Source organism: Streptomyces sp. NPDC015125 (assembly GCF_043080045.1).
Taxonomy (GTDB): Bacteria; Actinomycetota; Actinomycetes; order Streptomycetales; family Streptomycetaceae; genus Streptomyces.
Genome location: NZ_JBIBVF010000002.1, coordinates 69,370 through 126,286 on the forward strand (window position 1 = coordinate 69,370; position 56,917 = coordinate 126,286).

The following is a 56,917-nucleotide window of genomic DNA, read 5'->3' on the forward strand; positions in this document are numbered from 1 at the left end:
GGCGGGGCCGGGGTCGGGCTGCCCGTCGGCGCCCACCCGGGCCTTGTGCTCGTTGGCGGCCTGCGCCAGCACGGCCTCCAGGGACGGGAACTCGTCGTCGCCGCCGTCGACATAGCCGATCCGGGCGTCGAGGCCCGGGAGCTCGGAGCGGGCGATGCTGGAGACCTCTTCCGCCAGGCTGCGCGAGGCGGTGGAGGGGGTGCCGGGCACGGCCAGCACCAGGGCGGGCGCTCCCTCGGGTGCGGCGAGCGGTTCCGGCTTGCGGTGGCGGCCGGACTGCCGTCGCGGCATTCGTACAGGCAGGCCGGGTGCGGCTCCCGGGCTCGGGGGTGCGGCGTCAAAATCGGGCGAGCCAGGTGCGGGCCCAGTGGGGGAACTCATGGCGCCGCATGCTAACGGTTCGGACCACCCCTACGTGGAGGGAGGGTTCGGTGGAGAGGTATCCGTCCCGATTTATCCCGCGCGTCACGCCCGCACTACCCCGGCGCAGGCCGTGTGATCTGCAACAACCGCCCATCGACGGGCAGTGCCAGACGGTCACCGGCCAGTGCCGCGGCGATGGCCAGCGCCCCGTCGAGCGGGCTCCCTGCGACGGCCGCCGGACGTGCGTGGGGCAGCCGTTCGGCCAGCGCCCTGCGCAGCGGAGCCAGCAGCGGTTCGCCCAGGCCGAACAGCCCGCCGGTGCAGCCCACCGCGGTCCCGTCTCCCGCCGGGCAGACCGCGGCGGCGGCATCGGCGATATGGCCCGCCGCGGCCTGCATGATGCCGCGGGCCACCGCGTTGTCCTCGGCGGCGCAGCGGGCCACTTCCGGGGCGAACGAGGCCAGTACGGCGGGTCGGTCGGGGCGCGGATAGAGCATGCCGGGCAGCCCGGAGACCGGTCCGAACACCGCCTCCGCGCGCGCCAGGAGGGCGGCCGAGCCGCCCGTCCGGCCGTCGTATGCCCGCATCGCGGCCTCCAGCCCGGCGCGGCCGATCCATGCGCCGCCGCCGCAGTCGCCCAGCAGCTGACCCCAGCCGTCCGCCCGGCGCCAACCGCCCTCCGCGGTCAGATCCGTGCCCACGGCGATCATGCCGGTGCCCGCGGCGACGACGGCACCGGGCCGCTGGCCCAGCGCACCGGCGTACGCGGTCACGGCGTCCGCGGCGAGGGCGAGGTGGTGCACCCCGAACGCGGTGGCCAGTGCGCCCGGCAGCCGGGCCCGCAGATCCTCGCCCAGAGTCGCCATACCGGCCGCTCCCACGCACACCGCGGCAAACCCGTGAGCACCCGCTTCACGCCCCAACTCCTCTGCCATGGGCAGGAGTTGGGACAGCAGGTGCTCCGTGTCGATCCCGGCGGCGCCGGTGCGCACCGGCTCGTCGCAGGCGCGAGAGGCCAGCGGCCGGGCCTCGTGGTCGTCGGCGCGGGCGACGGCGACCCGCAGCCCCGACCCGCCCGAGTCGATCCCGAGCACCCCGAGAAAACGGCCGGACCCGAGGGCGCCCGGGGTACGGCCCGCGGGCTCACCCAAGGCCGCGGGCGTCCTGCTTGAGGGCGGTGTCGACGGTCAGGGCCGTGGCGACGACCAGGCTCAGCAGCGGGTCGGGCAGCTGGTGGTGGATCTGCAGGACGTAATTGTCCGCTGACGTGAACATCGTCTTGGCGAGGCCCTCCCAGGTCTTGGTGATCCGGGCGACCTCGGTGTCGGCGTGGTCCACGATCGCGAAGTTCCAGGCGCGCCAGTTCTCGGCCTTGATGGCGCCGATCTGCTGGCCGTTGACCATCATCGCGAAGTTGATCTTCCCGATGGCGTTCTGCTGCACGATCTCGCCGACCGGGGAGCCGTCCGGACGCTGCACGATCACCTTGGACTTGATGATCTTCGCGGGGCGGGTCAGGATCAGCTGCGGCTGGCCGTAGGCGTCCCGGATCTCCAGCTTGTGGGTCATGTACTGATCGAGACTGGAGACGACGCGGAGCACCTTCTTCGCCGTGCTCTGGCCGACCTGGACGACCGCGCCGATCGTGTTGCCGTGCTGGTCGAAGACGCTGTACTCGTTGGTGACCTCGATGAGCTTGGCCTTCTGGTTGACCACCAGCACCGGCTCGGTGAACAGACTGCCGCCGCCCGGTCCGCCCGGTCCGCCCGGTCCGCCCGGTCCGCCCGGTCCGCCCGGCGCCACCCCGGCCTGCTGTTGCACCTGCTGCTGCGCGGCGCCCGGATGCGGGTTCGCGCCGGGCTGCGGCATCGGCTGCTGTCCGTACGGCTGCTGTCCGTACGGCTGTTGCATCGGTTGCTGCATCGGCTGGCCGGGCGCCTGCTGGGGGTAGCCGTACCCCTGCTGACCGTACGGCTCGCCGCCGTGCTGCTGCCCCGGATACGGGGCCTGGCCCGGCGCCTGCTGCTGAGCCGCGGACTGCTGCGGCAGCTGCTGCTGTGGCGCGGACTTCTGCAGCGTCTGCTGCTGCGGGGCCTGCTGCTGGGGAGCCTGTTGCGGTGCGGCCTGCGCAGGGCCCGGCTGCGGTGCCTGGCCTTGGCCGGGCGCCGCGGGCTGTTGTCCCGGGTGGGTGTGTTCGGTCCACTGGGACCCGTCCCACCAGCGAAGTTGGTGGGGGGTGCCCTGCGGATCGGCGTACCAGCCCGCAGGGATGTTCGCATTCGTCATGCCAGGCACACTATCGCCCGGTGTCAGGGCAGCCTCCAGTCGACGGGCTGTGCGCCCTGCCGTGCCAGGAGGTCGTTGACCTGGCTGAAGGGCCGCGAGCCGAAGAAGCCGCGGTCGGCGGACATGGGGGAGGGGTGCGCGGACTCGACGGCCGGCAGATCGCCGAGCAGGGGCCGCAGATTGCGCGCATCGCGCCCCCACAGCACCGACACCAGCGGGCGCCCGCGCGCCACCAGTGCGCGGATGGCCTGCTCGGTCACTTCCTCCCAGCCCTTGCCGCGGTGCGCGGCGGGTTTACGGGGCGCCGTCGTCAGCGCTCTGTTCAGCAGCAGCACGCCCTGCTGCGTCCACGGGGTCAGATCGCCGTTCGACGGTCGGGGCAGCCCGAGGTCGGAGTGCAGCTCGCGGAAGATGTTCTCCAGACTGCCGGGCAGCGGACGCACTTCCGGCGCCACGGAGAAACTGAGCCCGACCGCATGCCCCGGCGTGGGGTAGGGATCCTGTCCGACGATGAGCACCCGCACCTCGTCGAAGGGCTGTTGGAAAGCGCGCAGCACATTGTTTCCGGCCGGTAGATAGCTACGCCCCGCGGCGATCTCGGCCCGCAGGAAGTCGCCCATCGCGGCGATCCGTCCGGCAACGGGCTCAAGTGCCTTGGCCCAGCCGGGTTCGACAATGTCTTGGAGAGGTCGTGCAGCCACGGGATCACCCTACTGGCCGTGACCCGCTCCCGATCAACCGATGGCCCAGGCTCCTCCGTCCGAAGAGCCGCGGGGAGCCGTACCGCGGGAGCCGTACCGCGGGAGGTGTACCGCCGCCCGCCAAGGGCCGCCACGCCGGAGCGCAGGCCGTCGCCCCGCGCCGTCCCCTCCCCGTCTCCCCGGCTTCCCTCAGGCCACCGCGGCCGCCCGCACGCACAGCACATCCGGCAGATGGGAGGCGAGTTGCTGCCAGCTGTCGCCGTCGTCCGCGCTGGCGTACACCTCGCCGTTGCGGTTGCCGAAATACACCCCGGCGGGATCGGCGTCATCGACGGAGAGCGCGTCTCTGAGCACCGTGCCGTAATGGTCCTCGTCCGGCAGCCCGTCGCTCAGTGCCTGCCAGCTGTCGCCGGCATCGGCCGTGCGGTAGACCCGGCAGCGGTGTCCGGCCGGCACCCGGTCGATATCGGCGGTGATCGGGAAGAGATAGGCGACATCTCCCGCGCGCGGATGGGCGGCCACGGCGAAGCCGAAGTCGGAGGGCAGCCCGCCGCCGATGTCCGTCCATTGCGCGCCCGCGTCGTCGCTGCGGTAGACACCCCAGTGGTTCTGCAGATACAGGCGGTCGCGGTGCACCGGGTCCTGCGCGATCTTGTGGACGCACTGGCCGAACTCCGGATGCTGGTCCGGCAGGAACACCGCCTTCACACCGTTGTTCGACGGGGCCCAGCTGGCTCCCCCGTCGAGGGTGCGGAAGACCCCGGCAGCGGAAACGGCGACGGTGACCGCATCGGCGTCCCGCGGGTCCGTGACCACCGTATGAACGGCCAGCCCACCGCCGCCGGGCTGCCATTGCTCCCGGCTGGGGTGGTCCCACAGCGCCCGCACGAGCTCGAAGGTCTCGCCGCCGTCCTCGGAGCGGAACAGGCCGCCGGGTTCGGTGCCCGCATAGACCACCTCGGGGGCGGCCGGGCCGCCGGGATGCAGCTGCCACACGCGCTCCAGTGAAGTCCCGGTGTACTTCGGGTACGTGACCGCGGGGCGGGCAGGCTCGTGCCAGCTTTCTCCCAGGTCGTCGGAGTGGAACACCGAAGGACCCCAGTGCGCGCTGTCGGCCCCGGCCAGCAGCCGGGGGGTGGCGCGGCGGGTGTCGATCGCGAGGGAGTACACCGCCTGCGCGGCGAAATGCGGACCGCTCACTTCCCAGTCGCCGTGCCGCCTGCGGCCGATGAAGAGCCCTTTGCGCGTGCCCACCGCGAGTACTACGTCAGTCATGCCGGAACACCTCCGGGACGCCGTTGTCTCAGATAGGGGCAAGTCTGCACCCGGCCACTGACAATGGCGTCCCGGAAGGTGTCCGTGCAGGTCGGGCGGTGCGGCCCCGTTCCTGCCACGGCTGCCGCCCGCCCTCCTGGCGGCCTCAGACCGCCCGGTGGTACGGCTGCGGCACGGCGACCCGGACACCCAGTTCCCGTGCCGCGTGCTGCGCGAAGCTGGGGGACCGCAGGAGTTCACGGCCGAGCAGCACGGCATCGGCCTGACCGTCCGCGATGATCTTCTCGGCCTGCCGCGCCTCGGTGATCAGGCCGACGGCGCCCACCGCGAGACCGCTCTCCTTCTTGACCCGCTCGGCGAACGGCACCTGGTAGCCGGGCCCCGTGCTGATCTTCGCGTCCGGTGCGTTGCCGCCCGTGGAGGTGTCCAGCAGGTCGATCCCGTGCTCCCGCAGCTCGTGGGCGAAGCGCACGGTGTCGTCGGCCGTCCAGCCCTCGCGCGCGTCGCTCTCGTCCTCGGTGAGCCAGTCGGTCGCCGAGATCCGGAAGAAGACCGGCAGTTCGTCGGGCCAGACCTCCCGTACGGCGTCCACGACCTCCAGCGCGAACCGCGTCCGGTTCTCGTACGAGCCGCCGTACTCGTCGGTGCGCCGGTTGGTGAAGGGGGAGAGGAACTCGTTGATCAAGTAGCCGTGCGCACCGTGGATCTCGGCCACCTCGAAGCCGGCGGCCAGCGCCCGCCGGGCCGTGGCGCGGAACTGCGCGACGATCTCTTCGATCTGCGCCACGGTGAGCTCCGCGGGGGCCGCGAACCCCTCGCCGAACGGCACCGGGCTCGGCCCGACCGGCTCCCAGCCGTACCGCTGACCGGGGAGGATCGGCGCGCCACGGTCCACCCAGGTGCGCTCGGTGGACGCCTTTCGCCCCGCATGGGCGATCTGGATGCCGGGAGTGGTGCCCTGGTCCTTGAGGAAGCCGGTGATGCGCCGGAAGGCCTCGGTCTGGGTGTCGTTCCACAGGCCGAGGTCGTACGGGGTGATGCGCCCCTCGGGGCTCACCGCGGTGGCCTCCGTGAGGATCAGGCCGGTGCCGCCCGCCGCCCGCGCGGCCAGGTGCTGGAAGTGCCAGTCGCCGGGCGCCCCTTCCGCCGCCCCTTGGGGAGCCGCGGAGTACTGGCACATGGGTGCCATCCAGAGGCGGTTCGGAACGGTCAGCGCGCGAAGGGTGACGGGCTCGAACAGTGCGCTCACGGCGGGCTCCTGTACCTGAAGGCGAACGGGTGCCGGCCGGCCCCGCGCTCATACGATAAGCGTCGTACTACGGTGGATGTCAAACTACGATGCTTCTCGTACAATGAGCGAGCGGGTGGCGCGCCAGGCCATATCGAGTCCCGCAGAATGAGTCAGGAGCCGCCATGTCGACCGAAACGACCTCCACGCGGGCTCCGTCGGGCTCCCGGTCGCTGGAGCACCCGGCCCGTGCGGACATCCGGCTGGCCGATGTCCTGCATGCGCTCGCCGACCCGGTGCGACTGCGGATCGTCTGCGCGCTGGCAGCCGCCGAGGGCGAGCTGAACTGCGCGGACATCGAACTCCCGGTCAGCAAGTCGACCTGCACCCACCACTTCAGGGTGCTGCGCGAGCACGGCGTCATCCAGCAGCTCTACCGCGGCACGGCCAAGATGAACGGGCTGCGCCGGACCGATCTGGAAGCGCTCTTCCCCGGCCTGATCGACGGTGTGCTCCGGGCGGCGGATCTGCAGGCCGGCCGCCTCGGGGAGGAGTAGCGGGGGCTGCCGCCAGGAGTACCGGGGTCGCTCCGGACCGGCGAACCGGAGGCCGGTGGGCCGGAGTCCGGCGGACTGGCGGACCGGAGCCCGGCGGACCGGAGTCCGGTGGACTGGCGAACCGGAGCCCGGCGGACCGGTGGACCGGAGCCCGGTGGACCGGAGCCCGGAGCCCGGCGCCCCGGCCCGCCCGCGGATTCAGCGGGTCAGGTCCGCCGCCCCCGCCGCTTCCAACAGCCCCGCCCAGTCCGGCAGTTTGACGGTGCCGCGCCCCAGACCGTGGCCCCACTCCGCCTCGGCGGCCTCGATGGCCAGCCAGCCCGGCCACGGGACCGGCCGCTGCCCCGCCCGGGTCAGCGCGGCCACCGGGTCCTCGGCCGCCTCGCGCACCGCCAGTGCGGGGGCATCGGCCAGCAGTGACCGCGCGGTCTCCTTGGCGCACGGCCGGTTCGTGCCGATCACCCCCGTGGGGCCCCGCTTGATCCAGCCCGCCACGTACGCGCCGGGCAGGGGCGCCCCGTCCCGCAGTACCCGCCCCGCCTGGTGCGGCACCGTCCCGGTCGCCTCGTCGAACGGCAGGCCGGCCAACGGCGTCCCCCGGTAGCCGACCGAACGCAGCACCAACTGCCCCTCGATGTCCTCGAATTCACCGGTTCCCACCACCCCGCCGTGCCCGTCGGGTGCGGTCCGCTCGAACCGGACCGCGCGCACCCCGGTGGCATCCCCGAGCACCTCGACCGGCCGCAGGAAGAACCGCAGATGAATACGGCGCCCGGATCCGGTGGCCCCCGCGTCCGGACCTGCCGGGGCCGCCGACCGCTCCGCCCAGCCGCGCAGCACCTCGATATTCCGCCGCCCCACCGCGGGCAGCCCGCCCGGATCCCGGTACGCCGGATCCAGTGCCAGCTCCTCGGGCCGTACGCGCACCTCCGCATCCGGAAGCGAGCCCAGTTCCCGAAGCTCCTTGGTGGTGAACTTGGCCTGGGAGGGGCCGCGTCTGCCGACCATCCAGACATCCTCGACGCGGCTGTCCGCCAGCGCGCCCAGCGGGCCCTGCGGCATATCGGTAGCGGCAAGCTCGGCGGCACCACGGGACAGCATCCGCGCCACGTCCACCGCCACATTCCCCACGCCGATCACCAGCGCGGACCGCGCCGCGAGGGTGAAGCGGACGGCGGCCGCATCCGGGTGTGCGCTGTACCAGGCGACGAACTCGGTTGCCGGATGGCTGCCGGGCAGCTCCTCACCGGGGATGCCCAGATGCCGGTCGGTGGCGGCACCCACACAGAACACCACCGCATCGAAGATCTCGCGCAGTTCCTCGATCCCCAGCCCCGGCGCTCCCACCTCGACGTTCCCCAGGAAGTGCGCCCTGGGATGCTCCAGCACCGTGCGCAGATTGTTCTGCAGCGATTTGATCTTCTCGTGGTCCGGCGCGACGCCGTAGCGCACCAGGCCGTACGGGCAGGGCAGCCGGTCGAGGACGTACACCTCGATGTCCGGTACGGTCTGCTGCTCGATCAGGGACTGGGCGGTGTAGACGCCGCTGGGTCCAGAACCGATCACTGCGACACGAAGCACGAGTGGCCCCTTCCGCGGGATACCCCCAGGATCGCACCGGTGGGCGCACGGCGGGAGATGCGCTATCGGGGTTGCTCCCGGTGGGATGAGCGTGCCGCGCTACTGGGCCGGGTGAGCGGGGGGCTAGGTTTTCAATGTGTCGGAAAGTGACTTTTATACCGTTAATCACCGATATAAAGCCCAGGGCGCGCCATTGGAGTGGCCCACGTGGGAGCTGCGGGCGCACGGCTCGGCCGCGCCCGCTCTCGTCCCCGACCCCGCCGCCCCCGACGATCCCTCCGGGGCCCACGGTCCCGGGAGTCCGCTGCCCCGGCTCGATCCGCTGGGCCCCTGGTGCAGCGCCCGGCTGACGTTCGCCGACGGCGCCCGGGTCGATGTCCTCGTGACGGTCTCCGACGACCACATCACCGTCGAGGACGTACGGGCCGACCCGCCGCTGACACTTGCCGGCCTGACCGACCTGGCCCGCTGGATCGAAGGTCCGCTGGACGACGCCTTCCGGGCCGCCACCGGTCGGCCGCACCGCACCCGGCCCGCACCCCGGCAGTCCGGCCCGGTGACCACCTCGGTGGAGCCGGTCTGCGGGCCGCAGGCGGGGCCACAGACCGGGTCGCACGCGGCGCTGTTGCGGGGTGCGGCAACCGAGCCGGAGGCCGGTCCGCTGCCGGAGGTGGCGAACGGGCCGACCTCGCCGGCGCGGCCGGCTGCCGGTCCGGTGCCGGGAAGCTTGCCGGAGTCGGAGTCGGATTCGTGGCCGGAGTCGGAGCCGACGGGCGCCGGGGCTGGGGCGGCGACAGGAGGGCGTGTGGCACCTGCGACGCAGGGGGAGGCCGCGCCGGGGGAGGGGTCGAGGGGCGCAACGGGCACCGTCCGGGGAGGCGGCGTACTTCACGGGGCGGAGGCGGGCGCCGGTGCCGGCCGCCTCGCCGAGCAGGCCGCCGAGCGATCGGCATCGGCCGGACCGTCCGACGAGCCCTCCGCCGGACTGCCCTCCGCCCCTTCCGTCTTGCCTGTTGCGCCCGCCCCGTCCGTGACGTCCGCCCTGTCCGCCCCAGCCGTTTCGTCGACGACCGTCCCGGTCTCCGCGTCATCCGCACCGCCGGCACCGTCGGAGTCATCGGCACCGTCGGAGTCGTCGACGTCGCCGGAGTCGTCGGCGTCCGAACCGTCTGCGTCGTCCGAACCGTCGACGCCATCCGGGCCGTCCGCCGCGGCTCCGCCGTCCGAGCGTGCCCGTTCCGCCGTCCTTGCCCGGTCGCGGGCCGGTGAGCGCCGCCGGGTCGCCGCGGACGCGTACCGCCAGGCTCAGCGGGAGGGGAACGATCCGGTGCTGGCCGTCATGCTCGCCACCGGCCGCAACCGTCGAAGATCGCTGCGTCTGATTGCCGGCGCCCGTGACGATGGGCTGCTGGCGCCACGTCACAACAAGCGCTGACCGGCGAAGACCTGGGAGCCTGCCCCGCGTCCACCTGCATCCGCCGCATCCGCCGCATCCGCTGCATTCGCTGCAACCGCCGATCTCGGTGCTCCGCTGCTGGGTGGCGGAGAAGGCCCGCTCTCCACGGGTTCACTGGTCGCCGGCGGCGTGTGGTTCGCCCAACTCCCAGTCCAGCCCGTACCGTTGGAACAGCTCGGCACGCAGCCGCACGCGCGGCATCGAGGCTCCCGGCAGCAGCATCGCCACCACCGCACCCATCAGCAGCGCCCGCAACAGTGGATAGTCGGCATCGGGGTCCGAGGAGCCGTACGCCACGACCGTCTCGCGCAGCAACTGGGCCAGTCGTTGCTGCTCAGAGCACTGGATGAATCCGTCGGTCATCAGGATTCCCGCCATATGCGTCCGCATCAGCAACGGACGATCATGCGCGAGCCCCAGGATCGCGTCGATCGCCCGCGCCAGCAGCTCCCGCCCCGCCTCCGGCCCGCTCGGTCGTGGCGCGCGCTCCAGTGCCGCCTGCAGCGTGAGATGCATCAGGCGGTGCACGGCGGACTGGAGCAGCTGACGCTTGCCGGGGAAGTAGTACGACACCAGCCCGCGCGCCGCCCCCGCCCGACGGGCGATGTCCCCGAGCGTCGTGGCCTCGAAGCCGCGCTCTCCCACCAGCTCGACCGTCGCCTGCAGCAGCCGCTCGCGGGACCGCCGCCGCAATTCTTCATTGACCGATGCGCTGCGGGGGGACATCCTGTAACTCCTGCGTTGACTGGCTCAGGGCCAATGTACTCCGTACAATGCAGGGTTTCGTCTGTGGACGGAACCCGGTCGAGCTGCCTGATTCGGGCGACGCGGGGGATCGCCCGAATCGGGTGACGATGAGGCCGGGGGCGGTCTCGCGACCTGGCTCTTCCCGGGTCAAGAGGCTTCCCCCGGCTCGCATCGGGAGGCAGGTTCGGTCATCTCCGGTCGCCTCTGATCGTACTCTTGCCGCCCTTTGGCAGCGTTGCTGACGGTGCGTCAGGTCGGCTTGTGGCCCCGCCGACACACCTCAGCGCTGCTCACGTCAGCGCCGCTAGCCCCACCGCCGTTCGCGCCAGCCCACCGTCGCTCGCTGCTCGCTGCTTGCTGTTCGCCTCAGCGCCCTCGCCTCACCGTCGCTCGCCTCGGGCGCAGCCCGGTTGTCAGAGCCGTGTGGAAAGCTCGCCGTCGCTGTTCGAGCCAGGGCCGTTCAAGCTGCGGGCCGGTCAAGCCATGGGCCGGTCAAGCGGTACACCAAGGGGGATTTCTTTCATGGGCGTGAGCATTGGGTTCATCAGCGCGACAACGGAGGAGCTGGACAGGGCGGAGAAGGATCCGGGTTGGGCCGTGGCATACGTCTACGAGCTGTATGCCAGCGATGACTTCCCGATGCCGGATCGTCCCTACGGTGGCCCGGACAAGGCGTGGGCCGGCCTCCAGTTCCTGATCGACGAGACGGACATCGAGCTCGAGTTCCTGATGGACGGGTTCCCGATCCTGGAGGACGGCACCCTGTTCGGGTGGTCTGCGGAGCAGATCGAGAGCGTGGCACGGCAGCTGCGGGCGACCCCGTGGGAGCGGTTGGCGGCCCACTACGCCCCGGAGCGGATGACGATGGAGGGGGTGTACCCCAACACGTGGAAGCTCGATGCCGAGGGCGAGCTGGACTGGCTTGAGCGCTCCTACGGCGAACTGGTCGCCTTCCTCGCCGCGGCGGCCGAGGGCGGGTACGGGGCGTTCATGAGCTTCAGCTTCTAGGGTGCGTCCGACGGGGCAGGCCGGCTGCGGCGCCGGGGGCGCCGGGGGCTGCGGTGGCAAGGCCGAGCGGTGTCCGGTGCGTGCCCCAAGTGGTGCCCGGCCGGTGTCCGGGTGCCGGGGGAGGAGCGCGGACACCGGGTGAGGAGTGCTGACTCCAAGTGCTCCCGGGGCGCGCGGGCGGCCGGTCGTCCTCGGCCGCCTCGATGTGCAGGCAGCGCTGCGCGCTCCGGAGCGGCACCGAAGAACCCTCGCGGTGCGACGGTCACGCTTCTGCGAGACCCTGGTGCTCAGGGGAGCGCGCCCGACAAGTGGTGATGCATTTCCAGCGTGATCCAGCGTGACACCGCACCCAGTCGAGGAGGGCGGGCTGTGATGAGCGAGGCAGAGAGAGGCGCCACGGGGCGCAGCCAGGGCGAGACGGCCCCCCTGTCGGCGATCACGTTGAGCGTCAACGATCAGGTGCGGCGGCTGGAGGTGGATCCGCGTACCTCGCTGCTCGACGCGCTGCGCGAACATCTGCGCCTGAGCGGAACCAAGAAGGGGTGTGACCACGGGCAGTGCGGCGCCTGCACCGTGCTGATCAACGGCCGGCGCGTCAACTCCTGTCTGACGCTCGCCGTCATGCACGAGGACGACGAGGTGGTGACGATCGAAGGCCTGGGCGATCCCGGTGACCTGCACCCCATGCAACACGCCTTCGTCGAGTGTGACGGTTTCCAGTGCGGCTACTGCACTCCCGGCCAGATCTGTTCCGCTGTCGGCATGCTCGCCGAGGTGGAGGCGGGTTGGCCCAGCCACGCCACCGCCGAGGTGGCCTCGTCGCGGATCGCCTTGAGCGATGAGGAGATCCGTGAGCGGATGAGTGGCAACATCTGCCGGTGCGCCGCCTATCCGAACATCGTCGCGGCCATCCGCGGCATGGCGGAGGGAGGCCCGGCATGAGGTCCTTCACCTACGAGCGGCCGACGGACGCACAGGCCGCCGTCGCCGCGGTGTCCCGAACCGGCGCGAAGTTCATCAGCGGCGGCACCAATCTGCTCGACCTGATGAAGCTGGACATCGAGCACCCCAGCCATCTGGTCGACATCAGCCGGCTTCCGTTGCGGGACATCGAGGAACTGCCGGACGGCGGACTGCGCATCGGCGCCCAGGCGGTGAATTCCGACGTGGCCGCCGATACCCGGGTGCGTACCCGGTATCCGGTGCTGTCGCAGGCGCTGGTGTCCGGTGCCTCGGGCCAGTTGCGCAACAAGGCGTCCACCGGCGGAAACCTGTTGCAGCGCACGCGCTGTCCCTACTTCTACGACACGGCTGCGGGCTGCAACAAGCGGAACCCCGGATCCGGCTGCTCGGCCATCGGCGGTTTCAACCGGATACACGCGGTCCTCGGCGCCAGCGACTCCTGCATCGCCACCCACCCCTCGGACATGGCCGTCGCGATGACCGCGCTGGAGGCGGAGATCGAGCTGCTCGACGCCGACGGGTCGGTACGCCGCGTCGCCATCACGGACTTCTACCGGCTGCCGGGCGATACGCCGCACATCGAGACCGTGCTGCGGCCCGGCGAGATGATCACGGGCGTGATCCTTCCCCCACCCCTGCCGGGACGGCAGATCTACCGCAAGGTGCGCGACCGGGCGTCCTACGAGTTCGCGCTGGTCTCCGTGGCGGCTGTCGTCTCGACCGAGCAGGGAACGATCAGTGAGGCGCGGGTGGCGCTCGGCGGTGTGGCGCACAAGCCGTGGCGGTCCCTGGAGGCGGAGGCCGCGTTGGCCGGCCGGCCCGCCACGATGGCCACCTATCGCGCCGCCGCCGAGGCCGCGATGCGCGACGCCGTGGGGCAGGGGGACAACGACTTCAAGATCGAACTGGCTCGGCGCACGCTGTGCCGCACGCTGGCACAAGCGGCCCGGTCGAGCTGAGGAGGCGAGATGATCGGGCAAGGTCTGAACCGTGTTGACGGCCCGCTGAAGGTCTCCGGCCGGGCCCCCTACGCCTATGAGCACTGGGAGGCCGGCCAACCGCTCTACGGTGTCATCATTGGCGCGACGATCGGCAAGGGCCGCATCACCCGGATCGACACCGAGGACGCCGCATGCGCAAGCGGCGTACGCATGGTGATGACTCATGACAATGCCCCGGTGCAAGGGCCGCGTGACGAGTCCATTGCGTTCGAGTACTGGCGTGCCCAACCGGTGCTGACCGGCCCGGATATTCACTATTACGGCGAGCCGGTGGCGCTCGTTGTCGCCGAGACCTTCGAGCAGGCCCGAGCGGCGGCCGATCTCGTCGATGTGGAGTACGCGGTCGGGCGGGGACGATTCGGCTTCGTTGCCGACGACGATGAGACATACATTCCGAAAGTGGTCAATGCCGGGCTCCCCACCGACACTTCGGTGGGCGATTTCGATGCCGGATTCGATGCCGCTGCGGTGCGAGTCGATCAGTGCTACACCACGCCGTACGAGTTCTCGATGCCGATGGAACCGCACGCGTGCCTGGTGGAACCGCGTGGCGAGGACCTGGTCGTCTACGTCAGCTGCCAGATCGTCGATGCGGCGCAGACCTCGGTCGCCGGCACGCTTCGGATGGACCCGGCGCGGATTCATATCGTCAGCCCCTTCGTCGGCGGGGGATTCGGTTCCAAGCTGGGCATCCACGCCGAGACGATCCTGGCTGCGCTCGCCGCGCGCGAGCTGCGTCAACCGGTCAAGGTCGCGCTGACCCGGCAGCAGGTCTTCCAGCTCGTCGGCCTGCGCCCCACATCGAGCCAGCGGGTGCGGCTGGGCGCGGGGCACGACGGACGGCTGGCTGCGCTCGCCCATGACGTCACCATGCACACCAACCCCGACCTGGAGTTCGCCGAGCAGACCGCCGCCACGACCCGCAGTCTTTACGCCGCGCCCCACCGGCTGACCAGTCACCGGCTCACCCCGCTCGACCTGCCGCGCGGGTCGGACGTCCGCGCGCCGGGCGAGGCGCCGGGCCTGCTGGCGGTGGAGTCGGCGATGGACGAGCTGGCCGATGCGCTCGGGATGGACCCGGTCGAGCTGCGGATCCGCAACGAGCCCACCGTCGATCCCGAGCGAGATGTGCCCTACAGCGACCGGCACCTGGTCGACTGCCTGCGCGAAGGCGCGCGCCGGTTCGGCTGGGAGCGCCGGCCCGCCACCCCGGCGAGTGTGCGCGAGGGAAGGTGGCTGGTCGGCTACGGCATGTCGGCCGCCATCCGCGGGCATTTCCAAGGACCGACGGCGGCGCGGGTGCGACTGGAGGCGGACGGTACCGCCGTCGTCCAGTCGGACATGACCGATATCGGCACGGGCACCTACACCATCCTGACCCAGGTCGCGGCCGAGGGGCTCGGGCTGCCGCCCGACCGGGTGCGGATCGAGCTCGGGCGTTCCGGGCTGCCCTCCAGCTGGGGGTCCGGTGGTTCGTGGGGCGCCGCCAGTTCGTGCACCGCGGTGCACCGGGCGTGCGCGGCCCTGCGGGAGAAGCTGCTGGTCGCGGCGCGCGGCGATGAGCGCTCTGCACTGCACGGCCTGGACCCGGCAGGTGCCGTGTTCTCCGAGGGCACCGTGCGCATCGGCGGCGCGTCCCAGGCGATGGGCGAGATCGTTGCCCGCCACCATCCCGACGGGGCGGAGGCGGAGGGCTCGACCCTCTTCATGGGGGATGACCCGAACTACTCGGCCTACTCGATCCACACCTACGGCGGCCATTTCGTCGAAGTGGGGGTCGACGCGGACACCGCCGAGATCCGTCTGCGGCGGATGCTGGGCGTGTTCTCGGTGGGGCGCGTGCTCAACCCGAAGACGGCCCGCTCGCAGCTGATCGGCGGCATGGTCTGGGGGGCCGGCGCGGCCTTGGAGGAAGAAGCCGTGGTCGATCTGCGCTCCGGCGCCTTCGTCAACCGGGATCTTGCGCAATACCTGGTTCCGGTCCATGCCGACATCCCCGATGTCGACGTCGTCATCCTCGACGGGTACGACGACAAGGCCAACGTCCTGGGCGCAAAAGGCATAGGTGAGCTGGGCATCTGCGGGTCCGGTGCGGCGGTCGCGAACGCGGTGTTCAACGCCACCGGGACGCGCGTGCGCGACTTCCCCATCACGATCGAGAAGGTGCTGCCGGGGCTGCCACCCATCGATTGTTGAACCTGTGACGGGCCGCGCCGGCCCACCGGGCAGATCCCGGTCCGGGGTTCAGCGCGAGAGGAACTGCTGGCACTGGTAGGGCCCGGCGGGCCCGTCCCGGCCGACGATGGTCACCTGGACCTTGTCCGGGCGGGTGCCGTGAACGAGGACCTCGGCACGGGCGAGGGTGCAGACCAGCTGGCCGGTGCTCTGGTCCTGAGGGGAGCTGGCGGCATGGCCCGGGGCGTTGATGGTGACGTTCCCGTGGTGGGAGGTGGCGCTGATCCCCGTGTCCGTGGTGGCGAGGTTGGCCAGCCCGTCGGCCCGTTCCTGCGCAGTCGGGCCCGAGATCAACAGCTTGATGGCATCAGCGAGTTGTTCGACCCTCACATCGGGGCGGGGCACCCCGCGCAGGCCGCTGTCCGACGCGAAGTAGATCCGCATGCCCTGCGAGATCCCGGAGGGCGCGGTGCCGCCGTCCGTGACGCCGGTGGGACGTATGCCGCAGCCCGTGGCGACAAGGGCGAGTACGCAGCAGGTGAGGGCGGTGCGGGAGGTTCGGGGGCGCGTCATGAGGCGGATTCCGTACGGAGGGGGATGCGGAGGGTGAAGACCGCGCCGGTGCCCGGAGCCGAGGGCGCGAGCTCGATGGTGCCGTCGTGCAGACGGGCGTTCTCCAGGGCGATGGCCATGCCCAGGCCGCTGCCCTCGGAGCGGGTGCGGGCGCTGTCGGCCTTGTAGAAGCGGTCGAAGACATGGCGGGCGGCCTCGGGGGCCAGCCCCGGGCCGTGGTCGGCCACCGAGACGGTGAGCAGGTCGTCCGTGGCCCGTACCGTGACGGCCACCGGCGGCGCGCCGTGCCGGAGGGCGTTGCCGACGAGGTTGGCGACGATGACATCGAGGCGGCGGCGGTCGAGCCGGGCGCGTATGCCCGGTGGCAGATCGGCCTCGACCCGGTCGGCCCAGCCGCGGGCCGCGAGCGAGGCGCGCACCGCCTCGGCCACGTCCACCGTGTGCACCGTGAGCGCCACGGCGCGGGCGTCGAAGCGGGATATCTCGATGAGGTCGTCGACGAGCCGGGCCAGCTTGGCGGTCTCGGCGCTGACCGTACGGGCCGCGTGTGCGGTGTCGGGGGTGAGTTGGTCGGCGTCCTCCTCCAGGACGCTGGAGACCATGGTCATGGCGGCGAGCGGGGTGCGCAGCTCATGGGAGACATCGGCGACGAAACGGCGGGCCAGGGCCTCCTGTTCGCGCAGCTCGTCGACGGTGTGCTCCAGCGCGCCGGCCGTTTCGTTGAAGGTGTGGGCGAGTTCGGCCAGTTCGTCGTGCCCCCTCTCCTCGACCCGGATGCTCAGCTCGCCGGTGGCCAGCCGGCGGGTGGCCCGCGCCAGCCTGCGTACCGGGCGCAGCACCGTACGGGCCGCGAGCAGCGCCAACAGGGCAGCCAGGAGCACCACGGGCACCAGGCCGCCCTGCACGCTGCGCACCAGATCGGCGGTGTCGCGTTCCTCCTCCGCCAGGGAGACGACCGCGAATATCTCGACCCCGGACGGCTGTCCGGAGCTGCCGTGAGGGACCGGGGAATCCAGGCCGACCGGGGCGCCGAGCACCAGCCACGGCTTGCCCCCGTGCTCCACCCGCTGGAGCGAGACACGGGTGTGGGTGCGCACGGCCGCGCGCAGCTCGGGGGTGATCCGGGTGCGGTCCGCGGACGGGTCGGAGGAGGCGGTGAAGTCGCGGTACTGGGCCACTACCAGCGAACCGCGTACGCCGGACGAGACATCGGTGGCGAACCGGGCCATGGAGCGCGGGTCGGTGGGGACGTCGAGCTCCGCCGCCAGCCGCTCGACGCGGTTGCGGAAGTCGTCGACGGCGGCGTTCTGTGCCCGCTTGAGGACCGCGTCGCGTGATTCGCGGTACGCCAGCGCGGTGGCGGTGACCGCGCTGATCAGGGCGACCACGACCACGGTGATGATCAGCCGGCCGCGCAGCCCGTCGAGGCGCGGGAGCCGCAAACGGGTCCGCGCCGCGGTCCTCAGGGCCGTCTTCGGAGCGGACTTCGCGGTGCTCCTGGTTGCTGTCGTGGTCGCTGTCCTCGTCGCCTTCCTCATCGCGCTCACAGCGGCCCGAAGCGATAGCCGAAGCCGCGCACCGTCTGGATGTAGCGCGGCTTGGCGGGGAGGTCCTCCAGCTTGGCGCGCAGCCGCCCGACCGCCGCGTCCACCAGCCGGGAGTCGCCCAGGAAGTCGTGCTCCCAGACGAGTTCGAGCAGCTGCTCCCGGCTGAAGACGCGGCCGGGGGCGGCCGACAATTGCAGCAGCAGCCGCAGCTCGGTGGGCGGGAGGGGGACGCGGGTGCCGCGCTTGGTGACGGTCAGGCCGGCCCGGTCGATGACGAGCCCGGCGAAGTCGTTGCTGTCCGTACGGGTGACCGGACCGGCCCGGCGCAGCGCCGCCCGGATACGGGCCTCCAGCACCCGGCCGGTGATCGGCTTGACCACATAGTCATCGGCACCCGCCTCCAGCCCGCTGACCACGTCCAGATCGTCGCCGCGGGAGGTGAGCATGATGATCGGCAGTTGTCCCCGGCCGCGGATGCGGCGGCAGACCTCGAAGCCGTCGATACCGGGCAGCATCAGATCGACCACCGCGATCTCGATGCCGCTGCTGCGCGGGCGCGACAGCAGCTCCAGGCCCGCCTCGCCGGTGGCGACGGCCTTGACCTCATGGCCGTGCCGGCGCAGCACCAGCTCCATTCCATCGCGTACGGAGGTGTCGTCCTCGATCAACAGCACGTGCGGCATGCCGCCGATTATGGGCGAGGGTTTGTGCAGCTCAGGGGTTATCCACAGGGCGAAACCGCGGTGCCGTGACATTGTTACGTTCTCATCATGCGGCCATGGAGCGGCCACCAACTATGGCCCCGACATTGAGCCGCATGACACAGACGACACGTTCCCGCTCCCGTGCCGCGCGCCTCGCGCTGCTGATCGCCGTACCGGCCCTCGCGCTCACCACCGCCTGCGGTGGCGCCGAGTCGTCCGACGAAGGGGTTGCCTCCGTCGGTGACGCGCCCGCCACCGGCCAGTCCAAGGACGGCGGCGGCGCCTCCCAGGGCAAGAGCGCGTTCTACGACGCACAGATGAAGTACGTCCAGTGCATGCGCAAGAACGTCGAGAAGGACTTCCCGGATCCCAAGCTGAGCGGCTATCTCGACTGGACGAAGATCGACGATCTTGCCGGGAAGCCGGGCAACGAAGCGCTCTCCAAGGGCGGCAAGGACGGCGTCTGCACGGGCGAGATGAACAACGCCGCGAAGCTGGAGCCGCGCCGCGACACCCAGAAGGAATACGAGTCGATGCTCGCGCACGCCAAGTGCATGCGCGCCAACGGCGTTCCGAAATTCACCAACCCGACGCTCCAGGACGGCAACGTCATCCCCGGCGGTGACGCCAACCCCACCTCTCCCGGGATCTCCTCGGACTCGCCCGCGTACAAGCAGGCCCGGCAGGCATGCAAGGACAAGCTCCTCGACGGACTGGACGGCATGCAGTGAGCACCGCACAAAAGCGCCGTCGGGGATTCGTCGCGCTGGCGGCCGCGGTGGCCGCGGCCGCGGGCATCTCCGGTGTCATGGTCCTCACCAACGAGGACACCTCGGACGCCGAACGGCACGCGAAGGCGCCGCCCACCACGACCGAGATCACCCGGACCGACCTCGTCCAGAGCAAGACCGTCGACGGACGGCTCGACTACGCGCAGCGCCGGGCGGTGAAGTCCCCCGTGGAGGGCACGATCACCAAGGCCGCCGAGCCGGGGAAGACCGTCTCGCTCGGGCAGCGCCTGTACGAGCGGGACGCCCGGCCGGTGGTCCTCCTCTACGGCTCGACACCGATGTTCCGCGCGATGAAGGTCGGCGACCGCGGCCCGGACGTCCTCCAGCTGGAGCGCAGCCTGCGCGATCTGGGCTTCGGCTCGGGGCTGTATGTGGATGTCCGCTATGACGCGGCGACCAAGGCCGCCGTCAAGGCGTGGCAGAAGTCCCTCGACGTGACCGATCCCACGGGGGAGATCGGCAAGGGGGATGTCGTCTTCCAGCGCGGCCCCGTGCGGGTGGTGGCCGCCGACGCCCCCCTCGCCGACGGGATCGGCCCGGACAAGACGGTCCTGACGGTCGCCTCCACCAAGCCGGTCGTACGGGTCTCGCTCGACCAGGCCGACCGGGCCCTGGGGGCCAAGGGCTCCAAGGCGGAGATCGCCCTGCCCAGCGGCGGCACCCGGCGCGGCGAGGTCAGCGGCGTGACGGCACCCGAGGACTCCGGGTCCGGCGGGGACGGTGCGGCCGACGCCTCCGGTGAGTCGTCCGCGGACGGCGGCATCGAGGTCGAGATCAGCCTCGACGAGGGCGCCGAGCTCAAGGAGAAGGACCGGCAGGGCACCCTCAGCGTGAAGTTCGTCAGCGAGAGCCGCAAGGACGTGCTGACGGTTCCGGTCGAGGCGGTCGTCGCACTGCGCGAGGGCGGCTACGGGCTGGAGCTGGTCCAGGGGACCAAGACCCGCATGGTGGCGGTCGAGACCGGTCTGACGGCCGACGGCCGGATCGAGGTCAGCGGTTCCGGCCTGGCCGAAGGCATGAAGGTCGGAGCGGCCGAGCAATGACCCCAGCCGTGATCGAACTGCGGGCGGCCACCAAGTCCTACCCGGGCGGGGTGCACGCCCTGCGGGGCGTGGACCTCCGGGTGGCGCGCGGCGAACTGACCGCCATCGTCGGCCCGTCGGGCTCCGGTAAATCCACCCTGCTCAACCTGCTCGGCACCCTCGACCGGGCCACCTCGGGCGAGGTCAGGGTGGCCGGGTACGACGTGAGCCGGCTGTCCGACGCCCAGCTCTCCGCGCTGCGCTCCCGGCATATCGGCTTCGTCTTCCAGCACTTCCATCTCGCGCCCGGCCGCAGCGCCCAGGACAATGTCGCGGACGGCCTGCTGTACGGCGGAACGGGCCTGCGGGAGCGCCGCGCCCGCGCCCGTACGGCCCTGGAAGAAGTGGGGCTCGGACACCGCATCGGCCACCTCGCCCACCAGCTGTCGGGCGGCGAGAAGCAGCGTGTGGCGATCGCCCGCGCACTGGTCGGCAACCCCGATCTGCTGCTTGCCGACGAGCCGACCGGCGCGCTGGACACCGCGTCCGGTGAGCTGGTCATGAACCTCATCCGTGAGCTCCATGCGGCCGGGACGACCGTCTGCGTCATCACCCACGACAACGACATCGCCGACTCGCTGCCCCGCCGTATCCGCTTCCGCGACGGCGAGATCGTCGACGACTCCGGTACTGCGCCCGCGGCTCCCCCCGCTCCAGCCGCACCCGGCTCGCTCGTCGAGCCCACCGAGGAGGTGACCCGATGAGCGGCCCCGCACTCCGGGCGGCCCGGCTCTCCCCGGCCGATGTGCTGCGGGTCGGCGCCGAGGGCCTGCGCAGCCGCCGTACCCGCGTCGTGCTGTCCGCCCTCGGCATCGCGATCGGCATCGCCACGATGGTCGCGGTCATCGGCCTGTCCACCTCCAGCCGCGCCGACATCATGGACCGGATGGACCGGCTCGGCACCAATCTGCTCACCGCCGAGGCGGGCAGGAACGCCATGGGCGGCACCGCCAAACTCCCCAAGAACGCCGTGTCGATGGTCGAGCGGATCGGCCCCGTCCAGCACGCCACCGCCATCGGCGCGGTCGACGCCCGGGTGCGGCGCAGCGATGCCGTGCCGGAGGAGATGGCGGCGGGCATCACGGTCCAGGCCGCCCGCACCGACCTGCTCGACGCACTCAATGCCCGTACCGGTCAGGGAAGCTGGCTGAACCGCGCCAGTGAACGACTGCCCACCGTCGTCCTGGGTTCGGTGGCCGCCGGCCGCCTCGGAATGACCGAGCCCGGCGCCAAGATCCTGCTGAACGACCGCTGGTACGTCGTCACCGGCATCCTCGCGCCCATCGAGCTGGTGCCGACCCTGGACCGTACCGCCCTGGTCGGCTACCCCTCCGCCGAGCGCTACTTGGGCTTCGACGGCCACCCGACCATGCTCTTCGAGCGTTCCACGGACGCCTCGGTGGAGGCGGTCCAGGGGGTTCTGGCCCGTACGGTCAACCCGGGCGACGAGGCCTCGGTGAAGGTCTCCCGCCCCTCCGACGCCCTCGCGGCCAAGGCCGCCACCGACGAGGGAATGACCAGCCTGATGCTGGGCCTGGGCGCGGTGGCGCTGCTCGTCGGCGGGGTGGGCGTGGCCAACACCATGGTGATCTCCGTACTGGAGCGCCGCCAGGAGATCGGGCTGCGCCGCGCCCTCGGCGCGACGAGAGGCTCGATCCGGCTCCAATTCCTCACCGAATCACTGCTGTTGTCGGCACTCGGCGGACTGGCGGGCGCCGCGCTGGGCGCCGCCGCCACGGCCGTCTTCGCACACGCCCAGGGGTGGACCGCCGTCGTACCGCCCTGGTCGCTGGCCGGCGGCCTGGGCGCCACCCTGGTGATCGGCGTCATCGCGGGCCTCTACCCGGCGGTACGGGCCTCCCGGCTGCATCCGACGGTGGCGCTCAGCGCGACCTGACCGGCGGCGGGTTCCCCCGGCGGAGCCGCCGGTCCTCCCCGGACGATCGGCGGGCCGCCGGTCCTCCCCGGACGCCATGTGGCCGATGCCTCGGCCGGCATGTCCGGGGAGGGCCGCACCGCCCGTCCGTCTCCCGGGCCTACCCGGAGGTGGTGAAACGGGCCCGCCACAGGTCGCGGAGCACCGCGATCTCGGCCATGTGGTGGATGAATTCGAGGTTGTCCCCCGCCAGCACGGCGATGAACGGGTTGTCGGGATCGGAGCCGTACGGATACTGCGAGAAGCCGACCGTGTCGAGCTGCTCGTCGGTGACGGCGGCGATGCTGTCGCGCCAGCGGTCGACCAGCGCCCAGAACCGTTCGAGTGCCAAGGCGGCGGAGGGGGTGAAGTCGACGAGCAGCTTCGGCTCCTGCCGTCGTTCACCGAAGGTCCACTCCCATCGGCCCGCGATGCAGGAGTGCAGGTGCGCCAGCCGCCACGCGATGGTGGTGACCGGCGTTTCGTCGGGCTCCGGCGCACCGGTGTGGGCGAGGATCTGCTCGACCCGCTCGGCACTCACGCTCCAGTCCTCGGCAATCTTGGCGACGGTCATACCGCCGGCGGCCTGCCGGGCAACCTCGGCGTACTCGTTCGCCGGGATGTCCGGGGCGCCCTTGTCGAGCACCCACTCGCCCGGCCCGTACGCCCTGGGCGTGGCCGCCTCGCCCCGGCGCCGGATCGACCAGCAACCGGCCACCGGCTCCCACAGGTACTCCTTGTCACCCAGTCCCGTCAGCCGTACCCGGGCCATCTCAGTGGCCTGGTCGAACTGGTCGAGCAGCAAGCCCAATCGGTCGGTGCGCGCGCCCTCGGTCTCCATGCCTGGCTCCTCGGTCCCCTTGCGCGGCTCCCTCGGCTTCATGTCGTGTTTCCTCGGCCGCCGCTTCTCGTATCTCACTGCGCTCCGGCGGAAGTTAACGGCTCAGCTCACGGGGAGCGACCGATTTTCTCGGCCACACGGACGTGCGGCACCACCCGCGTCACCGCGCTCGTTCGGACCGTCCGCACCCTCCACGTGACCCGCTCAGGCTGAGGCCGGGAAAGGCTCACTGCCCGACACCTTGTGGCGTGCGTCACTGGCTGGTTAAGCTCCAGCACGTTTCTGGCACATTTCCTCCGCAAGTTGACCTATTGGTGTGGCAATCTTCACGATCTGCCCACGAACGTGAGGTGGCTTCGCATGGAACGGCGAGCAGCGACCCCGCGCGCGGACGACTCACCGCACGGCTTACCGGACGACTCACCGCACGGCTTACCGCCGGCCTTCTTCCGGAGTGCGCCGGCAAACCGTCCGACGAACCGTCCGACGAACCGTCCGGAAAGCCGTCCGGTGAACGGCCCGGCGCGGACGGGGCGCGGCCGCACCGCCCGCGGCGCCGCGAGACCGGCCGCGGACCGTCCCTGATGACGCACTCCGCTCCGGCGCCGGCGTCCGCCGTCCCCCTGCCGCACGCCCGGCGCGACGTCCGGCTGTTCTGGTGGGCGGGCACCTGCGACGCACTCGGCAGCCAGGTGTCCGGGTTCGTTCTGCCGTTGCTGCTTTTGCGGCTCGGCCGTTCCCCCGCCGAGGCCGGCGCCCTCGCCGGGCTCTTTGCGGTCGCCACGCTGGCCCTCGGCCCGCTCGCCGCCGTGCCCGCCGACCGCGGGGCCCGTAAGCAGGTGATGGTGGGCGCCGCGCTGGTGTCCGCCGCGGCGATGACCGGTGTCACCGTGGCGGTCGCCGCGGGCCCCGTCCCGTTGGCCGTTCTCCTTGCCGCCGTCCTCGTCGAGCGGTGTGCGACCGCCTGCTACGAGGCGGCGTCGCTGGGCACCGTGGCTCTGGTGTGTCCCCCGGAGGAGCACCGGCGGGTCCTGTCCCGATTACAGGCGGGGGAGCGGGGAGCCCTCGTCGTCGGGCCCGCCCTGGGCGGGTTGCTCTTCGCCGCCGGAGCCTGGCTGCCGTTCCTCGTGGACGCCCTGTCGTACGTCGTCGCGGCGGGTGGCATCCGCGCCATGCGCTCCGGGCTGTCCCCGCGGCGGGAGCAGCGGTCGCCGGGCGGCACCCCGCGCCGGGCCTGGCGGGCCCTGCTCGCCGAAGCCGGGGCAGGGGTGGCGCTGCTGCGCCGGGAGCCCTTCCTGCGGCTGGCGCTCGTCTGGATCTCGGCCGTCAACGCCCTGCTCGTCGCGCTGTATTACACGACGGTCTTCGTCCTCCAGGACCACGGCCGGGGCGCGGCTCCGCTGGGCCTGGTCCTCGCCCTCTCCGGGGCGGCCGGCCTGGCCGGTGCGCTGGCCGCACCCCGACTGGCCGGTCGGCACGCGGCGGCGACGGTGCTGGTGCCGGTGTCCTGGCTGATGGTGCCGCCCGCCGCGGCCCTGGCGGTGGCCCGCGACGCCTGGCAGTTCGGGCTGCTCCTCGGACTCCTCTGCTTCCTGACGCCGCCGGCCACCGTGGCGCTGCAGGCCCGGATCCTCCAGATCACCCCACCCGGACTGCAGGCCCGCACCGGCACCGTCCTGGCCACCGCGTCGGGCGCGGCAGCGGCCCTGGCCCCGGCTCTCGCCGGGCTGTCGGCGGGTCGCGCCGGGGCCGGGGCCACCTTCATGGGCTGTGCGGTGCTGTCGGCCGTGCTCGCGCTGTACACGACCTGCGTGGCACCGAACTTCCCCCGTGGCACGAAGGAGGAGACCGTATGACCGCGACCGCGGCAGGTACCGCCGCACCGCCGCCGCCCGGCACCGGCTTCCGGGTCTACCGGCCGGCGCTCCCCGAGGTCTGCCCGCGCGACCCGGCGCGGATGGCCCTGGCAGCGGACGCCGACGGCCGCTGCGAGATCTTCACCTGGCACGCCGCCACCGGCACCGCACGCCAGGTCACCGACAGCCCGGACGGCACGGTGCACTGCGCGCTCGACGCGGACGCCCGGGTGTGGTGGTTCACCGAGGACCGCAGCGGCCTCGGGCTCTGGTACTTCCAGGACTTCGAGGGCGGACCGCACCGCCCCGGTCTGACCGGCCTGCGCCCGGGTCTCCCGTGCGGTCTCGCCGTCAGCGACGGCGGCACCGTGGCCCTCGGCCTCGGGGACGGCCGCGGGATGACCGTCCACCTCGGCACACCGGGCGGCCCGGCCCGGCCGGTGCGCACCGTCGACGGCCCTGCGCTGCTGACCGGGATCTCGCCGTCGGGCGGGCTGCTGGCGCTGTCGGGGGCGGCCGGATCCGACTGTGCGGTCACCCTCGTGACCTGTTCCGGGGCGGTCCTCGACCAGCTCTCCGGACGGGGCGGACGGCTGTGGGCGCTCGGCTTCGCGCCGGCCCCGTCCACCACCGAACTCCTGCTGGTCCAGGAGGACAACGACGGCTACCACCTGGCCAGTTGGCGGCCCGGCGCCGGACTGCGGCCGCAGCACTGGTGCCGCTTCGACACCGAGATCACCGCACGCTGGTACCCCGAAGGACGACGGGTCCTCATCCGCCACGACCGCCACGGCCGCTCCGCCCTCACCACGGCCGACCTCGACCGGCGCACCTTGACCCCGGTTCCCTCACCGCCCGGCACCCTGCTCGACGCCGTCCCGCACCCGGGCGATGACGTGCACTACCTCTGGACCGATACGGCCACCCCGCCGCGGATGGACTCCACCGCCGGCACCCGGCTGCCGGCACTCCCCGCCCTGCCGGCCCCCGCACCCGGCCGGCACCGTGACCTGTGGACCCCCGGCCCGGACGGGCCCGTGCACACCCTGCTCGGCGAACCGGAAGCGACCCGCGGCCTGCGGCCCCCGCTGGTGTTCCTGGTGCACGGCGGACCCGCCGACCACGACCGCGACGCCTACGACCCGCAGGTGCACTCGCTGATCGCCTCCGGGTTCGCGGTCGCGCGGGTCAACTACCGCGGCTCCACCGGCTACGGGCCTACCTGGCGCGCCGCGTACGGCGAGGGGGTGGGGCTCACCCAGGTCGCCGACCTCGTCGCGGTCCGGGCCGACCTGCTCCGCCGTGGCCTGGCCCGCGAGGACGCGATCGGCCTGTGGGGCACCTCCTGGGGCGGTTACCTGACCCTGCTCGCGCTCGGTACCCGGCCGGACCTCTGGCAGGCGGGCGTCGCCGTCAAACCGGTCGCCGACTGCGCCGAGGCCCACCGCACCGGCACCTCCGCGCTGCGTGCCCTGGACGAGCGGCTGTTCGGCGGCACCCCCGACGCCGTGCCGGGACGCTACCGGCGCAGCTCGCCCGTCCACTACGCGGCCGAGGTCCGCGCCCCGCTGCTGGTGATCGCCGCCACCCGCGACGCCAAATGCCCGCCCGGCCAGGTCCGGAGCTACCTGGCCGCTCTGCACCAGGCGGGTGTCGCCCACGAGTCCCGGTGGCTGGACACCGGCCACGACGGCTACACCGGCACGCACCATGTGGCCGCGCTGCAGCACGCCATGGGCTTCCTCGGCCGGCACCTGCGCCGCACCCCGCGGCCCACCGAACCCCCCGTCCCCCAGCGGACGGGGTCTCCGGGAGCACCGGCCCGTCCGGCGCCCCCGGGAAGGTGAGAACCATTCCCGCAAGACCGGCAGAACAGGAGACACAGCCATGCAGAAGGACATCATCCACAACGACCCGCTCGCGGGTGACGAGGAGAACCGCAAGCCGGGCATCGGCATCACGGTGACCGTCCCGTTCCGCAACGCCGAGGACACCGAGGAGGACTGACCCTCCCCGGCCGGCCCGGTGCACCACCGGGCCGGCCGGACCTCCGCACGTCACCGGCCGACCGCCGGCCGCCTCCCCTCCCACCCCGCCGCCTACGAGGAGCCGACATGCGCGTCCTGCTGGTCAATATGCCCTGGTCACCGATCGACCTCCCGTCCCTCGCACTCGGAATCCTCCGACGCAGCGTCGACGAGCGCACCTCCGGTCATGCCGATGTCCTGCACGCCAACCTGGAGTTCACCGACTGGATCACCCGGCGTACCGGGTTCACCGCGGACGACTACCAGTTCTATGCGCTCTCCTCCTACTTCATGGGATGCGGCGACTGGGTCTTCTCCTCCGCCCTCTACGACGATCCCGAGTGGCGGGTGCCGGAGTTCCGCGCCTCGATGCGCGGCAAGCTCCGGGAGGAGCGGCTGCGGATGTCCCAGGAACTGCACCGGGTGGTACCGGAGTTCGTCCAGGAGACCGCCGAGCGGATCGTCGCGGCCGGCCCCGAGGTCGTCGGCTTCACCTCCACCTTCCAGCAGAACACCGCCGCGCTCGCCGCCGCCAAGTACGTCAAACGCCTCGCCCCGCACATCAAAACCGTCATGGGCGGCGCCAACTGCGACGCCGAACAGGGCGCGGCCGGCCACCGCAACTTCCCCTTCCTGGACTTCGTGGTCCGCGGCGAGGGAGAAGCCGTCTTCCCCCAACTGCTCACCGCCCTCGACGAGGGCGGTGACCTGTCCGCCGTCCCCGGGCTGTGCCACCGAAGCCCCGACGGCACCAGCACCGCCAACCCGATGAGCACCAGCCCGCTGCCTCCCGCCACCATCCTGCCGCCCGACTACACCGGCTACTTCGAACGCCTGGCGTCCTCCGTGGCCCGCAACTGGGTGGAACCCAAACTCGTCGTCGAAGGGGCCCGCGGCTGCTGGTGGGGGGAGAAACACCACTGCACCTTCTGCGGCCTCAACGGCTCCTTCATGCAGTTCCGCAGCAAGAGCCCGGAGACCTTCTACGAAGAGATCATGGACCTGGCACGCCGCCACCGTGTGCTGGACATGTACGTCGTCGACAACATCCTCGACATGGGCTACCTCAACACCGTCCTGCCCCGCATCATCGACAGCGGCTACGACCTGCGCCTGCACATCGAGATCAAGGCGAATATGCGCCGGGCCCAGCTGCGCACCCTCGCCGACGCCGGGATGATCTACGTCCAGCCGGGCATCGAGAGCCTCAACAGCCGGGTGCTCGACCTGATGGACAAGGGCGTGAGCGGCTGCCAGAACGTCCGTATGCTCCGCGACGGAGCCGAGACCGGACTCTCCGTCTCCTGGAACTACCTCCACGGGTTCCCCGGCGAGAGTGCCGCCGACTACGAGCCGGTCATCGCCCAACTGCCCGCCCTGGAGCACCTCGACCCACCGGTCGACCTCTCCGCCCGCATCGCCATCGAACGCTTCAGCCCCTACTTCAACCGGCCCGAACTCGGCTTCACCGGCCTGCGGCCCGAGGAGCACTACCGCTTCACCTACGACCTGCCCGAGTCCGAACTCTACGACCTGGCCTATGTCTTCGAGGCACCCGAACGCGGCATCGGGGAACCCACCATCACCTCCCTCAACGACGCCCTCGGCGCCTGGCGCAAACACCACACGGACAGCAGGCTCACCCACACCGACCTCGGTGACCGCATCGTGCTGGTCAGCCGCAGACGCGCCTTCGACTGGGGAACCATGGAGCTCACCGAGCCCACGGAGATCGTGGCCTTCAAGCTGCTCGACCAGCCGCACGCCCCCGCCGCGCTGACCCGCAAGCTCGCCGCACGGCTGCCCGGGCAACGGCTCGACGCGGCCGCCGTGCACACCCTCCTCCAGCGCTGGGTGACGCTCGGGCTGGTCTTCACCGACGGCGGGCAGTACGTCCACCTGGCGCCGGCGGCCGTCAACGAGGACCTGCTGCGGCTCGACTTCATGCGTCACCGCCACGCCGCGCCCGCCCGCCAGGAGACGCCGGGCGCACCCCGAGCCGTCGTCCACGCCTGAGCGCCGCCCGGCCCACGAGGAGACACCCATGACCTGTACCACCACCCCCGCCCCCCGGGCGCTGACGCTCGCCGCATGGCGGGACTACGACGAGGACGCCTGCACCCTGCCGGGCATGAGCCTGGGCGAACTCGACCTGGCCGGACCACCGGAGAAGCACGCCGCCCGGCTGTGGGAGCTGGGGGTACGGCGGGTGCGGATCGCCGAGGAGGTCGACCTGAGCACCGTCGGCGACCCGGACGGCGACCCTGACGCCGCCGCGCACGTGGTCCGGCAGCTGTGCCTGATCCGTGATCTGACGGCACACGCCGTGCTGGTCCAGTGGCAGCTGCGCCTGCCGGCCGGGCCCGCCGACGGCTGGTGCGAGCTCAGCCACCTCCAGCCGCCCCGGACCCTCAGCGGCCCGGCCGACGAGGCGGCCGCGCTCTCCCGCTGGCAGGGCGAGCACTACCTCTGCAAGTGCCTGTGGCGCCAGGGCCCCGGCTTCGTCCAGATCCGCGACCGCCGATGGGGCCACCTGCGCCGCTTCACCACCGACGAGCCCGCGTACCGGAAGGCGATCGGCCAACTGTCCTACGGTGCACCGCTGTCGGACGTCCCCGAGGCGATCGCCGCCGACTTCCTCGAAGAACGACTGGTCTCCCGCACCGGGCCGCTGCTGTGGTGGCTGCCGTACCGGGTGAACCGGTGGATCCAGGAGGCGATGGCCATCTGAGCGCTCCTGCGCGGCCCGTCCTCCGACCGGACCGGGCGAGAAGTGTGGCGCAGACGACAGCCGAAAGCGGATGACGGCTCCGCTATCGCGTGTTGCGCACAGCGGAGCGTCCACCAGCGGCGTTCCGCTGACCGCACTCTCGTCCCAGGAGCCCACATGCATTCCAGCGATTCCGCCGCCCGGGCGGCCCAGGTGCTCTCCCGCCCCTTCACCCTGGGCGGCCTCACGGTGCCGAACCGGATAGCCATGGCGCCGATGACCCGCGAGTTCTCGCCGGGCGGTGTCCCGGGTGCCGATGTCGCGGACTACTACGCGCGCCGGGCCGCCGGCGGGACCGGCCTGATCATCACCGAGGGCACCTACGTCGATCACGCGGCCGCCGGGACCAGCGGCGCCGTGCCGCGATTCCACGGCGAGGACGCACTCGCCGGCTGGGGGCGCGTCGTGCAGGCGGTGCATGCGGCGGGCGGGACGATCATGCCGCAGCTGTGGCATGTCGGCATGGCCCGCGCGGCAGGCGCGCCGCCGTTCCCGGACGCCCCGCCCTCCGGCCCGTCCGGCATCGCCCTCGACGGCACTCCGTCCGGTCACGCCATGACCCGGCAGGACCTCGACGACGTCATCGCGGCGTTCGCCGACGCGGCCGCAACGGCCGAACGCCTCGGTTTCGACGGGGTCGAGCTGCACGGTGCCCACGGCTACCTGATCGACCAGTTCCTGTGGTCGGCCACCAACCGGCGCACCGACGCGTACGGCGGCAGCCTCTCTGCCCGTACGCGCTTCGCCGCCGAGATCGTCGCCGCCTGCCGGGAAGCGGTGTCACCGGACTTCCCGGTCCTCTTCCGGATGTCCCAGTGGAAGATGGGCAACTACCAGGCGCGTCTGGCCGGGACACCGGAAGAGCTCCAGGCGGTCGTGGGGCCGCTGAGCGACGCGGGGGTCAGCGCCTTCCACTGCTCGACGCGCCGCTACTGGCTGCCGGAGTACGAGGACTCGGACCTCAACCTCGCCGGGTGGGTCAAGAAGCTCTCCGGCAGGCCGACGGTCAGCGTCGGCTCCGTGGGTCTCGACAACGAGTTCATCGGATCGTTCAGCGGCGAGCAGGCAGGCGTCGCCGGCATCGACCGTCTGCTGGACCGGATGGAGCGTGACGAGTTCGACCTCATCGCCGTCGGACGGGCCCTGCTCGGTGACCCGGAGTGGGCCGCCAAGGTCTTTGAAGGCCGCACCGGCGAACTCCAGCCGTTCCAGGCCTCGATGCTGCAGACGCTGAGCTGACGCAGCAGGGTGTGGGGCCGGTGATCCAACCGGCCCCGGCCCCGGCCCCGGCAGGGACAGGTGCGGGTGCCGGCACCTCCGGGCGTGTCACACACCCGTCGGCCGCCGCTGCCGGTGCCACCTGGCGCGCCCGGTGGCCATGCGGTCACAGCGGGTGGCCGGTGTGGTGGGTGACCCGCCGCCCGCGAGGGGCGGTCCTTGTGGTGCCTCGCACGTGGGATGCGGGCGTGGCAAGGTGGTGGGTGAGGTTGCCTCCCTCGCCCACCCCTCGATTCCGATGTGGAGGCTCGCATGGACGACAAGGAGTTCTTCCAGCTGGTGGCGATTCGGACGGGACTCTCGCGGCAGGAAGCGGCCGATCTCACCCGTGCCACTCTTGAGACACTCGGTGTGCGGCTCAGTAACGGCGAAGTCCGCGATCTGGCCCTCGAACTTCCCGAGTCGCTGCGCGGCTCGCTCCAGAGGGGGAGCGGCGAGACGGAGACCTTCGGGCCGGACGAGTCGATCCGCAGGGTGCGTGAGCGCACCGGCCTGACCCGGCCGGAAGCCGGCCGCGGTGTCCGCGCGGTGCTCGGCACGCTGCACGAGGCCATCTCGCAGAAGGAGTTCGACCACGCCATGTCGCAACTCGGCAAGAAATATGCGCAGTTGGTGGAGACCGGCTGAAGGTGCAAGTCGCCTACGGCGCCCGGTCTGGTGAGGGAAAGTCAAATCCTGGTGAGGGAATACCAAAGGGAGTAGCCACTGCTCCGGTACCTACCCGGGAATACCTGACGGCGAGCGGATGAAAGAACGTCGGCCGCCCCGCGGGCTCACATCTCGTCGATCAATTCCGTGAGCCGTCGGGTGAGTTCGGTGATCGCGGCGCGCTGGTCGGGGCTGAGGTCGCGGTAGGCCCGCAGTTGGCGTTCGCGCAGGCGGGCGCGGTGCTCGGCGAGCAGGGCGGCGCCGGAGCCGGTGAGGGCGACCTCGACGCGGCGTTCGTTCCCGGGAGCGCGGGTGCGGGTGACGATGCCGTCGCGTTCGAGCTGCTTGAGCATGCGCGTCGCCGTGGGTGTGGCGACGCCGGCGTGTTCGGCGACCTCGCTGACGCCGAGAGCTCCGTGATCGGCGAGGGCCTCCAGGAGCTGGATCTGGGAGAGCGAGAGCGTCGGGCGGCTCTGTCCGGCCAGCCGTCCGCGAGTGCGCCGGACCGCGGTGAGGAGATGCTGCACGGCCTGCGTGAATTCCTGGAACCGGGGGTCGTCGGCCTGCGGCAGCTCATCGGCTGCCGGGTCGGCGGGGGCGCGCGTTTCTTGCGGGGAGGGGGTCACGGGAGTACGTTACCAGCGAGCTAATACTTAGCTTGCTAATTAACGGAGAGGTGCATACCGTGACCACCCGCGGCCGTATCGACACCCATCACCACATCACTCCGCCCGACTACCGTGACTGGCTGCTCTCCCGCGGCGAAAGCGCAGGCGGCCTTCCCGTGCCCCCCTGGAGCGCCGGCAGCGACCTCGCCTTCATGGACAGCCAGGAGATCGCCACCGCCGTGCTGTCCGTCTCCACCCCCGGCACCCACCTCGGCGACGACGCCGAAGCCCGCCACTGGGCGCGCAAGGTCAATGACTACGCCGCCGAAACCGTCAAGGCGCGCCCCGACCGCTTCGGCTTCTTCGCCACCCTCCCGCTACCCGACGTCGACGGAGCCCTGGACGAAGCCGCCCGCGCCTTGGACGAACTCGGCGCCGACGGCGTGATCCTGCTCGCGAACCACCGCGGCACCTACCTCGGCGACCCCGCCTTCGAGCCGCTCATGGCCGAACTCGGCCGCCGCGGTACCACGGTCTTCGTCCATCCGGCCGCCCTCCCCGGACCCACCACCCCCGGCATCCCGCCGTTCGCAGCCGACTTCCTGCTGGACACCGTCCGCGCCGCGATGAACCTCACCCTGTCCGGCACCACCACGCGCCACCCGGACATTGTCTTCCTCCTGTCCCACGGCGGCGGATTCCTGCCCTACGCCGCACACCGCATCAGCCTCACCCTCGAGATCCATCAGCAGGTCACCGGTGCCCATCCCGTCATGGACCGGGAGACGCTCCTCGCCCAGCTGCGGCGCTTCTTCTTCGACACGGCGCTGTCCGCCAACCCCGACACCCTCCCCAACCTCCTCGCCTTCGCGGATCCCGCCCGCATCACCTTCGGCAGCGACTATCCCCACGCCACCGCGGAGGGAGCCGCGTACGTCACCGGCCAACTCGATGCCCACCCCCTCGACATCGCCCGGCGCACCGCCGTCGACCGCGGCAACGCCGAGGTGCTCTTCCCCCGGCTCGCCAGCTGACCGCACGGGAACGGAAGCACCGCGCCGACGCCCTCAGCCCCCGCCCTCCGGTGTGCAGGTGCCCGCTCCGGGGCAGGGCACCCGGCACACGGGGGCGACCCGGCGCGGCCTGCCGGGGAGCCGCGTTTGCGGAGCATTCGGGGCGCCGGCCTCGTCCGCGCGGCGAATTGCCGCGTTGTCACCTTGATGTGACTGATGGTCTGCGGCGGCGAGCCTCTTTGGCGTCTTCCGAGGTGTCTGTACCGTCGGCCCGGCGAGGGGGCGACCGCGTGCGATGAGGAGTGCGGACCGTGACAGCCGTTCAGCAGACGGAATCGCTGCAACCAGTCAAGCGGCGGCGGAATGCCGGACGAGTAGTGGTGGACTGGCTGACGACCACCGACCACAAGACGATCGGCACGCTTTACCTGGGCACGTCGTTCGGGTTCTTCATGGTCGGCGGAATTCTGGCGCTCGCCATTCGGGCGGAGCTCGCCCGCCCGGGGCTGCAGATTCTCTCGAACGAGCAGTTCAACCAGGCATTCACGATGCACGGCACCATCATGCTGCTGATCTTCGCAACGCCGTTGTTCGCCGGATTCGCGAACTGGATCATGCCCTTGCAGATCGGCGCGCCCGATGTGGCCTTCCCGCGGCTCAATATGTTCGCGTACTGGCTCTACCTGTTCGGCTCCCTGATCGCCCTGAGCGCCTTCATCACACCGGACGGGGCCGCCGACTTCGGCTGGACCGCCTACACCCCGCTGTCCGGCCCCCTCCGCACCCCCGGAACCGGCGGCGACCTGTGGGTGATGGGCCTGGCCTTCTCGGGTTTCGGCACCATCCTGGGGTCGGTCAACTTCATCACGACGATCATCTGTATGCGCGCGCCCGGCATGACGATGTTCCGGATGCCGATCTTCACCTGGAACATCCTGCTGACGGCCGTGCTGGTGCTGCTCGCCTTTCCGGTGCTGGCCGCCGCGCTGCTGGTGCTGGAGGCGGACCGGAAATTCGGTGCGCATGTCTTCGACCCCGCGAACGGGGGCTCCTTGTTGTGGCAGCACCTCTTCTGGTTCTTCGGCCACCCCGAGGTGTACATCATCGCGCTGCCCTTCTTCGGCATCGTCACCGAGATCTTCCCCGTATTCAGCCGTAAGCCCATCTTCGGATACATCGGACTGATCGCGGCGACGATCTCCATCGCGGGGCTGTCGGTCACGGTCTGGGCGCACCACATGTTTGTGACCGGAGCGGTACTCCTGCCGTTCTTCTCCTTCATGTCCTTCCTGATCGCGGTCCCGACCGGAGTGAAGTTCTTCAACTGGGTCGGCACGATGTGGCACGGCTCGCTGTCCTTCGAGACCCCCATGCTCTGGTCGATCGGTTTCCTGGTGACCTTTCTCTTCGGTGGACTGACCGGTGTTCTGCTGGCCTCACCGCCGATGGACTTCCATGTCTCCGACTCGTACTTCGTCGTCGCCCACTTCCACTACACCGTGTTCGGCACCGTGGTCTTCGCGATGTTCGCCGGGTTCTACTTCTGGTGGCCCAAGTTCACCGGCAGAATGCTCGACGAGCGTCTCGGTAAAATCCACTTCTGGACCTTGTTCATCGGTTTCCATCTCACCTTTCTCATCCAGCACTGGCTGGGTGTCGAAGGAATGCCCCGCCGCTATGCTGACTATCTGGCGTCCGATGGCTTCACCACGCTGAACACGATCTCCAGCATCGGTTCGTTCCTGCTGGGTCTCTCGGTGCTGCCGTTCCTCTACAACGTCTGGAAAACGGCCAAGTACGCCCCGAAGCAAGCTGCCGACGACCCGTGGGGCTACGGTCGCTCCCTGGAGTGGGCCACCTCGTGCCCGCCGCCGCGTCACAACTTCACCACGCTGCCCCGGATCCGTTCCGAGTCGCCGGCCTTCGACCTGCATCACCCCGACGTCGCCGCCCTGGAAAGCGCTAGGAAGGCCGCCCGGCGCGATGCGGCCGCACCGGAAGTGCCAGGTCGTACCGACCGCCCTTCGGGGGACGAGCCGCGCTGAGCGGGTTGCGCCATGACCGACAACCCCACGCCGGACAGCCGCACCGTCCAGGCGGGTATCGCCGACATCGAGGGGTACCTGCTGTGGCAGGCGGAGATCGACCGAGCCCGCGCCGACGCCGAAGCTTTTGTCGATGCCCTCGACTGGCCGACATCTGCCCAACGGCAAGAGTTGGTACGTCTCTTGGCCCGGCGACAGCTCGACCTCTCGCAGCGGGCCGTCACCCGCACCGCCACCCGGGCACTCCAGCTCCGCCGGGAGTACCAGCAGCGCTATGACTTCCTCAAACGCCGTGTCCTGGCAGCCGTGCTGGCCCTGCTGGCCGCCCTGGTGCTGGTGAACGTCCTGCTGCTGGCGGCCTGCTGAGCGGCGCCGTGCACCGTCAGGGGGCGGGGCCGGTAACCGCCCGCCGCCATGCCCGCAGCCTGAGGAGGCATCCGGGCCGACCGCCGCCGAGGGCCGACCGCCGCCGAGAGCCGACCGCCGGACCGGCCCCGCGTGCGGCCGCGTGAGAACGGTGGCGGCGGTATCTCCGCTGCCGCGCCGTATCGCCTCGGCGGGGGGCATCCGGGGGGGGCATCCGGGGGGTCCGCCGGGGGGTGCGGAGGGGGACCCCCGGGGATGGGCCGAGGGTCCGCCCGCGGTGCGCGGACAAACCTCTTTGCCGGACCGGCAAAGGGTCGGTTGGTGCCGGGATGCCGGTTCGTCTCTCCCTCCCCGGAGCCGTCCCGCCCCGCTTCGGGAGGCAGCGTCACCCGGACGGCCATAGCGTGAAGAGAGGGTCCGAAGACTTCCCCTCGATGGAGCGAAGAGGTGAGGCGCGATGACCGAGTTCGCAGAGCGCGGGGCGCGGAACACCGGGAACCTGGGGCGGACGACCATCGCCGATGGTGTGGTCGCAAAAATTGCCTTTCTGGCGGCCGCTGAATCGGACGGGGTCCATGCCCTCGGCAGCGGATTTTCGAGATCGGTGGGCGCACTGCGCAAACGCGTACCCGGAGGAGGCACCACCACCGTGCACGGCGTCAAGGTCGAAGTCGGCGAGAAACAGGCCGCGGTCGACCTGGACATCGTCGTCGATTACGGCGAGGTCATCCCCGAGGTGGGGAGAGCGGTGCGCGAGAACGTGATTTCCGCGGTCGAGGGGATGACCGGTCTCCAGGTCGTGGAAGTCAATATCGCGGTGAGCGATGTGTGGCTCCCCGAAGAGGAGGAAGAAGAACGGGTGCAGTAGGGGGTGCATCAGGGGAGCACCCTTTCAAGGCCCCCTCTGAAAACTCCCTTTGAAGACCCCTTCGAGGTTTGCGGGCGAGGGCGGCTTACCTCGTGGCGGACCTGCCCTCCGGCAGGCGCGGCAGCTCGGGGGATTCCGTGTCCAGCGGCACCGACCAGGAGTTGAGCAGACCCAGCTGAACGCCATGGCGCGGCAACACGGCGTCGAGGAACCAGTCGGCGGCCACCCGGACACGGTTGCCCGGCATCGCCATCAGGTGGTAGCCGCGGGTGACGGCCGCGGCGAGCGGGCCGGAGATCGGGAGATGCAGGGGGTTCGCGGCGGCCTGGACGCCGCCCAGGTCGACCATGAACCCCAGATCATGGTGCTCATAGGCGCGCGGTGAGCCCTGGCCGCAGGACGCCGCGACATTGTGCGCCGCGACCTTGCCCTGCCGCTGGGCGTGCTGGGCGGTCATCGGCGTCACCTTGCCGGGGCGCGTCAGGTCCGGAACGGCCGCCGCGTCACCACAGGCGAACACCTCCGGCCGGCCGGGCACGCCCAGGAACTTGTCCACGCACAGCCGCCCCTTGTCGGTGGGCAGCCCCAACGAGTCGACCAGCGGATCGGGCCGTACGCCCACACACCAGATCAGGGAACGGCTGTGGATGAACTCGCCGTCGTCGAGCAGCACCCCGTCGGCGGTGGCTTCCTTGACGGATGTGCGGGTGCGGATGTCGACGCCACGAGAGCGCAGGACCCGGTCGGCGGTGTGCGACAGCCGTTCGTCGAGCCCGGGCAGCAGCCGGTCGGCGACGTCCACCAGAAGCCAGCGGGGGCGTGGACCGTCCTTCAGTCCCGCGTTCTGCCGGGCCAGGTCAGCGCTGAACAGCACTCCGTGGGCGGCGACTTCGGTTCCGGTGTAGCCGGCACCCACCACCACGAAAGTGGTCCTGGCGGACCGCTCGGCCGGGTCCTCGGCCGCACCGGCCAGTTCGATCTGGCGGGTGACGTGATCGCGCAGGTACAGCGCTTCGGGCATCCCGCGGAAGCCGTGGGCATGCTCGGCGACGCCGGGGACGGGCAGCAGCTTGTTGACGCTGCCGACCGTCAGGACCAGCCGGTCGTAGGACAGCGCGCCCTTCCCGCCCTCGGGGTCGGTGTAGCGCACCTGACGGGCATCGAAGTCCAGGTCGTGGGCCTGCCCGAGGACGAGCCGGGTGCCCGGCAGGCTCCCGGTGAGCGATACCGCAACCCGGCGGGGTTCGAGAATTCCGGCCGCCACTTCCGGCAGCAGCGGCACATACAGAAAGTAGTCCTGGGGGTTGAGGAGCACGATCTCGGCGGCTCCCTTGGCCAGCCGGGAGAGCGTACGGGCGCATTCGAATCCGGCGAAGCCGGCTCCGACGATCACGATCCGAGGACGACGTCGGTTCACGTGGACTCCTGCGGTCGAGGGATGCTCCGGCGCCGCGCGAGCGCGACGGTCGCGGTCCGGTGTGAGCGGACGGCCCGCGCAGAGACGCCGAGGGCGTGGTGCCCTGTCGGTTAACCGGTGAGCGGTCGGATACACATGGTGGTGTCGTTGCGCTCCGCTGTTCGGCCGGAAGGGAATCCCCGCGGGCAACCGCACGGGAACCCCCGCGGGCAACCGCAAGGGAACCCCCGCAGGCGATCAGCCGCTCTCCCGTTCCCCGTCCCCCGCATTGTCCCGCGCGATATGCACCGCCGCCTCCTCCGCCGACGCGGCACCGCCGTCGATGCCGACGTCCCGGGCGGCGATGTCATTGCTGCCCCCGCGCCAGAATCCCTCGTCGGAGCCCACGAGCCGGCCGGCCCGCTCCTCGCCGCATTCGAGGTCCGTGGGTTCCCCCACCCCGCCCGGCAGGTCGCCGATGCCGTCGCCGTCGGGCGCGCAGACGTCCGGTACCTCCACTGCCAGCCGGTGGTCGAGCGTCTCGCGGTCGTGCAGCTCCTGCGCGGTGGTCCCCTCGTGGTTCACCACGAAGGGCCGCTCCGGAGGCGAATAGCCCGTGTCCAGCGTCTCGTCGAGATCCGGCTCGTCCAGGGCGTCCTCCATGTCGAGGTCGTTGGGGTTGTCCTGGGGGTCGGATCTGGGCGGCTGATAGACCTCGTCGCCCATTGCGTCGTCGGACATAACCGCCCTCCTTCTCCGCCTTCGTCGGCCCGGCCGCGGGGTGCGGCAGGTGCGTGTACAACCGATTGTCCGCCTCCTGGCGTCTCGCGGCAGCGCCAGCAGGCACGCCCCCGCCGCCTCAGGCGCGTCGGTGCTCCGTCGCGATGCCGACGGCCTCGGCGATGCTCTGCACATTGCCGAACCGCTCGTGTGCGGGCAGCCGCTCGGCCATCGCGATCAGCCGGTCCGGTGCGTTGTTCCGCCGGAGGGTTTCGATGATCGCGTACTTGTCGGCCGGATACAGGCTGCGCCCGAGGTGCTGGGCCAGTTCGGAACGCAGCCCGACATCCTGCTCGCTCATCCCGCTCGGCGTGCCGCCCCTGAAGTCGCTCTCGGGGGACCACGCCGCCACCGGCTGGTCCTCTCCCGCCGGCTGGAGTTCGTGCTCCTCATCGGTCCGCAGGGAGCGCTCCGCCGTCAATTGCCCCCGCAGTTGCTTCTTCATCACGTCATCCCGGGCGGGGCCGGTCTTGTCCGTGCCGTGTTCCATGACCATGGGTGCCTCCGGCTCTACGAGTCCTACGGACCCGACGCGTTACTCCCAGTTTCCCTGGTCCCCCAGCCCTAACAACCCGACGGCGCCTTATACAACCCGGTACAACCCGGCGGTGGCTTTTCCGCCGCGCACACGGAAATCATCCGGGCATGCGCGCAACGTGACGGCAGATGCATATGCCCGCCATGCATACGCTTTTCGGGAACGGGAATTCGTAAGTCACCCAGCCGCATAACGGCATACCGATGACACCGGCCGCACACCGATGACAGCCCACCACCACGGGAGAATCCTCGGAACCCGAGGAACCCGAGGAAGCCGCGGAATCCGAGGAAGTCAAGGAAGCCAAGGAGGCAGCGCCATGCGACTCTCGCTCCTGCAACCGGTCATCAACCGGCCAGGCCCCTGGGCATCCGTCTATGCCACTGTCCCGCTCAGCACCGAGGACGCCGCAAAACAGCAAGAGTTGATGGCAAGCGCCACCACGGCGCAGTTGTTCGCGCTCGGCGCGGACGAGGCCACCTGCGGGGCCGTGCACGAGGCCCTGCTCATGCCGCAGGAAGGCGGTCGCGGGGCGCACACCGGGCGGGTGTTGTTCGCCGCCCATGGTGAGACCGTGCTCGACACTCCGCTCCCCGGACCCCCGGCCACCCCCTTCGCGGCCTGGGGCCCGGTGCCCAGGGTCACCCCCTTGCTGGCGGCCATCGGCGACGACCCCGTCTGCCTCGTGGTCCGTCTCGACCGGACCGGCGCGGACTTCGCCCTCGTCGGTGAACGGGGCGCCGAGAGCACCGGCCGGGGCGGCCGCGCCGTACGGCCCCTGCCCGGCACCTCCTCGGGCGACCCGTCCGAACGGCACTTCCGGACCACGACGGAGAACACCTGGGAGCACAACGCCGGAGACCTCGCCGGCGCGGTGCGCGAGGCCTTCGAGAGGAGCGGTGCCGAGGCCGTCGTACTGGTCGGGGAGGCGCGCGAACGCCACCTGGTGCACGAGAAGCTGCCCGAACCGCTGCGTGCCCTCACCTACGAGAGCGCACACGGCGGGCGTGCGCCCGGTGCCGAGAGCGCACTGGTGGACCGGGACATCGCCCAGGTCAGAGCGGACTGGGAGCGCGAACACATCGCGCAGGTGGCGGACCGCTTCCGCACCGGCGCCGGGCCGGGGAACGAGAGCGCCCCGCATGCCGCGGCCGGTATCCCCGCCCTGATCGAGGCGGCGCGGGAACACCGGATCGACACCCTGCTGGTCAGCCCGCACGGCGCGGACATCGCCCGGCAGGTGTGGGTGGGCACCGACGCCGACCAACTCGCCGTACGCGGAACGGAGTTGACGTACCTGGGGGAGGAACATCCAGCGGTCGCACGGGCGGATGACGCCCTGGTGCGGTCGGCGGCCGCGACCGGGGCCGACATCGTGGTGGTCCGGGACCCCGACCGTGCACCGACCGGCGGGCTCGGCGCCATCCTGCGGGGGACGGTGGAAGCGGCGCCGGAGTGATCCGGATGGCCAGGTGCTTCCGCTCGGCGCGCAGTACGCGGGGCGCTCACCACACCGCCCGCCGGCCGGGAATCCGGCGGCGGGCGGCGAGGCGGTAGCAGGCGCCTGCCTCAGCCCTGGGCTTCGGCGGCCACCGGCTTCGGGATCAGGAAGGACGTCGCAATGGCCGCGGTCAGGATGACCACGCCCGCGATCATGCCCGCGGTGTAGCCGCCGGGGGAGGACGGGTCCGCCGGTGTCGCGGCGGTCTTGACCGCGTAGAGGAGCGCAAAGCTGAGTCCCGCGCCGAGGTTGAACGCGCCCGCGTTGAGGCCGGGCAGGAAGCCCGGGTTCTCGGCGGGGGAGAGGACGATGCCCAGCCCGTTGAGGACGATGTTCGCCACGCCCGCGTAGGCGATGCCCACCAGGATGGACGTCACCAGCAGCAGGACCTGCGCATGGCTGTGCATGGTGAGCAGCATCAGCACGACCGTCGCCACCGACCCGACCAGGCCGCACCGCAGGATGCGGCCGTAGCCGAAGGTGGCGGCGAGGCGGCCGGCCAGCGGACCCATGGCCAGTCCGGCGAGCGCGTACGGCGACAGCGTCCACCATGCGGAGGCCTCGGCGCTCATGCCGAGCCCGGCCTGGGCGTCCTGGGCGAAGGCCGGGATCAGCCCGTTCATGACGGCGAACACACCGGTCATGGTCAGGACGGTGGTCAGCAGGGTCGCCCAGGTCGCCCGCTGCTTGAGGTGCCGGGTGGCGACCAGCGGGTGCCCGCTGCGGTTCTCGGTCCGCCAGAACAGCGCGAAGGCGGCCGCGGACAGCACGAGGAGAACCGCGATCAGCGGCCAGTCGGCGGCGGCCAGCTTGCCCGCCTCGTTGAGCGCGATCAGCAGCGAGCCCACGGAGACGACGAGCAGCGCGACCCCGGGCCAGTCCATACGGGTCGCCGCCGGCGCCTTCGACTCGGGCGTCAGGGTGGCGACCAGCACGGTGGCCAGGGCCGCAACGACCGCCATCGCCCAGAAGACCGACCCGAAACCGTGCCGGTCGGCGAGGTAGCCGCCCGCGAGGGAGTCGACACCGGCGATCCCGCCGTTGACGGCGGTGATCACGCCGAGCAGGGTGCCGTACCGCTTCGGCTCCTTCACCTCGACCCGCAGCATGATCAGGCACAACGGGACGACCGGACCGCTGACACCCTGGATGACGCGGCCGGCGAACAGCATCGGCACGCTGGTCGCCAGCGCGGCGACCACACATCCGACGACCATCAGGCCGAGCATGCCGGCCAGTACCCGGCGGCGGCCGATGACATCGCCCAGCCGCGGGAGGAACAGGGAGAACAGCGCCGCCGAGGTGAAGAACGCGGTCTGGGTGAGGCCGATCTCGGCGGAACTGGCGCCGAGGGAGTCCTCGATGTTCTTCAGCGCGGGGCTGAGCATGCTCGCGTTGAGCTGGAAGGCGAAGCACGCCGCGAGCAGCGCCGCGACCAGGACACCTATCCGGACGCCGGACCCGCTGCCGTCCGTCGCCCCGACGGGGCGCCGGGTGGTGGAAACGTTCATGCCTCGACGTCACCGATCCGCTCGAGTGCGTCCACGACCAGGTTCCAGAACCGCTCGTGGTCGAGCTTGACCGCGACCTGGGTGGTGCAGTCGTCGGGGGCGGGCGCGCGGAAGTCCGTCACGGTCATCCCGACCGTCAGCGCGCCGCGCAGCTCGATGTCCACCGGGGCCTTGCGTACGGTCATGACGTCCGGGTCGATGACATAGGCGACCGCGCACGGGTCGTGCACCGGCGGGTGGTCGAAGCCCTGGTTCTCGCGGTAGGCCTCGCGGAAGAAGTCCAGCAGCTCCAGGACGAAGCGGGCAGGTTTGGTGCCGACGGCGGCGATCTTCTCCTCGACGGCCGGGGTGGCCAGCGCCTGATGCGTCAGATCGAGGCCGACCATGGTCACCGGCCAGCCCTCGTTGAAGACGATGTGCGCGGCCTCGGGGTCGATGATGATGTTGAACTCGGCAACCGCGCTCCAGTTGCCCTCGTGGTAGCCGCCGCCCATCAGGACGACCTCGCGGACCCGCTCGGCGATCCGCGGCTCCTTGCGTACGGCCAGGGCGATGTTCGTCAGGCCCGCGGTCGGGACGATGGTGATCTCGCCGGGCTCGTGGGACATCACCGTGTCGATGATCAGGTCCACCGCATGCCGGCGGTCCAGCTCGAAGGCCGGCTCGGGCAGGTCCGGGCCGTCAAGACCGGTCTCACCGTGGATGTCCGGCGCCGTCTCGATGGCCCGCACCAGCGGACGCGGGCAGCCGGCGGCAAAGGGCACGCCCGTGATCCCGGCGATGCGCGCCACGGACAGCGCGTTGCGGGTCACCTTCTCCAGCGTCTGGTTCCCGACCACGGTCGTCACGGCGACCAGCTCGACGTCGGGATTGCCATGTGCCAGGAGCATGGCGATCGCATCGTCATGCCCCGGGTCGCAGTCGAGGATGATCTTTCTGGCCAACGGAGGAGCCCCTTTGCTCTGCTGCTGCTCGGAAAAGCGGTGATGAAGGTGTGGTGTGTGCGGGCCGGCATGGGCTCCGGCGCACAGCGCGCCCGGCGGTCACCCATGGTGAGCCCGGGCGTGGGGTCAGCCGGCGAGCGAGCAGCATGGAAAACGTTCTCCGGAAACTTGACCCATGGACCTGCGGGTTGTCAATGGTTCAATCTCTGGCCATCCGGACGTTATCGGGACGAAGAGCGGGGGCAACGGCCGGGGGGTCCGCCTCTGACGGGACAACGTTTGCCGGGTGGACAAGGGGGCGTATGCTCCCTCCGGTTCGGGCGGGCCGAACGAAGGGAGCCGGGAGACGGTGGCCGAAGTCACGTTGAGGGATGTCGCGCTGGCGTCGGACTGCTCCATTGCCACGGTCTCCCGTGTCCTGGCCGGCACCCGGCCGGTCGGCGCGGAGACCGCACGCACCGTACGCGCGGCGGCCGAGCGCCTGGGCTACCGGCCCAACCAGGTGGCCCGAGCCCTGCGCAGCCGTTCCACCGGCACCGTCGGACTCGTGCTGCCGCAGATCACCAATCCGTTCTTCCCCTCCCTCGTCCGGGAGCTGGAGCACGCCCTGCACGCCGAGGGGCGGGCCGTGCTCCTCGCCGACTGCGACGACGACCCGGTGACCGAGGCGGCCCGGATCAACGCGCTCCTGGGGCGGCAGGTCGACGCCTTGCTGCTGATACCCGTCGACGAGCGGCGCAGCCGGGAAGCGGTCGCCGGTGCGGCCGCCCGGGTGCCGCTGGTGCTGCTCGACCGCGGCTGCGGACCCGGTGTCGCCGACTCCGTCGCCGTCGACAACGCGGCCGGTATGGCCCTGGTGCTCGATCATCTGGCTGCCACCGGCCGCCGCCGCCCGTGCTTTGTCGGTGCGGCCGGGACCGCGTCGGCGGCGGTCGAACGGCGCGCGGCCTACGAGGCGGGGGCCGCGGCGCTGGACCCCACGGCCCCCGGGCGCATCGAACTCGGCGACTTCTCGGTGGAGTGGGGACGGGCAGCCGTCGACCGCGTCTGGCCGTCCCGCCCGGACGCCCTGATCTGTGCCAACGACCTCATCGCCGCCGGTGCACTGCAACGGCTGCGGCAGCTGGGCGCGGAGGTGCCGGGCGAGGTCGCCGTCACCGGCTTCGACGACATCCCGCTCGCGGGCCTCGCCGACCCGGCGCTGACCACCGTCCGCCAGCCGGTCGGCGAACTGGCCGCCGAAGCCGCCCGCCTGCTGAGCCGCGGTCCGGCCGGGGCGGAGCCCGGGCCGCGACGCACGGTCCGGCTGGCACCGCAGCTGGTCGTACGGGCCTCCAGCGCACCCGCCGGCACGCCCGGCGAGCCTTGCGCTGAAGCGTCGAGGGCCCCCAGGGGCTGACCGGTCGCCACGGCGGCAACGGCTCGTCATCGTCGAACGCGGCGATGACGGCGATGGCGGCGATGGCGACGGTGGCGACGGTGGCGATGGCGACGGCGCGAAGGTCATCCCGGCCACAGCTCGTGGGCCTTCAGCTGGCGCCTGATGGCGCGTCATATCGTCGGCGCCCGGCCGGACTTCTCCGGAGCGGCAGAAGGCCGCCCGTCTCCCTCCTCCCTCCCCGTCCCTTCCCGTCCCTCCTCATCCCCTCGTCCGGCCGGCCCTGGCACCTCGTCACCCTGCTCCCGGGCACCGCCGTGGGCGGCAGACAGCAGGGCGACGAGCGCGACGAGGGCGGCGACGTACCCGTTACGATCGGCCCATTCGAGGCCGTCGTTCGTGGCCGCTGCCGGGAGGAAGAGATGGGCCTGTTCCGCCGAGGACCGAAGCGGGATCCCCGCGACCTGGCACGCGACGGGGAGTTCGGCTTCTTCTCCGAGCGCGAAGGCGGCGTCTTCAGATCGCAGGTCCGGCAGGCCTTCGCGGAACAGGGGCTCGAAGTCACCGCGTATGCGGGGGTGGTCACCGACTCCGCGGGCCGGCAGTTCGGCCTCGGCAACCTCGCCGCGGTGTGCCACCGCGACCGGCGCGGTGAGCGCAGCTGGCCCGCGCTGATCCGGGATCACGTCGGCAAGGTGCTCCGCACGATGGACGGCCCGCAGCCGCTGGAGGTCCTCAGCGCCGACGAGATCCGGGCCTGTCTCTACCCTCGTGTGGTCGCCCAGGAGACGCTGCCCGCCTCCGATTCCTTCCGCTACGGCCGCGCACCGGCGCCCGGGCTGCGGGAAGTGCTCGCCCTCGATCTGCCCGAGGCGGTGCAGATGCTGAGCGAGGACTCGCTGACCGGCCTCGGGGACGTGGCGGAGCTGCGGATCCGGGCGATGAACAATCTGCGCGCCCTGCCGGTCGAAGGGCATGAGACCGTGCGGCGCGGTGACGGCTCGGCGTTCGAGGTGCTGCTCGGCGACTCCTTCTTCACCGCGAGCCGGGTGCTGGTGCTGGACGAACTGGTGCAGCGGCTCTTGGGCATCGAGCTCACCTCGGACGGTGCGCTGGTCGCCCTGCCCTTCCGCCACCAGCTGGCCTTCCACCGTATTCACGATGCCCAGGTCGTCCCGGCGTTGCAGGCCATGGCGCAGTTCGCGGCGGCCGGCCACGCGGACGCGGCGGGCGCCATCAGCCCCAGGGTCTTCTGGTGGCGGCGGGGCGTGATGACGCCGCTGAGCGAGCCGGCCGGCGGCGGACTGCGGGTGGTGGCGGACGCGGACTTCCAGACGATGCTGGAGCGGTTGGTGCAGGACGACGCCTGAAAGCCGGCAAGAGGCAGGGCAGGGGTGTGCACACCGGGCGCAAGATTTTCTTGCGGAATTTTCACCGTGAGGGAACCCGAGGCGCCGTCCATCCGTTTTACAGGGTGAGGCCCCACGCTCTCCCCCGTGCGTGGGGCCTCACTGTGTTCTCCGGCTCGCCCTCGGCCCCTCCGTGGCTCCCCTGGCTCTGCCGGCGCCGCGTGGTCTCAGTCGCCGAGACCTGCGCGTTCCTCGTCGGTGAACAGCCGCGAGCGGATCAGGAAGCGGACGCCCTCCGGCGCCTCCAGGGAGAAACCACTGCCCCGCCCCGGTACGACGTCCACCGTCAAATGGGTGTGCCGCCAGCGCTCGAACTGGTCCGCGGACATCCAGAACCCCACCGGCTCCGGCACGCCCTCCACGGTCAGCCGGGCCAGCAGCACATCCGACGATCCCGTACGGAACTCCCCGGCCGGGTAGCACATGGGGGCACTGCCGTCACAGCAGCCGCCGGACTGGTGGAACATCAGCGGGCCGTGCTGAGCGTGCAGCAGGCGCAGCAGTTCGGTCGCCGCCGCGCTGAGCGCGATCCGTGAGGCTCTCTCCGGGGCGGCTCCCCCGGCGGCCGCCAAAGGGCCCTCGCCGCCGCTCATCACCACCGCCCCGGCTTCTTCGCGGAGCCGTTGACCTGCGGGTTGTCGGTCTCTTGTCGGCACACGTGCGGTTCCTTTCCTGACCGGCCACAACGGACGCCGCTCCCGGGACGGCGGCGAGTCGGCCCGGCACGGGCCGGATCATGGTCACCGAGCCGCCACGGAGGCAGTGCCTCAGTTAACTCCCTGCAACGTTGCGAGGTGGTTGCACACGACGGCGGGCCGCAGATCCGGCGAAGCCCGCCGGCGTCCCAAGATCCCCTGCGGTCGTGCGGTCGTGCGGTCGTGCGGTCGTGCGGTCGTGCGGCCCCGCGGTCGTGCTGCCGTGCTGCCGTGCGGTGGGCGGCGGCTCGCATCCAAGTGCCCAGCTCAGGCAACCGCGGTGGCCCTTGTAACGTCTCGAAAACCAGATGCACAAGACGAGAGTTGAGCAACTGGTGACGTTCGGACATTCCCGTGATGCATGCGGTGACGACTGGCCGTTGGTGGGGCGCGAACACGAGCTCGCCGCCCTCGACGCCGTGGCCGCCGAGGTCTTGTCCGGCCGGTCCCGTGTCGTACAGCTCGAAGGGCCGGCCGGCGTCGGCAAGTCCGTCCTGCTGAGCACCTGGTGGGAGCGGAACAAGCAGTTCCGGGTGCTGCGGGCCCGCTGCCACCCCCTGGAGCGCGAATTCGCCTTCGGTGCGGTGCGACAGCTGTTCCGGCCCCTGCTGGCCGCAGTGTCCGAGACCGACCGCGCACGTCTCCTGGAAGGCTCCGCGGCGGCTACGCTCCGGGCGCTGGACGATGCGGCCGCCACGGAACCGCTGCCCGAGGCGGCCGATGTGACGGCGTCGACGCTGCGGGGACTCGACGCTCTCGTCTCCCGGCTCTCCCGCCGGCAACCCCTGCTCCTGGCGGTCGACGCGCTGCAGTGGATCGACCAGCCGTCACTGCGATGGCTCGCGCACTTCGTCGGACGGGCGGACAGCCACCCCGTGCTGATCGCGGTGACCACGCGGAGCGCCGAGGCCAAACGGTTCGATCCGCTGCTCGCCGAGCTCGTGCGTCCCGCGAACTGCCACACCCTCGTCGTGGAGCCGCTGGACATCGGCGGTGTGGGACAGCTGGTGCGGACGCTCTGGGGAGCGGAGGAGCCCGATGACGCCTTCTGCGCCGCCTGTCACGCCGCCACGGGCGGGCACCCGCTGTTCGTCCGCGCCCTGCTCCACCAGGCTCAGCGCAGCGGGGTGAGGCCGACCGCGGCCTCCCGGGACCGGATCCCCACGGTCATGCTGTCGACGCTCGCCGGGGAGATCTCGCACCGGCTCTGCCAGGCGTCCGGCGAGGTCGTGGAGCTGGCGCGGGCGCTGGCCTTCCTGGGCGACCGCAAGCCGCCGGAGTTGCTCGCCGCGTACTGCGGAACGGGGCGTGCGGTGGTGCTCTCCGCGGCACAGGACCTGCGGTCGCTGGGGCTGCTGCGCGCGGACGGCGACCTCCGCTTCACCCATCTGGTGGTCCGCGACACGGTGCTCGGGATGCTGTCGCCCGAGGAACTCGGTGCCGGCCATGCGCGGGCGGCCCAGGTGTCCTGGCTCAGCGGACGTCCCGACGAGGAAGTCGCGGCGCATCTGCTGGCGGCCGGTCCCGTACCCGGCTCCTGGGCCCTGCCGGTGCTGCGCAGAGCCGCCGGCCAGGCCTTACACCGTGGCGCACCGGAAACGGCCGTGACCTATCTGCGTGCCGCCCTGAACCAGCCGCTGGACGATGCCGAACGCGCCCGTGTGCTCCTGGAACTGGGCACCGCGGCCAGCCATTACGATGCCGCGCTGGCCATCTCCTGTGTCACCGGCGCGCTCGAAGAGCTGACCGACGAAACGGCCCGCAGCGACGCCCTGGTCGTGCTCGCCTACTCGCTGCTCCTCTCCCGCGGCTCCCGTACGGACCTGTCGAATGTGGACCGGAAGATCGCGGCGCTGTGCGACCGGCGCACGGCGGACTCCGGGGCCGCCGACCGTGAACTGGCGCTGCGGATGGGGGCGCTGCGCGCGTGGATGGAGTTCGAGCGGCCGTCCTGCAGCCGTCCGGCCCCGGCGCCGTCCCCCGACACGGACGACGACCTGGCCGACCGCACCGCGGGAGAGCGCCAACTGCTCGCGATCCGCGCCTTCCGCGCCCTGCGGGCCGCCCTGCCCGCCCCGTACGTCGCCGGTCTCGTCGAGCGCGCGTCCGTCAATCTGCCGACGTTCTCCCATGATCTGTTCCCGCTGCACTACTTCGTCGCCCAGACGCTGCTGTACCTCGACGAGCTCGATACGGCCGACCAGCTCAACCGCCATCTGACACGGGAGATCTCGGGCAGGGGCATGGAACTGCTCGCGTCCTCCCTGATGCTCTACCAGGCAGGGCTGGCGCTGCGCCGAGGCGACATCACCGAAGCTCTCGCCACGGCTCAGACCGCCGCGGACCAGGCGTCCTCCACCGGGCGGCTCCCGTACGCACTGACCTTGGACACGCTCAGGATCGACGCCCTCCTCGCACAGGGCCGGACCGAGGCGGCCGAGCGGATCGCGGGCACCCATGCCGTGGCCGGGCAGACGGAAGTGGCGTGGGAGCGGCCCCGCTTCCTCATGAGCCTGGCAGCACTGCGGATGGCTCAGGGCAATCTGCGTGCGGGGCTCTCGCTGCTCCGTGAATGCGGCCACCACTGTGAGGCCGCGGGGACGGTCAGCCCGGCGATGGCTCCCTGGCGCTCCCGCTCCGTGGCCGCCCATCTCGCCCTGGGGGACACCACGTCGGCCCGTACGCTGGCCGAGCAGGAACTCGACCTCGCCCGGCGCTGCCAGATCCCGCGCGCCCTCGGGGTGGCGCTGCGGGTGACGGGGGTTGCCACGAGTGGTCCTCGGGGGCTGGACCTGCTGGCCGAGGCCGTCCAGGTACTCGGAGCCACCCCCGCCCGCCTCGAACTCGCCCGCGCTTTGGACGACTTCGGGGCCGCCCTGCTGCACCGGGACGACAAGCGGGGCGCCAGGAGTACCTTGCGCCGCGGGCTGGACCTCGCCGTGGGGTGCGGCGCCACGGTGCTCACCGCGCGTCTGCAGGAGCGGCTGCACCTCGCCGGCGGGCGGGCCGGCAGAGCCGGGGGTGCGGGGGCCGGGGCGCTGACCGCGGGGGAGGAACGCGTCGGCACCCTCGCGGCGCAGGGATACAGCAACAAACAGATCGCCGAACTGCTCGTCGTCTCGCTGCGTACCGTGGAAACCCATCTGACCGGCGCCTACCGCAAGCTCGGGATCGCGGGGCGCCCGTATCTGGCGGCGGCCATGGCGGCTGCGGACAGGTCCCGCCGGGGGAGTGGCACGGCGGACTCCTGAGGTGCGGTCCCGGGGCCTCGTGTGCCCGGCCGGACCGAAAGGCCCCGCACCTTCCGGCCCTGGAAGGTGCGGGGCCTTTCGGCATCTCTGCGGGCAGCATCTCTGCGGGCAGCCGCCCGGCCCTGTGGTCGGCAGCGGCAAAGAACCGTGGTCCTCGTGGTCCGACACCGTGGTGCCCCGCTTCTTCGGGTGTACGTCGTGGTTGCCCCCGGTCCCTTTCTCCGGGGTACCGAAGTCTTAGCCCGAACCAATTGATTCGGCCGTCCTCTCGTGACTTACTCAGATCTCACGACGTCGAATTCTTCCGATGTCGCAGGAGAGTTCAAGAGGGAGTGGCAACCGTGAGGTTCAACCATCGGGCCGCATTCGGTCTTCTCGCGGCGGGCGCCGCAAGCTTGTCGGCGGTACTCACCGCCCCGGCCGCCCAAGCGGATTCCAGTCATTACATTCAGATCACCAATCATGCCGGTGTCCTCGCCAACACCTGCTACAAGTGGCGTGATGTCGAGGGTAAGGATTACTGCCACAACGTCCGTCCGGTGAACACCACCTGGCAGGCGTATTTCCCCGACGACGCGACCGGCGCGAAGATCGACCTCAGTACCAGCATCGTGGACTACGCCACGAAGGACAGCGCCGCGGTATTCGACACCGGCAGGAATCACTGCTTCGAAATCACGGGCCTCGTCGACCGGCCCAAGCTCACGGAAATCGGCTGCTAAAGGCAGCGACCGGGGGCGCCGCCGTCGCGCTCTCTCGTGAACCGGGTTCCACTGCACCGGGTTACCCCAGCCACAGAGCGAGGAAAACGTTGATCTCCACATCCACATCCGCATCCCGCATCGGTCTCGCCCTCGGCGCCGTCACCGTCGCGCTCGCCCTGACGACGCCCACGGCATCGGCCGCCGATTCCACCGATATCAACGGTCACACGAACACCTGGCTGCAGGAGGGCAGCCCCTCCGTCACCTATGACAACGGATACCAGGTGAACTCCGCTGACGAAGTCAAGCGTGCCATGGACCAGTGCAAGAACAGCGATGTGTCCTGCACGGCGACGACCGTGGAGTCCAAGAACGTGACGAAGTGGTTCGACGTGGAAAATACCGCCATGGGCGTGGGTCCCATTCAGAACTGCAGCGGAGGGCAGGGGGAAATAAACCAGACGCTCAGCGGAAGCAGGACCTTCACCTGGGGATGGAACGTCGGCGTCAACGTCGATATCACCCTCGTCAAGGACAAGCTGGGAGTGGGGGCATCCGCGCAGTACAGCGAGACCAATGCCGAGTCGAAGAGCGGCGACGTCCGGATCACCATCAAGCCGGGGCGGAAGGGGATGCTGAAGCTGGGCCATGACATGGAGCAGCGAGTCTCCGATGTGCGTATCCAGGGCGGCGAGTTCGGCGGCGCGAAGATCACGGGTCTGCGCACCGAAATCCCCCTCAGTGCGGCGGCGCGGGCGGACACCGACGAGGTCTCGTGCGACGGCGGAAAGCTGATGAACGGTAGCTGAGCCGCCGGTCCCCCTCGCAAACCCTCCATGAAAGGAGCACTCTGTGCGGAAAATCAAGAAGTCGGCGGCCTATGGTGCCGCCGCCCTGGGGCTCGCGCTGGCCGGCGCAGTCATGACGGCCCCGTCCGCCGTCGCGGCGGGCTCGGGCACTTACATCGGGTTCACCAACAACGGCTGGTTCCTGGTCGACACCTGCTACCACTGGCAAGGCTCGTCGACCTCGGATTCGTGCGACTACGCGAAGCCCAAGGGCACCGACTGGCGGGTGGAAATCCCCGCTGACGCCCAGGGCGTCCAGCTCGAAGTGAAGGTTGCGGCCCAGATCGGGGGCGGAAATGTGACGCCGCAGATCACGGACCTCAAGCGCGGCCACTGCTACGAGCTGAGCGGCTACACCTTCGACCCGAAGATCACCGAAAAGGGCTGTTAGCACATGTCCGGATCAGCGAAGCGAGAGGCACCTTCCCGTATGCGAAACAGAAAGCGTTCCCTGACCTGTGGTGCCGCGGCACTCGGACTGGCGCTGGCCGGCGCGGTGCTGTCCGCGCCGGCCGCCGTGGCCGCCTCGGACAACTACATCGCGTTCGAGCACAACGCGGGGTCTCTCATCGACACCTGCTACGAGTGGAAAGGCCCGGCGGGCATAGAGAGCAAGAACTACTGCCAGCACGACCGGCCGATCGGGACCAGCTGGAAGGGGTACTTCCCCGCCGAAGCGACCGGGGTCACGGTCACCGTCCACTGGACGGGCGGCTCCAAGCCCCTGTACATCAACGAGGCCGACAAGAACCACTGTTACAAGCTCGAAGGCACTCTGGTGTCCGGGATCCACGTCCTCGACGTCAGCTGCTGAACGACTCCCCGGGGCCCGACGGCGCATTCCGCCGGCGGGCCCCGCGGCATGCCCGCGGACCGGCCCACGGGGTGAGCCGCGTCTCACCCGGGCGGTGTCCACTTGTCTATGCAACAAGTTGCATAGAAGGATCGGGGTATGGCGCTCGACCACGCGATCCTTGTCTCCCTGCTGGAGAAGCCGGGCTCCGGCTATGAGCTGGCCCGGCGGTTCGACCGGTCCATCGGATACTTCTGGACCGCCACCCACCAGCAGATCTACCGCGTCCTCAAGCGCATGGAGAGCGACGGCTGGATCGATGTCCGCGAGGTGCCGCAGCAGGCCCGGCCGGACAAGAAGGAGTACTCCGTCGCCGCCCCGGGCCGGGCCGCGCTCTCCCACTGGCTCCACGAGCCGATCGAACCCGAGAGCGTCCGGCACGACCTCGCCGTGAAGATCCGCGGCGCGGCCTTCGACGACCCGGCCGCGCTGATCCGTGAGGTCGAGCGCCACCACCAGGCGCACACCGACCGGCTCGCGCACTATCTCGCGGGGGAGCGGCGGGACTTCACCGGTCCCGAGGCCCCCGCCGCGCCCGACGCCGGGCAAGAGCTCCAGCATGTCGTGCTGCGCGGCGGCATCGCCTACGAGCGGATGACCCTCGCCTGGCTCGACGACGTGCTCGCCACCCTCCACCGCCTCGTCGACCTCCACCGAGGCGGCCCCGGGTGCTGAACCGGCGCGGGCGGACCACCGTCCCGCCGCCCGCCGCCCACTGCCCCGCCGCCGACCCCCGACACGCCCCTGAAGCTTCCCGTCACCACCCTCAACCCCCGATCAGGAAAGGCGACCATCCATGGCCGACCAGCTGCTGTTCAACCCCCGCACCTACGACCCGGCGCACTTCGACCCCGAGACCCGCAGGCTGCTGCGTGCCACCGTCGACTGGTTCGAGGACCGCGGCAAGCGCCGGCTGATCGAGGACTACCGCTCCCGCGCCTGGCTGTCGGAGTTCCTCGCGTTCTCCGCCAAGGAAGGGCTGTTCGCGACCTTCCTCACCCCGGCCTCCGCCGCCGACGGGCAGCAGGACAAGCGCTGGGACACCGCCCGGATCGCCGCCCTCAACGAGATATTCGGCTTCTACGGCCTCGACTACTGGTACGCCTGGCAGGTCACCATCCTCGGGCTCGGCCCGGTCTGGCAGAGCGACAATGCCGCCGTCCGGGCCCGCGCGGCCGAACTCCTCGCCCAGGGTGAGGTGTTCGCCTTCGGCCTGTCCGAGAAGGCCCACGGTGCCGACATCTACTCCACCGACATGCTGCTGGAGCCCGACGGTGACGGCGGCTTCCGTGCCAGTGGCTCGAAGTACTACATCGGCAACGGCAACGCCGCCGGACTCGTCTCCGTCTTCGGCCGCCGCACCGACATCGAGGGCCCGGACGGCTATGTCTTCTTCGCTGCCGACAGCCGCCATCCCGCGTACCACCTCGTGAAGAACGTCGTCGACTCCTCCAAGTACGTCAGCGAGTTCCGCCTCGACGACTACCCGGTCGGCGCGGACGACATCCTGCACACCGGCCGTGCCGCCTTCGACGCCGCCCTCAACACCGTCAACGTCGGCAAGTTCAACCTCTGCACCGGCGCGATCGGCATCTGCGAGCACGCGATGTACGAGGCCGTCACCCATGCCCAGAACCGCATCCTCTACGGCCGTCCCGTCACCGCCTTCCCGCACGTGCGCCGCGAGCTGACCGACGCCTATGTCCGCCTCGTCGGTATGAAGCTGTTCAGCGACCGCGCCGTCGACTACTTCCGCTCCGCCGGACCCGACGACCGCCGCTACCTCCTCTTCAACCCGATGACGAAGATGAAGGTGACCACCGAGGGCGAGAAGGTCATCGACCTGATGTGGGACGTCATCGCGGCCAAGGGCTTCGAGAAGGACACCTACTTCGCCCAGGCCGCCACCGAGATCCGGGGCCTGCCGAAGCTGGAGGGCACGGTCCACGTCAACCTCGCCCTGATCCTCAAGTTCATGGGCAACCACCTGCTGAACCCGGCCGAGTACGAGGCGGTGCCGACCCGCCTCGACGCGGCCGACGACGCGTTCCTCTTCCGGCAGGGACCGGCCCGCGGCCTGGGCTCCGTCCGCTTCCACGACTGGCGCGCCGCATTCGACGCCTACGCCGAGGTGTCCAACGTCGCCCGCTTCCGGGAGCAGGCGGACGCCCTGTGCGAGTTCGTCACCACCGCCGCCCCCGGCGAGGACCAGAGCCGTGACCTCGACCTGCTGCTCGCCGTCGGCCAGCTGTTCGCGCTGGTCGTGCACGGCCAGCTGATCCTGGAGCAGGCGCGCCTGACCGGCCTCGACGCCGATGTCCTCGACGAGCTGTTCGCCGTCCTCGTACGCGACTTCTCCGCGCACGCCGTCGAACTGCACGGCAAGGATTCGGCCACCGCGGAACAGCAGCGCTGGGCACTGGGCGCGGTCCGGCGGCCGGTCGTCGACGAGGCCCGCTCGACGCGCGTCTGGGAGCGTGTCGAGGCACTGGCCGGGGCGTACGAGATGGCGCCGTAACCTCCCCAGCCGCCTGCGGACCGGCGGGTTCGGCCGATGCCCACAGGTGCCGGCCGAGCCCGCCGCTGCTGCCACCCGAGCACCGGAGCCCTCATCCCGTAGGCTCGGCGGATGGCGAAATACTTCGATGTCCACCCCGACAATCCCCAGCGGCGCACCATCAGCACCGTGGCCGAGAGCATCCGCTCCGGTGCGCTCATCGCGTACCCGACGGACTCCTGCTTCGCACTGGGATGCCAGCTGGGCAGCCGCGACGGCATCGACCGGATCCGGTCGATCCGCAACCTCGACGACCGTCACCACTTCACCCTGGTGTGCCAGAACTTTGCGCAGCTGGGTCAGTTCGTGCACGTCGACAACGATGTGTTCCGCGCGGTCAAGGCAGCGACGCCCGGCAGTTACACCTTCATCCTGCCCGCGACGAAGGAGGTGCCGCGCCAGCTGCTGCACCCCAAGAAGAAGACCGTCGGAGTCCGGATCCCGGACCATGTGGTCACCCAGGCCCTGCTCGCGGAACTGGGTGAGCCGCTGCTCTCCAGCACCCTGCTGCTGCCCGACGAGGAAGAGCCGATGACGCAGGGGTGGGAGATCAAGGAACGGCTCGACCACGTGGTGGACGCAGTGATCGACTCGGGCGACTGCGGCACCGAGCCGACCACCGTCATCGACTTCTCCGGTGACGCTCTGGAGATCGTACGCCGCGGAGCCGGCGACCCCGCGCGCTTCGAGTAGCGGGCCGGTGACGCCATGGCCGACGGCGCCGGCCGGGGGACCGCACACCCCGCCGTCCGGCGCCGCCCGACCGGGACGGGGCAAAAGCCCCACGAACGGGAGGCACGCCGTGCCGGGTGTCAGGTGGTCTTGATCTGGCCTCCGTCGATGACGAATTCGGCACCGGTGATGTTGCCGGCGCGCGGGGAGGCCAGGAAGACGGCGAGGTCGGCCACCTCCCGGGGTTCGGTGATGCGTCCGGTGGAGATGCCCATCTGCTGGGGCACGACCTGGTCCAGGGCCTCCTGTGCCGTGCCGCCCGCACCGGCCGCGACGGTGTCGGCGAAGGCGCCGGGGGCGGTCCAGAACGGGGTGCGTACGGGGCCGGGGGCGATGGCGTTGACGCGGACACCACGGGGAGCGAACTCCTCCGACAGAGCTTTGGTGAGGTTGCTCAGGGCGGCTTTGGCCGCTGAATAGTCCACCACCATGGGGAACGGCAGCCGGGCATTGACCGAGCTGATGGTGACGATCGCGCCTTCGCCGTGGGCCAGCAGGTGTGGCAAGGACGCACGGCTGGCGCGCACCGCGCTCAGGAATGTCATGGTGAGGGCATGCAGCCAGGCTGCGTCATCGACGTCCAGGAAGCCGGCGCGCGGGGTGGTGGCACCGACGTTGTTGACCAGCACGTCGATCCGGCCGTGTCGGTCCGCTGCCGCCCGGGCCAGTGTCCCGGCACCGTCGGCGTCGGCCAGATCGACGGGGTGGAAGGCGACGTCGTACCGCTTGCGCAGAGCTGCCAGCTCGGTGGTCTCGGTGCGGCTGCCCACCACGACGCGCGCGCCCTCACGGCCGAGTGCCTCGGTGACCGCCAGGCCGATGCCCTTGCTGCCTCCGGTGACCACGGCGACCTTGTCCGTCAGATTCAACTCCACCGGGAACTCCTCCCATGTCACGCTTCCCACCTGGGCCAATGCGCCTGGACAGTCGCATTGGGTGAGTATCGACCCTCGGTTCGGGGCAGTGTCATCGCCACGCGGCCTGCGCGGTGGATTCCCGCGCAGCAGCGCACTTCGGGGGCCATTGCGTGCGCGGTGGAGATCGTGCCGGCGAGGGATGGTGCTCACGGGATCGCCGCCCGCGACGAGAGCGTGGAGTGCGCGCTGCGAGGGGCCTGGGGGTGGGGGTGGCCCGGGGCCTACCTGCCCCAGATTTTCCGGTACGCCGCGCGATAGCCGGTCGGGTCCCATGTCGTGGCCCCACGGCTGTTGCCGGCCGTGGCGATATGCACGGGGGCGACATAACCGCTGGCGGGTCTGCCCGAGAAGGCACGGTTGAATTCGTCGAGGATCTGCCAGCCCTGCTGGGAGAAGGGCTCCGGAACGGTGGCCGCCTGGAACTGCCTGCTGTTGATGCGTTGGAAGGCGGACGGGTCGCCGTCGCCCGCGCCGATGTTGAAAGGGGTGCCGCCGCCCTTCCTGCCTGCCGCGCGCAGGGCCGGGGCGGCATCGGCGAAGTACACATCGTTGATGGCGACGGAGTGGGTCCAGCCGCCCCCGAAGCGGGAGAGAAGTGCGGAGACCTCCTGGGGCGTGCGGCTGCTGGTG

The 56,917-nt window shown here is 71.0% G+C and carries 52 protein-coding genes (2 of these 52 running past the window's edge); 31 read left to right on the forward strand and 21 right to left on the reverse strand.

Features of this window, described 5'->3' with window-relative positions; all coding sequences use genetic code 11:
* The 6 genes from ACF088_RS05315 to ACF088_RS05340 all read right to left on the reverse strand — a co-directional run.
* A protein-coding gene (locus tag ACF088_RS05315) for a sirohydrochlorin chelatase (RefSeq protein ID WP_392374064.1) crosses the window boundary here: on the reverse strand, positions 1-381 show its beginning. The gene continues 573 nt to the left of window position 1, outside the view; the window shows 381 of its 954 coding nt (coding positions 1-381); its start codon is at positions 379-381; its stop codon lies beyond the left edge, outside the window.
* Positions 382-476: 95 nt separating this feature from the next.
* Complete coding sequence (locus ACF088_RS05320; RefSeq protein ID WP_392374065.1) at positions 477-1,514, reverse strand: N-acetylglucosamine kinase; 1,038 nt, start codon at positions 1,512-1,514, stop codon at positions 477-479.
* Positions 1,507-2,649, reverse strand: coding sequence for a phospholipid scramblase-related protein (locus ACF088_RS05325; protein ID WP_392374066.1), 1,143 nt, complete (start codon positions 2,647-2,649; stop codon positions 1,507-1,509). The genes ACF088_RS05320 and ACF088_RS05325 overlap by 8 nt, the downstream gene beginning before the upstream one ends.
* Before the next feature lie 23 nt (positions 2,650-2,672).
* Positions 2,673-3,350, reverse strand: a complete 678-nt coding sequence (locus ACF088_RS05330; RefSeq protein ID WP_392374067.1) for a uracil-DNA glycosylase — start codon at positions 3,348-3,350, stop codon at positions 2,673-2,675.
* Positions 3,351-3,539: 189 nt separating this feature from the next.
* The gene (locus ACF088_RS05335; RefSeq protein ID WP_392374068.1) at positions 3,540-4,625 is read right to left on the reverse strand and encodes a WD40/YVTN/BNR-like repeat-containing protein; all 1,086 of its coding nucleotides are present in this window, start codon (positions 4,623-4,625) and stop codon (positions 3,540-3,542) included.
* A 145-nt stretch (positions 4,626-4,770) separates the two neighbouring features.
* Positions 4,771-5,874: an NADH:flavin oxidoreductase/NADH oxidase gene (locus tag ACF088_RS05340; protein WP_392374069.1), complete on the reverse strand. Its 1,104-nt coding sequence runs from the start codon at positions 5,872-5,874 to the stop codon at positions 4,771-4,773.
* 164 nt (positions 5,875-6,038) lie between these two features.
* On the opposite strand from ACF088_RS05340, the gene ACF088_RS05345 reads away from it, so the two are divergent.
* Positions 6,039-6,410 carry an ArsR/SmtB family transcription factor gene (locus tag ACF088_RS05345; protein WP_392374070.1) on the forward strand — a complete coding sequence of 124 codons (372 nt, stop codon included), beginning with the start codon at positions 6,039-6,041 and terminating at the stop codon, positions 6,408-6,410.
* A 198-nt stretch (positions 6,411-6,608) separates the two neighbouring features.
* On the opposite strand, the gene ACF088_RS05350 is transcribed toward ACF088_RS05345, so the two are convergent.
* Positions 6,609-7,991, reverse strand: a complete 1,383-nt coding sequence (locus tag ACF088_RS05350; protein WP_392374071.1) for an FAD-dependent oxidoreductase — start codon at positions 7,989-7,991, stop codon at positions 6,609-6,611.
* Positions 7,992-8,184: 193 nt separating this feature from the next.
* Here ACF088_RS05350 and ACF088_RS05355 point away from each other — a divergent pair, with 193 nt between their 5' ends.
* Complete coding sequence (locus ACF088_RS05355) at positions 8,185-9,426, forward strand: DUF6214 family protein (RefSeq protein ID WP_392374072.1); 1,242 nt, start codon at positions 8,185-8,187, stop codon at positions 9,424-9,426.
* A gap of 132 nt (positions 9,427-9,558) precedes the next feature.
* Here the strand turns inward: ACF088_RS05355 and ACF088_RS05360 are convergent, their stop codons facing one another.
* A complete protein-coding gene (locus tag ACF088_RS05360; RefSeq protein WP_392374073.1) occupies positions 9,559-10,173 on the reverse strand; it encodes a TetR/AcrR family transcriptional regulator in 615 nt (204 codons plus the stop codon).
* 543 nt (positions 10,174-10,716) lie between these two features.
* On the opposite strand from ACF088_RS05360, the gene ACF088_RS05365 reads away from it, so the two are divergent.
* The 4 genes from ACF088_RS05365 to ACF088_RS05380 all read left to right on the forward strand — a co-directional run bounded on the left by ACF088_RS05365 (position 10,717) and on the right by ACF088_RS05380 (position 15,362).
* On the forward strand, positions 10,717-11,202 hold the full coding sequence (locus ACF088_RS05365; protein ID WP_392374074.1) for a DUF1877 family protein: 486 nt from the start codon (positions 10,717-10,719) through the stop codon (positions 11,200-11,202).
* A gap of 372 nt (positions 11,203-11,574) precedes the next feature.
* Positions 11,575-12,144, forward strand: coding sequence for a 2Fe-2S iron-sulfur cluster-binding protein (locus ACF088_RS05370; protein ID WP_392374075.1), 570 nt, complete (start codon positions 11,575-11,577; stop codon positions 12,142-12,144).
* Positions 12,141-13,124, forward strand: a complete 984-nt coding sequence (locus ACF088_RS05375; protein WP_392374076.1) for an FAD binding domain-containing protein — start codon at positions 12,141-12,143, stop codon at positions 13,122-13,124. Before ACF088_RS05370 ends, ACF088_RS05375 begins: the two co-directional genes overlap by 4 nt.
* A 9-nt stretch (positions 13,125-13,133) precedes the next feature.
* Positions 13,134-15,362, forward strand: coding sequence for a molybdopterin cofactor-binding domain-containing protein (locus tag ACF088_RS05380; RefSeq protein WP_392374077.1), 2,229 nt, complete (start codon positions 13,134-13,136; stop codon positions 15,360-15,362).
* A gap of 48 nt (positions 15,363-15,410) precedes the next feature.
* Here ACF088_RS05380 and ACF088_RS05385 read toward each other — a convergent pair whose 3' ends face one another.
* From ACF088_RS05385 to ACF088_RS05395, 3 genes are all read right to left on the reverse strand, one after another.
* Positions 15,411-15,914 (reverse strand): hypothetical protein, encoded by a 504-nt coding sequence (locus ACF088_RS05385; RefSeq protein ID WP_392374078.1) that lies wholly within the window; start codon positions 15,912-15,914, stop codon positions 15,411-15,413.
* Positions 15,911-17,356, reverse strand: a complete 1,446-nt coding sequence (locus ACF088_RS05390) for an ATP-binding protein (RefSeq protein WP_392374079.1) — start codon at positions 17,354-17,356, stop codon at positions 15,911-15,913. Before ACF088_RS05390 ends, ACF088_RS05385 begins: the two co-directional genes overlap by 4 nt.
* Before the next feature lie 101 nt (positions 17,357-17,457).
* Positions 17,458-18,144 (reverse strand): winged helix-turn-helix domain-containing protein, encoded by a 687-nt coding sequence (locus ACF088_RS05395; protein WP_392374080.1) that lies wholly within the window; start codon positions 18,142-18,144, stop codon positions 17,458-17,460.
* Positions 18,145-18,278: 134 nt separating this feature from the next.
* Here ACF088_RS05395 and ACF088_RS05400 point away from each other — a divergent pair, with 134 nt between their 5' ends.
* Genes ACF088_RS05400 through ACF088_RS05415 form a run of 4 tightly spaced genes read left to right on the forward strand, consistent with a single transcriptional unit; the run spans position 18,279 to position 21,935 of the window.
* Complete coding sequence (locus ACF088_RS05400; RefSeq protein WP_392374081.1) at positions 18,279-18,896, forward strand: hypothetical protein; 618 nt, start codon at positions 18,279-18,281, stop codon at positions 18,894-18,896.
* A complete protein-coding gene (locus ACF088_RS05405) occupies positions 18,893-19,999 on the forward strand; it encodes a peptidoglycan-binding protein (RefSeq protein ID WP_392374082.1) in 1,107 nt (368 codons plus the stop codon). The genes ACF088_RS05400 and ACF088_RS05405 overlap by 4 nt, the downstream gene beginning before the upstream one ends.
* Positions 19,996-20,742 carry an ABC transporter ATP-binding protein gene (locus ACF088_RS05410; protein ID WP_392374083.1) on the forward strand — a complete coding sequence of 249 codons (747 nt, stop codon included), beginning with the start codon at positions 19,996-19,998 and terminating at the stop codon, positions 20,740-20,742. Before ACF088_RS05405 ends, ACF088_RS05410 begins: the two co-directional genes overlap by 4 nt.
* Complete coding sequence (locus tag ACF088_RS05415; protein ID WP_392374084.1) at positions 20,739-21,935, forward strand: ABC transporter permease; 1,197 nt, start codon at positions 20,739-20,741, stop codon at positions 21,933-21,935. The genes ACF088_RS05410 and ACF088_RS05415 overlap by 4 nt, the downstream gene beginning before the upstream one ends.
* A 139-nt stretch (positions 21,936-22,074) precedes the next feature.
* Here ACF088_RS05415 and ACF088_RS05420 read toward each other — a convergent pair whose 3' ends face one another.
* Positions 22,075-22,794, reverse strand: a complete 720-nt coding sequence (locus ACF088_RS05420) for a DinB family protein (protein ID WP_392374948.1) — start codon at positions 22,792-22,794, stop codon at positions 22,075-22,077.
* A gap of 584 nt (positions 22,795-23,378) precedes the next feature.
* Here ACF088_RS05420 and ACF088_RS05425 point away from each other — a divergent pair.
* The 6 genes from ACF088_RS05425 to ACF088_RS05450 all read left to right on the forward strand — a co-directional run bounded on the left by ACF088_RS05425 (position 23,379) and on the right by ACF088_RS05450 (position 31,352).
* Positions 23,379-24,650 (forward strand): MFS transporter, encoded by a 1,272-nt coding sequence (locus tag ACF088_RS05425; protein WP_392374085.1) that lies wholly within the window; start codon positions 23,379-23,381, stop codon positions 24,648-24,650.
* Positions 24,647-26,497 (forward strand): S9 family peptidase, encoded by a 1,851-nt coding sequence (locus ACF088_RS05430; protein WP_392374086.1) that lies wholly within the window; start codon positions 24,647-24,649, stop codon positions 26,495-26,497. Before ACF088_RS05425 ends, ACF088_RS05430 begins: the two co-directional genes overlap by 4 nt.
* Before the next feature lie 267 nt (positions 26,498-26,764).
* The gene (locus tag ACF088_RS05435; RefSeq protein ID WP_392374087.1) at positions 26,765-28,693 is read left to right on the forward strand and encodes a RiPP maturation radical SAM C-methyltransferase; all 1,929 of its coding nucleotides are present in this window, start codon (positions 26,765-26,767) and stop codon (positions 28,691-28,693) included.
* Positions 28,694-28,721: 28 nt separating this feature from the next.
* Positions 28,722-29,408, forward strand: a complete 687-nt coding sequence (locus ACF088_RS05440; protein ID WP_392374088.1) for a DUF5825 family protein — start codon at positions 28,722-28,724, stop codon at positions 29,406-29,408.
* A 156-nt stretch (positions 29,409-29,564) separates the two neighbouring features.
* On the forward strand, positions 29,565-30,686 hold the full coding sequence (locus tag ACF088_RS05445) for an NADH:flavin oxidoreductase (RefSeq protein ID WP_392374089.1): 1,122 nt from the start codon (positions 29,565-29,567) through the stop codon (positions 30,684-30,686).
* 291 nt (positions 30,687-30,977) lie between these two features.
* Complete coding sequence (locus ACF088_RS05450) at positions 30,978-31,352, forward strand: DUF2267 domain-containing protein (RefSeq protein WP_392374090.1); 375 nt, start codon at positions 30,978-30,980, stop codon at positions 31,350-31,352.
* Positions 31,353-31,498: 146 nt separating this feature from the next.
* Here the strand turns inward: ACF088_RS05450 and ACF088_RS05455 are convergent, their stop codons facing one another.
* Complete coding sequence (locus tag ACF088_RS05455) at positions 31,499-31,999, reverse strand: MarR family winged helix-turn-helix transcriptional regulator (protein WP_392374091.1); 501 nt, start codon at positions 31,997-31,999, stop codon at positions 31,499-31,501.
* 59 nt (positions 32,000-32,058) lie between these two features.
* Between ACF088_RS05455 and ACF088_RS05460 the strand changes: the two genes are divergently transcribed.
* From ACF088_RS05460 to ACF088_RS05475, 4 genes are all read left to right on the forward strand, one after another.
* The gene (locus tag ACF088_RS05460; protein WP_392374092.1) at positions 32,059-33,015 is read left to right on the forward strand and encodes an amidohydrolase family protein; all 957 of its coding nucleotides are present in this window, start codon (positions 32,059-32,061) and stop codon (positions 33,013-33,015) included.
* A gap of 290 nt (positions 33,016-33,305) precedes the next feature.
* On the forward strand, positions 33,306-35,039 hold the full coding sequence (gene ctaD / locus ACF088_RS05465; protein WP_392374093.1) for a cytochrome c oxidase subunit I: 1,734 nt from the start codon (positions 33,306-33,308) through the stop codon (positions 35,037-35,039).
* Between the two features lie 12 nt (positions 35,040-35,051).
* On the forward strand, positions 35,052-35,405 hold the full coding sequence (locus tag ACF088_RS05470; RefSeq protein WP_392374094.1) for a hypothetical protein: 354 nt from the start codon (positions 35,052-35,054) through the stop codon (positions 35,403-35,405).
* A gap of 457 nt (positions 35,406-35,862) precedes the next feature.
* Positions 35,863-36,273, forward strand: coding sequence for an Asp23/Gls24 family envelope stress response protein (locus ACF088_RS05475; RefSeq protein WP_392374095.1), 411 nt, complete (start codon positions 35,863-35,865; stop codon positions 36,271-36,273).
* 85 nt (positions 36,274-36,358) lie between these two features.
* On the opposite strand, the gene ACF088_RS05480 is transcribed toward ACF088_RS05475, so the two are convergent.
* The 3 genes from ACF088_RS05480 to ACF088_RS05490 form a co-directional block, all read right to left on the reverse strand.
* Positions 36,359-37,666: an NAD(P)/FAD-dependent oxidoreductase gene (locus tag ACF088_RS05480; protein ID WP_392374950.1), complete on the reverse strand. Its 1,308-nt coding sequence runs from the start codon at positions 37,664-37,666 to the stop codon at positions 36,359-36,361.
* 261 nt (positions 37,667-37,927) lie between these two features.
* Positions 37,928-38,410, reverse strand: coding sequence for a DUF5709 domain-containing protein (locus ACF088_RS05485; protein ID WP_392374096.1), 483 nt, complete (start codon positions 38,408-38,410; stop codon positions 37,928-37,930).
* A gap of 118 nt (positions 38,411-38,528) precedes the next feature.
* Positions 38,529-38,945 carry a DUF2795 domain-containing protein gene (locus ACF088_RS05490; RefSeq protein ID WP_392374097.1) on the reverse strand — a complete coding sequence of 139 codons (417 nt, stop codon included), beginning with the start codon at positions 38,943-38,945 and terminating at the stop codon, positions 38,529-38,531.
* A 361-nt stretch (positions 38,946-39,306) separates the two neighbouring features.
* On the opposite strand from ACF088_RS05490, the gene ACF088_RS05495 reads away from it, so the two are divergent.
* Positions 39,307-40,446: a Vms1/Ankzf1 family peptidyl-tRNA hydrolase gene (locus ACF088_RS05495; protein WP_392374098.1), complete on the forward strand. Its 1,140-nt coding sequence runs from the start codon at positions 39,307-39,309 to the stop codon at positions 40,444-40,446.
* A gap of 110 nt (positions 40,447-40,556) precedes the next feature.
* Here the strand turns inward: ACF088_RS05495 and ACF088_RS05500 are convergent, their stop codons facing one another.
* Together ACF088_RS05500 and ACF088_RS05505 are read right to left on the reverse strand one after the other, a co-directional pair.
* Positions 40,557-41,999, reverse strand: a complete 1,443-nt coding sequence (locus tag ACF088_RS05500; RefSeq protein ID WP_392374099.1) for an MFS transporter — start codon at positions 41,997-41,999, stop codon at positions 40,557-40,559.
* A complete protein-coding gene (locus ACF088_RS05505) occupies positions 41,996-42,943 on the reverse strand; it encodes a nucleoside hydrolase (protein WP_392374100.1) in 948 nt (315 codons plus the stop codon). The genes ACF088_RS05500 and ACF088_RS05505 overlap by 4 nt, the downstream gene beginning before the upstream one ends.
* 349 nt (positions 42,944-43,292) lie before the next feature.
* Between ACF088_RS05505 and ACF088_RS05510 the strand changes: the two genes are divergently transcribed.
* Complete coding sequence (locus ACF088_RS05510; RefSeq protein WP_392374101.1) at positions 43,293-44,342, forward strand: LacI family DNA-binding transcriptional regulator; 1,050 nt, start codon at positions 43,293-43,295, stop codon at positions 44,340-44,342.
* A gap of 401 nt (positions 44,343-44,743) precedes the next feature.
* A complete protein-coding gene (locus ACF088_RS05515) occupies positions 44,744-45,691 on the forward strand; it encodes a hypothetical protein (RefSeq protein ID WP_392374952.1) in 948 nt (315 codons plus the stop codon).
* A 206-nt stretch (positions 45,692-45,897) separates the two neighbouring features.
* On the opposite strand, the gene ACF088_RS05520 is transcribed toward ACF088_RS05515, so the two are convergent.
* Entirely contained in the window at positions 45,898-46,323 is a 426-nt protein-coding gene (locus ACF088_RS05520) for a DUF779 domain-containing protein (RefSeq protein WP_392374954.1), read from the reverse strand.
* A 437-nt stretch (positions 46,324-46,760) separates the two neighbouring features.
* Here ACF088_RS05520 and ACF088_RS05525 point away from each other — a divergent pair, with 437 nt between their 5' ends.
* The 8 genes from ACF088_RS05525 to ACF088_RS05560 all read left to right on the forward strand — a co-directional run bounded on the left by ACF088_RS05525 (position 46,761) and on the right by ACF088_RS05560 (position 55,331).
* Positions 46,761-49,676: an ATP-binding protein gene (locus ACF088_RS05525; RefSeq protein ID WP_392374102.1), complete on the forward strand. Its 2,916-nt coding sequence runs from the start codon at positions 46,761-46,763 to the stop codon at positions 49,674-49,676.
* Between the two features lie 341 nt (positions 49,677-50,017).
* A complete protein-coding gene (locus ACF088_RS05530) occupies positions 50,018-50,398 on the forward strand; it encodes a hypothetical protein (RefSeq protein ID WP_392374103.1) in 381 nt (126 codons plus the stop codon).
* An 89-nt stretch (positions 50,399-50,487) separates the two neighbouring features.
* Positions 50,488-51,189 (forward strand): hypothetical protein, encoded by a 702-nt coding sequence (locus ACF088_RS05535; protein WP_392374104.1) that lies wholly within the window; start codon positions 50,488-50,490, stop codon positions 51,187-51,189.
* A 43-nt stretch (positions 51,190-51,232) separates the two neighbouring features.
* Positions 51,233-51,619, forward strand: a complete 387-nt coding sequence (locus ACF088_RS05540) for a hypothetical protein (RefSeq protein WP_392374105.1) — start codon at positions 51,233-51,235, stop codon at positions 51,617-51,619.
* A 39-nt stretch (positions 51,620-51,658) separates the two neighbouring features.
* Positions 51,659-52,042 carry a hypothetical protein gene (locus tag ACF088_RS05545; RefSeq protein ID WP_392374106.1) on the forward strand — a complete coding sequence of 128 codons (384 nt, stop codon included), beginning with the start codon at positions 51,659-51,661 and terminating at the stop codon, positions 52,040-52,042.
* Between the two features lie 138 nt (positions 52,043-52,180).
* Positions 52,181-52,756, forward strand: coding sequence for a PadR family transcriptional regulator (locus ACF088_RS05550; protein ID WP_392374107.1), 576 nt, complete (start codon positions 52,181-52,183; stop codon positions 52,754-52,756).
* Between the two features lie 121 nt (positions 52,757-52,877).
* Positions 52,878-54,599: an acyl-CoA dehydrogenase family protein gene (locus ACF088_RS05555; RefSeq protein WP_392374108.1), complete on the forward strand. Its 1,722-nt coding sequence runs from the start codon at positions 52,878-52,880 to the stop codon at positions 54,597-54,599.
* Positions 54,600-54,710: 111 nt separating this feature from the next.
* Positions 54,711-55,331, forward strand: coding sequence for an L-threonylcarbamoyladenylate synthase (locus ACF088_RS05560; protein ID WP_392374109.1), 621 nt, complete (start codon positions 54,711-54,713; stop codon positions 55,329-55,331).
* A 119-nt stretch (positions 55,332-55,450) separates the two neighbouring features.
* Here ACF088_RS05560 and ACF088_RS05565 read toward each other — a convergent pair whose 3' ends face one another.
* Together ACF088_RS05565 and ACF088_RS05570 are read right to left on the reverse strand one after the other, a co-directional pair.
* On the reverse strand, positions 55,451-56,245 hold the full coding sequence (locus ACF088_RS05565) for an oxidoreductase (protein WP_392374956.1): 795 nt from the start codon (positions 56,243-56,245) through the stop codon (positions 55,451-55,453).
* A 263-nt stretch (positions 56,246-56,508) separates the two neighbouring features.
* Positions 56,509-56,917: the 3' end of a substrate-binding domain-containing protein gene (locus ACF088_RS05570; protein ID WP_392374110.1), read on the reverse strand. Its footprint extends 743 nt past the window's final position; only the last 409 of its 1,152 coding nucleotides appear in the window; its start codon lies beyond the right edge, outside the window; the stop codon is at positions 56,509-56,511.

Excerpts from the sequence above, each read along its gene's own strand:
- ACF088_RS05325 (WP_392374066.1), bottom strand. The coding sequence starts at position 2,649 with ATGACGAATGCGAACATCCCTGCGGGCTGGTACGCCGATCCGCAGGGC.
- ACF088_RS05335 (WP_392374068.1), bottom strand. The coding sequence starts at position 4,625 with ATGACTGACGTAGTACTCGCGGTGGGCACGCGCAAAGGGCTCTTCATC.
- ACF088_RS05345 (WP_392374070.1), top strand. The coding sequence starts at position 6,039 with ATGTCGACCGAAACGACCTCCACGCGGGCTCCGTCGGGCTCCCGGTCG.
- ACF088_RS05360 (WP_392374073.1), bottom strand. The coding sequence starts at position 10,173 with ATGTCCCCCCGCAGCGCATCGGTCAATGAAGAATTGCGGCGGCGGTCC.
- ACF088_RS05365 (WP_392374074.1), top strand. The coding sequence starts at position 10,717 with ATGGGCGTGAGCATTGGGTTCATCAGCGCGACAACGGAGGAGCTGGAC.
- ACF088_RS05370 (WP_392374075.1), top strand. The coding sequence starts at position 11,575 with ATGAGCGAGGCAGAGAGAGGCGCCACGGGGCGCAGCCAGGGCGAGACG.
- ACF088_RS05375 (WP_392374076.1), top strand. The coding sequence starts at position 12,141 with ATGAGGTCCTTCACCTACGAGCGGCCGACGGACGCACAGGCCGCCGTC.
- ACF088_RS05380 (WP_392374077.1), top strand. The coding sequence starts at position 13,134 with ATGATCGGGCAAGGTCTGAACCGTGTTGACGGCCCGCTGAAGGTCTCC.
- ACF088_RS05385 (WP_392374078.1), bottom strand. The coding sequence starts at position 15,914 with ATGACGCGCCCCCGAACCTCCCGCACCGCCCTCACCTGCTGCGTACTC.
- ACF088_RS05395 (WP_392374080.1), bottom strand. The coding sequence starts at position 18,144 with ATGCCGCACGTGCTGTTGATCGAGGACGACACCTCCGTACGCGATGGA.
- ACF088_RS05400 (WP_392374081.1), top strand. The coding sequence starts at position 18,279 with ATGACACAGACGACACGTTCCCGCTCCCGTGCCGCGCGCCTCGCGCTG.
- ACF088_RS05410 (WP_392374083.1), top strand. The coding sequence starts at position 19,996 with ATGACCCCAGCCGTGATCGAACTGCGGGCGGCCACCAAGTCCTACCCG.
- ACF088_RS05415 (WP_392374084.1), top strand. The coding sequence starts at position 20,739 with ATGAGCGGCCCCGCACTCCGGGCGGCCCGGCTCTCCCCGGCCGATGTG.
- ACF088_RS05420 (WP_392374948.1), bottom strand. The coding sequence starts at position 22,794 with ATGGAGACCGAGGGCGCGCGCACCGACCGATTGGGCTTGCTGCTCGAC.
- ACF088_RS05425 (WP_392374085.1), top strand. The coding sequence starts at position 23,379 with ATGACGCACTCCGCTCCGGCGCCGGCGTCCGCCGTCCCCCTGCCGCAC.
- ACF088_RS05430 (WP_392374086.1), top strand. The coding sequence starts at position 24,647 with ATGACCGCGACCGCGGCAGGTACCGCCGCACCGCCGCCGCCCGGCACC.
- ACF088_RS05435 (WP_392374087.1), top strand. The coding sequence starts at position 26,765 with ATGCGCGTCCTGCTGGTCAATATGCCCTGGTCACCGATCGACCTCCCG.
- ACF088_RS05440 (WP_392374088.1), top strand. The coding sequence starts at position 28,722 with ATGACCTGTACCACCACCCCCGCCCCCCGGGCGCTGACGCTCGCCGCA.
- ACF088_RS05445 (WP_392374089.1), top strand. The coding sequence starts at position 29,565 with ATGCATTCCAGCGATTCCGCCGCCCGGGCGGCCCAGGTGCTCTCCCGC.
- ACF088_RS05450 (WP_392374090.1), top strand. The coding sequence starts at position 30,978 with ATGGACGACAAGGAGTTCTTCCAGCTGGTGGCGATTCGGACGGGACTC.
- ACF088_RS05470 (WP_392374094.1), top strand. The coding sequence starts at position 35,052 with ATGACCGACAACCCCACGCCGGACAGCCGCACCGTCCAGGCGGGTATC.
- ACF088_RS05475 (WP_392374095.1), top strand. The coding sequence starts at position 35,863 with ATGACCGAGTTCGCAGAGCGCGGGGCGCGGAACACCGGGAACCTGGGG.
- ACF088_RS05485 (WP_392374096.1), bottom strand. The coding sequence starts at position 38,410 with ATGTCCGACGACGCAATGGGCGACGAGGTCTATCAGCCGCCCAGATCC.
- ACF088_RS05490 (WP_392374097.1), bottom strand. The coding sequence starts at position 38,945 with ATGGTCATGGAACACGGCACGGACAAGACCGGCCCCGCCCGGGATGAC.
- ACF088_RS05495 (WP_392374098.1), top strand. The coding sequence starts at position 39,307 with ATGCGACTCTCGCTCCTGCAACCGGTCATCAACCGGCCAGGCCCCTGG.
- ACF088_RS05500 (WP_392374099.1), bottom strand. The coding sequence starts at position 41,999 with ATGAACGTTTCCACCACCCGGCGCCCCGTCGGGGCGACGGACGGCAGC.
- ACF088_RS05515 (WP_392374952.1), top strand. The coding sequence starts at position 44,744 with ATGGGCCTGTTCCGCCGAGGACCGAAGCGGGATCCCCGCGACCTGGCA.
- ACF088_RS05520 (WP_392374954.1), bottom strand. The coding sequence starts at position 46,323 with ATGAGCGGCGGCGAGGGCCCTTTGGCGGCCGCCGGGGGAGCCGCCCCG.
- ACF088_RS05545 (WP_392374106.1), top strand. The coding sequence starts at position 51,659 with ATGCGAAACAGAAAGCGTTCCCTGACCTGTGGTGCCGCGGCACTCGGA.
- ACF088_RS05550 (WP_392374107.1), top strand. The coding sequence starts at position 52,181 with ATGGCGCTCGACCACGCGATCCTTGTCTCCCTGCTGGAGAAGCCGGGC.
- ACF088_RS05555 (WP_392374108.1), top strand. The coding sequence starts at position 52,878 with ATGGCCGACCAGCTGCTGTTCAACCCCCGCACCTACGACCCGGCGCAC.
- ACF088_RS05560 (WP_392374109.1), top strand. The coding sequence starts at position 54,711 with ATGGCGAAATACTTCGATGTCCACCCCGACAATCCCCAGCGGCGCACC.